The 55,904-nt window shown below is 66.8% G+C and carries 53 protein-coding genes and 1 tRNA gene (2 of these 54 cut by a window edge); 38 read left to right on the plus strand and 16 right to left on the minus strand.

The features are described 5' to 3' along the window. Positions 1–2,196, plus strand: partial view of a RelA/SpoT family protein gene (locus AC1RRV_RS11880; protein WP_492859836.1) — the 3' portion only. The gene continues 24 nt to the left of window position 1, outside the view; the window shows 2,196 of its 2,220 coding nt (coding positions 25–2,220); its start codon lies off the left edge, out of view; it ends in the stop codon at positions 2,194–2,196. After that, the gene (locus AC1RRV_RS11885; protein WP_492859837.1) at positions 2,197–2,559 is read left to right on the plus strand and encodes a DUF6869 domain-containing protein; all 363 of its coding nucleotides are present in this window, start codon (positions 2,197–2,199) and stop codon (positions 2,557–2,559) included. Here AC1RRV_RS11885 and AC1RRV_RS11890 read toward each other — a convergent pair. Beyond that, positions 2,556–2,954 carry an NUDIX domain-containing protein gene (locus AC1RRV_RS11890; protein WP_492859838.1) on the minus strand — a complete coding sequence of 133 codons (399 nt, stop codon included), beginning with the start codon at positions 2,952–2,954 and terminating at the stop codon, positions 2,556–2,558. The two genes, AC1RRV_RS11885 and AC1RRV_RS11890, sit on opposite strands and share 4 nt — an antisense overlap. A gap of 82 nt (positions 2,955–3,036) precedes the next feature. On the opposite strand from AC1RRV_RS11890, the gene pyrE reads away from it, so the two are divergent. Further along, the gene (gene pyrE, locus AC1RRV_RS11895; protein ID WP_492859839.1) at positions 3,037–3,618 is read left to right on the plus strand and encodes an orotate phosphoribosyltransferase; all 582 of its coding nucleotides are present in this window, start codon (positions 3,037–3,039) and stop codon (positions 3,616–3,618) included. Between the two features lie 22 nt (positions 3,619–3,640). Here pyrE and AC1RRV_RS11900 read toward each other — a convergent pair whose 3' ends face one another. After that, positions 3,641–5,257, minus strand: a complete 1,617-nt coding sequence (locus AC1RRV_RS11900) for a M20 family metallopeptidase (protein ID WP_492859840.1) — start codon at positions 5,255–5,257, stop codon at positions 3,641–3,643. 172 nt (positions 5,258–5,429) lie between these two features. Between AC1RRV_RS11900 and AC1RRV_RS11905 the strand changes: the two genes are divergently transcribed. From AC1RRV_RS11905 to AC1RRV_RS11965, 13 genes are all read left to right on the plus strand, one after another. Then, positions 5,430–6,188: a pyridoxine 5'-phosphate synthase gene (locus AC1RRV_RS11905; RefSeq protein ID WP_492859841.1), complete on the plus strand. Its 759-nt coding sequence runs from the start codon at positions 5,430–5,432 to the stop codon at positions 6,186–6,188. Then, positions 6,185–6,586 (plus strand): holo-ACP synthase, encoded by a 402-nt coding sequence (acpS, locus tag AC1RRV_RS11910; RefSeq protein WP_492859842.1) that lies wholly within the window; start codon positions 6,185–6,187, stop codon positions 6,584–6,586. The genes AC1RRV_RS11905 and acpS overlap by 4 nt, the downstream gene beginning before the upstream one ends. A gap of 13 nt (positions 6,587–6,599) precedes the next feature. Continuing rightward, entirely contained in the window at positions 6,600–6,893 is a 294-nt protein-coding gene (locus tag AC1RRV_RS11915) for a YciI family protein (RefSeq protein ID WP_492859843.1), read from the plus strand. Positions 6,894–7,019: 126 nt separating this feature from the next. Next, positions 7,020–7,865 carry a signal peptidase I gene (gene lepB, locus AC1RRV_RS11920; protein WP_492859844.1) on the plus strand — a complete coding sequence of 282 codons (846 nt, stop codon included), beginning with the start codon at positions 7,020–7,022 and terminating at the stop codon, positions 7,863–7,865. 21 nt (positions 7,866–7,886) lie between these two features. Next, positions 7,887–8,582 carry a ribonuclease III gene (rnc, locus tag AC1RRV_RS11925; protein ID WP_492859845.1) on the plus strand — a complete coding sequence of 232 codons (696 nt, stop codon included), beginning with the start codon at positions 7,887–7,889 and terminating at the stop codon, positions 8,580–8,582. A gap of 107 nt (positions 8,583–8,689) precedes the next feature. Further along, on the plus strand, positions 8,690–9,298 hold the full coding sequence (locus tag AC1RRV_RS11930) for a thioredoxin domain-containing protein (RefSeq protein ID WP_492859847.1): 609 nt from the start codon (positions 8,690–8,692) through the stop codon (positions 9,296–9,298). Positions 9,299–9,339: 41 nt separating this feature from the next. Further along, the gene (locus tag AC1RRV_RS11935; protein WP_492859848.1) at positions 9,340–9,816 is read left to right on the plus strand and encodes a GNAT family N-acetyltransferase; all 477 of its coding nucleotides are present in this window, start codon (positions 9,340–9,342) and stop codon (positions 9,814–9,816) included. A 47-nt stretch (positions 9,817–9,863) separates the two neighbouring features. Then, positions 9,864–10,814, plus strand: a complete 951-nt coding sequence (era, locus tag AC1RRV_RS11940) for a GTPase Era (RefSeq protein WP_492859849.1) — start codon at positions 9,864–9,866, stop codon at positions 10,812–10,814. Further along, positions 10,807–11,664: an arylamine N-acetyltransferase family protein gene (locus AC1RRV_RS11945; RefSeq protein ID WP_492859850.1), complete on the plus strand. Its 858-nt coding sequence runs from the start codon at positions 10,807–10,809 to the stop codon at positions 11,662–11,664. The genes era and AC1RRV_RS11945 overlap by 8 nt, the downstream gene beginning before the upstream one ends. A 2-nt stretch (positions 11,665–11,666) precedes the next feature. After that, on the plus strand, positions 11,667–12,398 hold the full coding sequence (gene recO, locus AC1RRV_RS11950) for a DNA repair protein RecO (RefSeq protein ID WP_492860103.1): 732 nt from the start codon (positions 11,667–11,669) through the stop codon (positions 12,396–12,398). 52 nt (positions 12,399–12,450) lie between these two features. Beyond that, positions 12,451–14,037, plus strand: coding sequence for an alkaline phosphatase D family protein (locus tag AC1RRV_RS11955; protein ID WP_492859851.1), 1,587 nt, complete (start codon positions 12,451–12,453; stop codon positions 14,035–14,037). Positions 14,038–14,181: 144 nt separating this feature from the next. Beyond that, complete coding sequence (gene parC, locus AC1RRV_RS11960; protein ID WP_492859852.1) at positions 14,182–16,458, plus strand: DNA topoisomerase IV subunit A; 2,277 nt, start codon at positions 14,182–14,184, stop codon at positions 16,456–16,458. Further along, a complete protein-coding gene (locus AC1RRV_RS11965; protein ID WP_492859853.1) occupies positions 16,455–17,849 on the plus strand; it encodes a serine hydrolase domain-containing protein in 1,395 nt (464 codons plus the stop codon). Before parC ends, AC1RRV_RS11965 begins: the two co-directional genes overlap by 4 nt. Before the next feature lie 70 nt (positions 17,850–17,919). Here the strand turns inward: AC1RRV_RS11965 and AC1RRV_RS11970 are convergent, their stop codons facing one another. After that, positions 17,920–19,359: a hypothetical protein gene (locus tag AC1RRV_RS11970; protein ID WP_492859854.1), complete on the minus strand. Its 1,440-nt coding sequence runs from the start codon at positions 19,357–19,359 to the stop codon at positions 17,920–17,922. A 201-nt stretch (positions 19,360–19,560) separates the two neighbouring features. Between AC1RRV_RS11970 and AC1RRV_RS11975 the strand changes: the two genes are divergently transcribed. Genes AC1RRV_RS11975 through AC1RRV_RS11990 form a run of 4 tightly spaced genes read left to right on the plus strand, consistent with a single transcriptional unit; the run spans position 19,561 to position 23,578 of the window. After that, positions 19,561–20,874 carry a serine hydrolase domain-containing protein gene (locus tag AC1RRV_RS11975; RefSeq protein ID WP_492859855.1) on the plus strand — a complete coding sequence of 438 codons (1,314 nt, stop codon included), beginning with the start codon at positions 19,561–19,563 and terminating at the stop codon, positions 20,872–20,874. A gap of 27 nt (positions 20,875–20,901) precedes the next feature. Further along, positions 20,902–21,864, plus strand: coding sequence for a quinone oxidoreductase family protein (locus AC1RRV_RS11980; protein ID WP_492859856.1), 963 nt, complete (start codon positions 20,902–20,904; stop codon positions 21,862–21,864). Beyond that, positions 21,861–22,799 (plus strand): NAD(P)H-dependent flavin oxidoreductase, encoded by a 939-nt coding sequence (locus AC1RRV_RS11985; RefSeq protein ID WP_492859857.1) that lies wholly within the window; start codon positions 21,861–21,863, stop codon positions 22,797–22,799. The genes AC1RRV_RS11980 and AC1RRV_RS11985 overlap by 4 nt, the downstream gene beginning before the upstream one ends. Positions 22,800–22,810: 11 nt before the next feature. Then, positions 22,811–23,578, plus strand: a complete 768-nt coding sequence (locus AC1RRV_RS11990) for an SDR family NAD(P)-dependent oxidoreductase (RefSeq protein ID WP_492859859.1) — start codon at positions 22,811–22,813, stop codon at positions 23,576–23,578. Here the strand turns inward: AC1RRV_RS11990 and AC1RRV_RS11995 are convergent. Both AC1RRV_RS11995 and AC1RRV_RS12000 read right to left on the minus strand, forming a co-directional pair. Next, on the minus strand, positions 23,575–24,414 hold the full coding sequence (locus AC1RRV_RS11995; protein WP_492859860.1) for an arginyltransferase: 840 nt from the start codon (positions 24,412–24,414) through the stop codon (positions 23,575–23,577). The genes AC1RRV_RS11990 and AC1RRV_RS11995 overlap by 4 nt on opposite strands. 114 nt (positions 24,415–24,528) lie before the next feature. Then, positions 24,529–25,428 carry a flagellar motor protein MotB gene (locus AC1RRV_RS12000; protein WP_492859861.1) on the minus strand — a complete coding sequence of 300 codons (900 nt, stop codon included), beginning with the start codon at positions 25,426–25,428 and terminating at the stop codon, positions 24,529–24,531. Positions 25,429–25,543: 115 nt separating this feature from the next. Here AC1RRV_RS12000 and AC1RRV_RS12005 point away from each other — a divergent pair, with 115 nt between their 5' ends. Beyond that, positions 25,544–26,398 carry an NAD(P)-dependent oxidoreductase gene (locus AC1RRV_RS12005; protein ID WP_492859863.1) on the plus strand — a complete coding sequence of 285 codons (855 nt, stop codon included), beginning with the start codon at positions 25,544–25,546 and terminating at the stop codon, positions 26,396–26,398. A 3-nt stretch (positions 26,399–26,401) separates the two neighbouring features. Here AC1RRV_RS12005 and bioD read toward each other — a convergent pair whose 3' ends face one another. Next, entirely contained in the window at positions 26,402–27,061 is a 660-nt protein-coding gene (bioD, locus tag AC1RRV_RS12010) for a dethiobiotin synthase (protein WP_492859864.1), read from the minus strand. Beyond that, positions 27,058–28,209 carry an 8-amino-7-oxononanoate synthase gene (gene bioF / locus AC1RRV_RS12015; RefSeq protein WP_492859865.1) on the minus strand — a complete coding sequence of 384 codons (1,152 nt, stop codon included), beginning with the start codon at positions 28,207–28,209 and terminating at the stop codon, positions 27,058–27,060. The genes bioD and bioF overlap by 4 nt, the downstream gene beginning before the upstream one ends. Positions 28,210–28,284: 75 nt before the next feature. On the opposite strand from bioF, the gene AC1RRV_RS12020 reads away from it, so the two are divergent. After that, positions 28,285–29,547, plus strand: a complete 1,263-nt coding sequence (locus AC1RRV_RS12020; protein ID WP_492859866.1) for an adenosylmethionine--8-amino-7-oxononanoate transaminase — start codon at positions 28,285–28,287, stop codon at positions 29,545–29,547. A gap of 6 nt (positions 29,548–29,553) precedes the next feature. Beyond that, positions 29,554–30,495 carry a DMT family transporter gene (locus AC1RRV_RS12025; protein WP_492859867.1) on the plus strand — a complete coding sequence of 314 codons (942 nt, stop codon included), beginning with the start codon at positions 29,554–29,556 and terminating at the stop codon, positions 30,493–30,495. A gap of 9 nt (positions 30,496–30,504) precedes the next feature. On the opposite strand, the gene sodC is transcribed toward AC1RRV_RS12025, so the two are convergent. Next, on the minus strand, positions 30,505–31,029 hold the full coding sequence (gene sodC, locus AC1RRV_RS12030) for a superoxide dismutase[Cu-Zn] (protein ID WP_492859868.1): 525 nt from the start codon (positions 31,027–31,029) through the stop codon (positions 30,505–30,507). 125 nt (positions 31,030–31,154) lie between these two features. Between sodC and gyrA the strand changes: the two genes are divergently transcribed. After that, the gene (gene gyrA, locus AC1RRV_RS12035; protein WP_492859869.1) at positions 31,155–33,929 is read left to right on the plus strand and encodes a DNA gyrase subunit A; all 2,775 of its coding nucleotides are present in this window, start codon (positions 31,155–31,157) and stop codon (positions 33,927–33,929) included. Positions 33,930–33,958: 29 nt separating this feature from the next. Next, positions 33,959–34,447: a pantetheine-phosphate adenylyltransferase gene (gene coaD, locus AC1RRV_RS12040; RefSeq protein WP_492859870.1), complete on the plus strand. Its 489-nt coding sequence runs from the start codon at positions 33,959–33,961 to the stop codon at positions 34,445–34,447. A gap of 25 nt (positions 34,448–34,472) precedes the next feature. On the opposite strand, the gene AC1RRV_RS12045 is transcribed toward coaD, so the two are convergent. Continuing rightward, entirely contained in the window at positions 34,473–35,459 is a 987-nt protein-coding gene (locus tag AC1RRV_RS12045; protein ID WP_492859871.1) for an iron-containing redox enzyme family protein, read from the minus strand. A gap of 238 nt (positions 35,460–35,697) precedes the next feature. On the opposite strand from AC1RRV_RS12045, the gene AC1RRV_RS12050 reads away from it, so the two are divergent. The 3 genes from AC1RRV_RS12050 (at position 35,698) to AC1RRV_RS12060 (ending at position 37,924) form a co-directional block, all read left to right on the plus strand. After that, complete coding sequence (locus AC1RRV_RS12050) at positions 35,698–36,516, plus strand: peptidylprolyl isomerase (protein WP_492859872.1); 819 nt, start codon at positions 35,698–35,700, stop codon at positions 36,514–36,516. 1 nt (position 36,517) lies between these two features. After that, positions 36,518–37,363 carry a peptidylprolyl isomerase gene (locus AC1RRV_RS12055; RefSeq protein WP_492859873.1) on the plus strand — a complete coding sequence of 282 codons (846 nt, stop codon included), beginning with the start codon at positions 36,518–36,520 and terminating at the stop codon, positions 37,361–37,363. Between the two features lie 93 nt (positions 37,364–37,456). Further along, a complete protein-coding gene (locus AC1RRV_RS12060; RefSeq protein WP_492859874.1) occupies positions 37,457–37,924 on the plus strand; it encodes a peptidylprolyl isomerase in 468 nt (155 codons plus the stop codon). 53 nt (positions 37,925–37,977) lie between these two features. Here AC1RRV_RS12060 and AC1RRV_RS12065 read toward each other — a convergent pair whose 3' ends face one another. Both AC1RRV_RS12065 and AC1RRV_RS12070 read right to left on the minus strand, forming a co-directional pair. Further along, positions 37,978–38,955, minus strand: coding sequence for an endonuclease/exonuclease/phosphatase family protein (locus tag AC1RRV_RS12065; RefSeq protein WP_492859876.1), 978 nt, complete (start codon positions 38,953–38,955; stop codon positions 37,978–37,980). A 40-nt stretch (positions 38,956–38,995) separates the two neighbouring features. Further along, complete coding sequence (locus tag AC1RRV_RS12070) at positions 38,996–39,613, minus strand: hypothetical protein (RefSeq protein WP_492859877.1); 618 nt, start codon at positions 39,611–39,613, stop codon at positions 38,996–38,998. A gap of 127 nt (positions 39,614–39,740) precedes the next feature. Here AC1RRV_RS12070 and queA point away from each other — a divergent pair, with 127 nt between their 5' ends. Further along, positions 39,741–40,841 carry a tRNA preQ1(34) S-adenosylmethionine ribosyltransferase-isomerase QueA gene (gene queA / locus AC1RRV_RS12075; protein WP_492859878.1) on the plus strand — a complete coding sequence of 367 codons (1,101 nt, stop codon included), beginning with the start codon at positions 39,741–39,743 and terminating at the stop codon, positions 40,839–40,841. Continuing rightward, positions 40,841–41,959 carry a tRNA guanosine(34) transglycosylase Tgt gene (gene tgt, locus AC1RRV_RS12080; RefSeq protein WP_492859879.1) on the plus strand — a complete coding sequence of 373 codons (1,119 nt, stop codon included), beginning with the start codon at positions 40,841–40,843 and terminating at the stop codon, positions 41,957–41,959. The genes queA and tgt overlap by 1 nt, the downstream gene beginning before the upstream one ends. A gap of 2 nt (positions 41,960–41,961) precedes the next feature. On the opposite strand, the gene AC1RRV_RS12085 is transcribed toward tgt, so the two are convergent. Next, positions 41,962–42,675, minus strand: a complete 714-nt coding sequence (locus AC1RRV_RS12085) for a hypothetical protein (protein ID WP_492859880.1) — start codon at positions 42,673–42,675, stop codon at positions 41,962–41,964. 127 nt (positions 42,676–42,802) lie between these two features. Between AC1RRV_RS12085 and AC1RRV_RS12090 the strand changes: the two genes are divergently transcribed. Continuing rightward, positions 42,803–42,877: transfer RNA gene (locus AC1RRV_RS12090), tRNA-Lys, on the plus strand. 247 nt (positions 42,878–43,124) lie between these two features. Next, positions 43,125–43,733 carry a hypothetical protein gene (locus tag AC1RRV_RS12095; protein ID WP_492859881.1) on the plus strand — a complete coding sequence of 203 codons (609 nt, stop codon included), beginning with the start codon at positions 43,125–43,127 and terminating at the stop codon, positions 43,731–43,733. A gap of 345 nt (positions 43,734–44,078) precedes the next feature. On the opposite strand, the gene AC1RRV_RS12100 is transcribed toward AC1RRV_RS12095, so the two are convergent. Further along, positions 44,079–45,866, minus strand: coding sequence for a hypothetical protein (locus tag AC1RRV_RS12100; protein WP_492859882.1), 1,788 nt, complete (start codon positions 45,864–45,866; stop codon positions 44,079–44,081). Between the two features lie 496 nt (positions 45,867–46,362). On the opposite strand from AC1RRV_RS12100, the gene cysT reads away from it, so the two are divergent. From cysT to AC1RRV_RS12120, 4 genes are all read left to right on the plus strand, one after another. Continuing rightward, positions 46,363–47,247, plus strand: a complete 885-nt coding sequence (gene cysT / locus AC1RRV_RS12105) for a sulfate ABC transporter permease subunit CysT (protein WP_492859883.1) — start codon at positions 46,363–46,365, stop codon at positions 47,245–47,247. Then, complete coding sequence (gene cysW, locus AC1RRV_RS12110) at positions 47,247–48,116, plus strand: sulfate ABC transporter permease subunit CysW (RefSeq protein WP_492859884.1); 870 nt, start codon at positions 47,247–47,249, stop codon at positions 48,114–48,116. The genes cysT and cysW overlap by 1 nt, the downstream gene beginning before the upstream one ends. A gap of 16 nt (positions 48,117–48,132) precedes the next feature. Further along, on the plus strand, positions 48,133–49,152 hold the full coding sequence (locus AC1RRV_RS12115) for a sulfate/molybdate ABC transporter ATP-binding protein (RefSeq protein WP_492859885.1): 1,020 nt from the start codon (positions 48,133–48,135) through the stop codon (positions 49,150–49,152). Positions 49,153–49,260: 108 nt separating this feature from the next. After that, entirely contained in the window at positions 49,261–49,617 is a 357-nt protein-coding gene (locus tag AC1RRV_RS12120; RefSeq protein ID WP_492859886.1) for a PilZ domain-containing protein, read from the plus strand. Positions 49,618–49,619: 2 nt separating this feature from the next. On the opposite strand, the gene AC1RRV_RS12125 is transcribed toward AC1RRV_RS12120, so the two are convergent. The 3 genes from AC1RRV_RS12125 to AC1RRV_RS12135 are packed head-to-tail and all read right to left on the minus strand — an operon-like array spanning position 49,620 to position 53,116. Beyond that, positions 49,620–50,603 carry a transglutaminase family protein gene (locus AC1RRV_RS12125; RefSeq protein WP_492859887.1) on the minus strand — a complete coding sequence of 328 codons (984 nt, stop codon included), beginning with the start codon at positions 50,601–50,603 and terminating at the stop codon, positions 49,620–49,622. 10 nt (positions 50,604–50,613) lie between these two features. Further along, entirely contained in the window at positions 50,614–51,561 is a 948-nt protein-coding gene (locus AC1RRV_RS12130; protein ID WP_492859888.1) for an alpha-E domain-containing protein, read from the minus strand. A 34-nt stretch (positions 51,562–51,595) separates the two neighbouring features. Beyond that, positions 51,596–53,116 carry a circularly permuted type 2 ATP-grasp protein gene (locus tag AC1RRV_RS12135; RefSeq protein ID WP_492859889.1) on the minus strand — a complete coding sequence of 507 codons (1,521 nt, stop codon included), beginning with the start codon at positions 53,114–53,116 and terminating at the stop codon, positions 51,596–51,598. 257 nt (positions 53,117–53,373) lie between these two features. Here AC1RRV_RS12135 and AC1RRV_RS12140 point away from each other — a divergent pair, with 257 nt between their 5' ends. Then, positions 53,374–55,167 carry an autotransporter assembly complex protein TamA gene (locus tag AC1RRV_RS12140; protein WP_492859890.1) on the plus strand — a complete coding sequence of 598 codons (1,794 nt, stop codon included), beginning with the start codon at positions 53,374–53,376 and terminating at the stop codon, positions 55,165–55,167. 71 nt (positions 55,168–55,238) lie between these two features. Continuing rightward, positions 55,239–55,904: the start of a translocation/assembly module TamB domain-containing protein gene (locus AC1RRV_RS12145; RefSeq protein ID WP_492860104.1), read on the plus strand. Its footprint extends 3,459 nt past the window's final position; the window shows 666 of its 4,125 coding nt (coding positions 1–666); the start codon lies at positions 55,239–55,241; its stop codon lies off the right edge, out of view.

The following is a 55,904-nucleotide window of genomic DNA, read 5'->3' on the forward strand; positions in this document are numbered from 1 at the left end:
AAGCCGCGCAAGTTTCTCCGCCAATACGAACTGATCGAGCGGGTCCACGCCTATGACCCGACGGCCGACGAGGCGCTGCTGAACCGCGCCTATGTCTATGCCATGCGGATGCATGGTTCGCAGACCCGGGCCAGCGGCGACCCGTACTACGCCCACCCGATCGAGGTGGCGGGCATCCTCACCGAGTACCGGCTGGACACCGCGACCATCGTCACGGCCCTGCTGCACGACGTGATCGAGGACACCCCGGTCACCAAGGAAGAGATCGCCAAGCTGTTCGGCGACGAGATCGGCGAACTGGTCGAGGGCGTCACCAAGCTGTCGAAGCTCGAGCTTCAGGCCGAGCACATGCGCCAGGCCGAGAACCTGCGCAAATTCATCCTGGCCATCTCCAAAGACGTCCGCGTCCTGCTGGTGAAGCTGGCCGACCGTCTGCACAACATGCGGACGCTGCATTTCATCAAGAACCAGGCCAAGCGCGAGCGGATCGCCCGCGAGACGCGCGACATCTACGCGCCCCTGGCCCGCAACATCGGCTGCCACAGGATCTGCGTCGAGCTGGAGGAACTGAGCTTCCAGCACACCAACCCGGTGGCCCGCGACGCGATCCTTCGCCGCCTGGACTCGCTGCGCGAGGAACAGGGCGGGGCGGTGGCGCTGGTCAGCCAGGAAATCGCCGCGCGTCTGGAAGCGTCGAACCTGCCCGCCCGCGTCTTCGGCCGCGAAAAGTCGCCGTACTCGATCTGGCGGAAGCTGCAGCGCAAGTCGATCGGCTTCTCGCAGATGTCGGACATCTACGCCTTCCGCGTGATCGTCGACAGCGAAGAGGACTGCTACCGCGCCCTGGGCGTCGTTCACCGGGCCTGGTCCAGCGTGCCCGACCGCTTCAAGGACTACATCTCGACGCCGAAGCGGAACAATTACCGTTCGCTGCACACCACCGTCGTCGGCCCGCGCGGCATGCGCATCGAGATGCAGATCCGCACCGAGTCCATGGACCGGGTGAACGAAGAGGGCGTCGCCGCCCACTTCCGCTACAAGGACGCCTCGTACGGTCTCGATCTGGAAGGCATGGAAGCCGCTGGCGGTCGCGATCCGCTGGCCAACCTCCGCCAGCTCGTCCAGGTGCTGGAGCATGGCGGCGACAGCGAGGAACTGGTCGAGCACGCCAAGCTCGAGATGTTCCTGGACCAGGTGTTCGTCTTTACGCCGAAGGGCAAGCTGGTCAGCCTGCCGCGTGGGGCCATGCCGCTCGACTTCGCCTACGCCGTCCACACCAGCGTCGGCGACACCTGCATCGGGGTGAAGATCAACGGCGAGCTGAAGCCGCTGCGGACACCACTGGTCAATGGCGACGTGGTCGAGGTGGTGCGCGGCTCTAAGCCGGTCGTGCCGCCGGACTGGCGGTCGCTCACGGTCACGGGCCGCGCCCGCTCGGCCATCCGCCGTCACATCCGCCAGACCGAGAAGGAAGAGTTCCTGCGCCTGGGCCGAGCCTCGCTGGAACAGGTCTTCGAGCGCGCCGGCAAGAAGCTGAAGGACGTCTCGCTGCGTCCGATCCTCGAACGCTTCGCCCTCGAAAGCGAGGAAGCGCTGTTCGACGCCGTCGGACGCGGACGGGTTTCACCCAGCCAGGTGCTGGAGACCGCCTATCCGGGCATGAAGGATTCCGAGCGCGCCGCCGCCACCGCCCGTCGCAAGATCGAGGGCGGCCAGAACGCGACGCTTTACGTGCGCGGCGGCGGCCTGACCCCGGGTGTGTCGCTACACTTCGCCCACTGCTGCAGCCCCGTGCCGGGCGACCGCATCGTCGGCATCCTGCGCGAGGACGGCGCCAGAAATCAGGATGGAGGGCTCGACGTCCACACCATCGACTGTCCGCGTCTCGCCGAATACGAGGATCGCGAGGAACTCTGGCGCGACCTGAACTGGACACCAGAAGCCGAGCGGGAGACCACCTCGCTGACCCGGCTCCACGCCACGATCCAGAACGCGCCAGGCGTGTTGGGTCAGGTCTGCACGATCATCGGCGAGGCTGGCGGCAATATCGTCAATCTCCGCATGCACCACCGGCAGAGCGACTTCTTCGACACCGACATCGATGTCGAGGTCCGTGACGCCAAGCACCTGACCAACATCTCGGCCGCCTTGCGGGCCTGCCCGTCGGTCGAGACCGTGGATCGGACGCGCGGCTAGATGGTCGAACTCGACGAGAATGACCTGGAGTTGGTCGAGGCGTGTCTGGAGATCGAGCCGGAGAACGACTTCGAGCTCGACGAGGATCCGTGGCAGCACCTCTCCGAACTGGTCGATGACGAGGCGGCGCGGGGCTTCGCGGTCGTCGTCGAGATCGCTCGGCGAAGCAACAACCTCACCACGCTGTCGGGCCTGGGCGAAGGACCGCTCGAGGCGCTGCTCGAAGTCAGCCCGGCGATCGTCGACGCGGTGATCGAAGAGGCGCGCCGCACGCCGAGTCTGCGGATCGCGCTGGGTTTCTGCTGGACCGGCGGCCTTGGCCGCGCCGAGCAGTTGAAGCTGAACCAGCTCGTCAAGAACTAGAGCGCGGCGACGGTGTCTCGCGTCGAAGCCGTCAGCGGCGAGGGCAGGGCGTCGAGCGGGAACCAACCCCACTCATGCAAGGCGTGCGTCTCCTGGATCGCCGGCTCGCCTTCGAAGCTATCGACGCGATAGGTGATCGCCACCCAATGATAGTCTGGCGCGACCATGTCGGTGACAGCCAGAACGTGACCGGCCTTGATGCGAAGCCCCAGCTCTTCCTCGATCTCCCGCTCGGCGCAGGTGCGGGCGGCCTCGCCCCAGTCGAGTTTGCCGCCGGGCACGCCCCAGTGGTCGGCCTCGGGGTTCTTCACCCGCTTGACCAACAGCAGCCGGCCCTGGCTGTCGAGAATGGCCGCGCCGCAGCCGACGCGAGGGCGTTGAACTTCTTCGGTCATGAAGGGCGGTAGAGCCCAAAACCGCACCGTCAGGCAAGCCGGCGTTTGAAGACTCGTCGCTCAGGTCTTATAGGCAGCGCTCATGACAAACGACGACGTCCTCGACGAATTCCGCGCCGCAGGGGCCCTGCGCGAAGGCCACTTCGTGCTGTCCTCCGGCCTGCACAGCCCGGTCTTCCTGCAGAAGAACCTGGTGTTCATGCGCCCCGAGCGCTGCGAGCGGCTCTGCAAGGCCCTGGCGGCGAAGATCATCGCCACGGTCGGCCAGGTCGACGTCGCGGTGTCGCCGGCCGTCGGCGGCATCATCCCCGGCTACGAGACCGCCCGGCATCTGAACGTGCCGTCGATCTATGTCGAGCGCGAGGGCGGCAGCTTCAAGTTCCGCCGTGGCTTCCACCTGGAGCCCGGGCAGAAGGTCGTGATGGTCGAGGACATCGTCACCACCGGCCTGTCGTCACGCGAGTGCATCCAGTCGATCAAGGACGCCGGCGGTGACGTCGTGGCCGCCGCCTGCATCGTCGACCGCTCTGGCGGTAAGGTCGATGTCGGCGTGCCGCTCATCTCGCTGTGCAGCCTGGAAGTCCCGGCTTATCCGGCCGACGCCCTGCCGCCGGAGCTGGCCGCGATTCCGATCGAGGATCCCGGCAGCCGCCGGCTGCGCTGATCCCAAGCTACTTGGCCGCCCCTTATTTCGCTGAAGGGGGCGTCAGCTCCTTGACCGGCCAGGCGATGCCCAGCTGCTCCAGATAGGTCCCGTACTTGTCGGGGTCGTAGTAGTACTTCTTCATCTCGGGGCGGAAGGTTGCCATGATGTTGGCGTTGATCTGGGTCTGCGGCTTGTCCGTGGCCGAGAGCATCGGCACGTACTTCTGGGTCTTGGTCTGGACGTCCGTGAAGTAGGTTTTGGCCTCGACCAGCAGCTTGGGCTGGGTCAGCAGGTCCAGCGCCGTCATCGCCACCACCTTCGAGCCCGCCACGACGCCCTTGTGGGCGATCGGCGTGGCCATCGAGATGGCGTTGGCCCAGTGGTGGCCGGGCAGGTCGGGGATGTTGGACGGATAGTTGATGGTGATCGTGGGCATGATCCACGAGATGTCGCCGATGTCGTCCGAACCCCCGCTGTCGGGCTTCTCTTCGGGCGGCTTCAGCCCCTTCAGCTTGACGTCCAGGCCTTCCTGCTTGGTCGAGCCGACATTCTTCTGGACGGCCTTGGCGAAGGACTGTTCGTCGTCGCTCCACTTGGGCAGGCCGACAAGATCGATGTTCTTCTGGGCCGCCTCGGCCATCGGCCGGTTGAAGTGGCGCGGAGCGGCCGTGCCGACCACGGCGGAGTCGACCGTGGTGTCGGTCATGTCAGCCGCCGCCTTGGCGATCTTGTTGCCGATCGCCCAGTTCTTCTTGATCGCATCGAAGCTCTGTTCGCGGAAATAGTACCAGACGGTCGCTTCGGACGGCACGACGTTGGGCTGGTCGCCGCCGTCGACGATCACGTAGTGCGAGCGCTGTTCGGGCTTGAGGTGCTCACGGCGCATGTTCCAGCCCATGTCCATCAGCTCGACGGCGTCCAGGGCGCTGCGACCGCGCCAGGGCGCGCCGGCCGAGTGGGCGGATTCGCCGTGGAAGCTGTATTTTACCGAGACGAGGCCGGTGCCGCTGGGCTGACCCCAAGTGGTCTGCAGGTTCGATCCGACGTGGGTGAAAATGGTCGCGTCGATACCGCTGAACACGCCGTCGCGAACCATATAGGCCTTGCCGGCCACCAGTTCCTCGGCGACGCCGGGCCAGAGGACGAGCGTGCCGGCGATGTTCTGCTTCAGCATCACGTCCTTGACCGCCAGCGCCGCCACCACGTTCAGGGCCTGACCAGAGTTGTGGCCTTCCCCGTGGCCCGGCGCGCCGGCGATGATCGGATCGTGCCAGGGCACGCCAGGCTTCTGCGAGGCCTTGGGGATGCAGTCGATGTCGCTGCCCAAGGCGATGGTCGGACCGCCCTGGCCGTGGGTCCAGGTCGCCACCCAGGCGGTCGGGATGCCGGAGACGCCGCGTCTGATGGTGAAGCCGTTCTCCTCCAGCACCTTGGTCACATAGGCCGAGGTCTCGGTCTCCTGAAAGCCCAGCTCGCCGAACGAGAAGATCTTGTCGTTCATCACCTGAGCCAGCTTGGCCCGGCTCTCGACGCCGGCGACCGCGTCGGCCTTCAGGGTCTTGAGCTTGCCGGCGGAAACCTCCGCGGCGGCCGCGGAACTCGCCAGAGCGATCGCCAGCATGCCCGCCGTCGCGGCGAGCCAAGTCTTGTTCGACATCATCACTTTCCCCGAAGCTTTGGCGGACGATTGGGCAGGCGGCGCGCTTTGTCCATGGGTGGCCCTGGCGTCGGCGCTCGAAATTCCCACCTGCATAGCGAGACGGCTGGGCTATAGGATGAAGCGTCGCGCGAGGGCCGAGTCCCCGCCGGGTCTAGAGCGGGAAGAGCGGATGAGTTTGCGACTGGGCGTCAATATCGACCACGTGGCCACGATCCGTAACGCGCGCGGCTCCTCGTATCCGGAACCGGTGCGCGCCGCCGAGTTGGCCCTGGCCGCCGGCGCCGACGGGATCACCGCCCACCTGCGTGAGGACCGGCGCCACATCAGCGACGCCGACATCGCCGTGCTGACCGACCTCTGCCACAAGCGCGGCAAGCCGTTGAACTTCGAGATGGCCGTGACCGACGAGATGGTCGGGATCGCCCTGGCGGCCAAGCCGCACGCCGCCTGCCTGGTGCCGGAACGTCGCGAAGAGGTGACCACCGAGGGCGGCCTCGACGTCGTTCGGGGCCAGAACCGTATCACCGACGCCACCGCTCGCCTGCGCACCGTCGGCGCGCGGGTCTCGCTGTTCATCGAGGCCGATCCCGACCAGATCCGCGCCTCGGTCGCCGCTGGCGCTCAGGTCGTCGAACTGCACACCGGCGCCTATTGCGACGCCGCTCGCGCTGGAGAGAACGCGCGAGCCGAAGCGATCCTCGATCGCCTCAAGGCCGGCGCCGCCTTGGCCTCCGACCTCGGTCTGGAGGTCCATGCCGGCCACGGCATCGACTACGCCACGGTGAAACCCATCGCCGCCATTCCGCAGATCGCCGAGCTGAACATCGGCCACTTCCTGATCGGCGAGGCGATCTTCGTCGGCCTGCCGCAGGCTATCCAGCGCATGCGGGTCCTGATGGACGCCGCCCGTGCGGAGTTGGCGGCGTGATTATCGGGATCGGCTCGGACCTGTGCGACATCCGCCGGATCGAGAAGTCGCTCGAACGGTTCGGCGACCGGTTCACGAACAAGGTCTTCACCGAGATCGAACGCAAGCGGTCCGAACGCAAGCCCGACCGCGCCTCCAGCTACGCCAAACGTTTCGCCGCCAAGGAGGCCTGTTCCAAGGCCCTGGGCACGGGCCTGAAGCGCGGCGTGCATCTGGCCGGCATGGGTGTGGTCAACCTGCCCTCGGGCAAGCCGACCATGGCGCTGACCGAAGGCGCTCTGGAGCGCTTGAAGGAAATGACGCCGCCCGGCATGGAGGCGGTGATCCATCTCTCCCTGACGGACGATCACCCTTACGCCCAGGCCTTCGTGATCATCGAAGCCTTGCCCAAGACCTGATGGGAGCTGGGTCATGGCCGACTACATCTTGCTGATGCACGCCGACGCCGACGGGGAGCGCGCCGCCGACTGGCCGGCCTATCTCGACGCCCTGTCAGCGGCTGGTCGCCTGCGCGGCGGCAGCGCGATTGGCGAAGGCGCCTGTTTCCGGCGCGCCCGCGCGCCCGCCTCGCGCTCGGATCAGCTGGCTGGTTTCATCCGCATCGCGGCTACCGATCTCGACGACGCGGCGACCTGCCTGGCGGGCAATCCGGTCTACGAGGCGGGCGGCACGGTGGAGATCCGCCTGTTGCCCGAGGACGTCTGATCGGCTCGTCCAACCTTCGCCTTAAAGCCGCGTTAGCGGGCGCGCCACTTGCCCCTGTCACCAAGCCCGTCTAGCAAAGCCGAACCGGTTCGCCGGACATCCATTTCCGAAGAGCTCCGCGCCCGCATGACCGACGCCGCCGACGACATCACGCCGCCCGAAGAGAAGGGCGTCGTCGCCGAGTTCATCGAGATCGTCAAAACCGTCGCCTACGCCCTGGGCATCGCCCTGGTGCTGCGTGTTCTGCTGTTCCAACCGTTCACGATCCCGTCGGCCTCGATGGAGCCCAACCTCTATCAGGGCGACTACATCATCGTGTCGAAGTTCAGCTACGGCTGGAGCAAGCACTCCATCCCGTTCAGCCCGCCGATCATCAAGAACCGCATCTTCGGCCACACGCCCAAGCGTGGCGACATCATCGTCTTCAAGCTGCCGCGCGACAATCGCACCGACTACATCAAGCGCCTGATCGGCATGCCGGGTGACAAGGTCCAGGTCCGTGGCGGTCAGGTCTACATCAACGGCAAGGCCTTGGTCCGCAAGGAACAGGCCCCGGCCCTGGTCGACACCGGCTATGGCTTCACCCAGCAGGTCCAGCGCTTCCAGGAAATCAATCCGGAAGGCCGTCCGTACAACACCCAGGACTTTGGCCCCGACAGCCGTGGCGACAACACCGGCGTCTACACCGTTCCGGCCGGTTGCTACTTCTTCATGGGCGACAACCGCGACAACTCGGCCGACAGCCGCTTCGACCCGGGCGTCTCGCCGTTCAAGGAAGGCGCCTGCAAGTGGGACTATGAGCTGGACCAGTACATCGGCGACGAGGTCGGCGTCGGCTTCGTGCCGGAGGAGAACCTGGTCGGCCGCGCCCAGATCATCCTGCTGTCCTGGAACGCCGAGGCCAGCCTCTTCAAGCCGTGGACGTGGTTCCTGAACGCACGTCCCAGCCGCTTCTTCCACGTGCTGAAGTGATCGAGGCGGGGGCCATTGGTCATGGATAGACGGGTCGCCGCCGTCGGCGACCTGGAACGCCGGATCGGTCACGCCTTCAAGGATCGCGAACTTCTGGAACGCGCCCTGACGCACGCCAGTGTCGGGGACGGCGCCAAGAAGGTCCGCGATAACGAGGTGCTGGAATTCATCGGCGACCGCGTGCTGGGCCTGCTGGCTGCGGAAGCCCTGGCCCAGCGGTTCCCGAAGGCCAAGGAAGGCGAGCTGGCCCCGCGCCTGAACGCTCTGGTCAGCCGCGAGACCTGCGCCCGCGTCGCGCGGGCGGCGGGTCTGGGTCCCGCCCTGCGCCTGTCGGCCTCGTCCAGCAAGATCGGCGGCCGCGAGACCGACTCGATCCTGGCCGGCGGCACCGAGGCCCTGATGGCCGCGCTCTATCAGGATGGCGGTCTCGACGCCGCGCGCCGCGTGTTCCTGGATCTCTGGAGCGACGAGTTCGACCGGGCCGGGGAAGGGCGTCCGCGTGACCCCAAGACCGCGTTGCAGGAATGGGCCCAGGGCAAGGGGCGGCCGCTGCCGACCTATCGTGTTCTCGATCGCACGGGTCCCGACCACGCGCCGGTCTTCACGGTCGAGGTGGCCGTGATTGGCGTCGATCCCGCCATCGCCAAGGGCAAGTCGCGGCAGGAGGCCGAAAAGGCCGCCGCCGGAGCACTCCTGGAACGCGAAGGCGCGGCATAACGCGTCGCGTGCTTATCAGCCGCCGCGATGCTCAGGGTTGACCGCGCGGATGGCGGACGCCTCTGATGGCGACCTCAACAATACGATTCTCGTCGGGGAGTAGTCGGATGCGCCGGTTCCAGCTCGTTGTCGCCGCTCTCCTGAGCCTCATCGTGGTCGCTTGCGGCAAGGGCCAATCCTTTCAGGCGCTGCCGGACGACATGAGCCTGGGCAACAAGGACGCCAAGATCACGGTCGTCGAGTATGCCTCGGTCGGTTGCCCTGTCTGCGCACGCTGGCAGAAAGAGGTCTATCCGGCCTTCAAGGCCAAGTACGTCGACAGCGGCAAGGTGAACTACGTGTTCCGCGAGATGCTGGTCGGCGGCGACGCCGAGGTGACCGTGGCTTCCGCCGGTTTCCTGCTGGCCCGATGCGCGGGCAAGGACAAGTATTTCCAGGTCGCCGACGCGGTCTATGCGGCCCAGCCGGGCGTCTTCTATTCGCCACGCGACACCCTGCTGGAGATCGCTAAGTCGGCCGGGATGAACGAGGCCCAGTTCGACAAGTGCGTGCAGGACGAGGCGCAGATCAAGGCGCTGAACGACCGCGTGCAGCGGAATTCCAAGGAGCACGACGTCAACAACACGCCGACCTTCGAGATCAACGGCCGCAAGATGGAGCCGGGCTACCACTCGCTGCGGGAGATCGACGCGGCGATCGCCAACACGGGCGTCTGATCGGCGTCATGGCGCTTGAACTCAGCACGGCGCGTCTGCGAATGCGCCCGCCCATCCAGGCGGATCTCGACGGCTGGGCGACCTTCGACGCCGATCCCATCGCGACCCGCTTCTTCGGCGGGCCGAAGTCGCGCGAGACCTCCTGGGACGGCATGGCGCTGGCGGCTGGCATGTGGGCCTTGCGCGGCTGCGGACTGTTCTCGGTCTTCGAGGCCGAAACCGGCCAATGGGTCGGGCGCGTAGGGCCGTGGGTCCCCGAAGCGCCAGGCCGCGCCGAAGTGGGGTGGGCGATCCTGCCCGCCTTCTGGGGACGCGGCTACGCGACCGAGGCCGCGGCGGCGGCGGTCAACTGGACCTTCTCGCATCTGGATTGGCGCGAGGCGCTCCATCGGATCGATACCGGCAACCAGGCCTCCATCGCGGTCGCCGGACGCATCGGCTCGCGGTGGCTGCGGACCGAAATCAACGCCGATGGCCAGCCGGTCGAGATCTACGGACAGTCGCGAAACGGGTCGTGATCCTCGGGGGGAGGAATTTCGGCCTCGCTGTGCTACACGCACCCGCAATGACTGACACCACCTCCCAAACTCGCGCCGGTTTCGCGGCGATCATCGGCGCGCCGAACGCCGGCAAATCCACGCTGGTCAACCGCATGGTCGGGGCCAAGGTCTCGATCGTGACCCAGAAGGTCCAGACCACCCGCTTCCCCGTGCGCGGCGTCGCGATCGAGGGCGACACCCAGATCGTGCTCGTCGACACCCCCGGGATCTTCAGCCCGCGCCGTCGCCTGGACCGCGCCATGGTGCGTTCCGCCTGGGCCGGTTCGGAAGACGCCGAGGCCACCGTTCACCTAGTCGACGTCCAGGCCGAACTGGCCAGCCGCGAAGACAAGGCCACGCCGGGTGAATACCGCTCGGTCCAGGACGTCCAGACGATCATCGAGGGCCTGAAGGCCGCCGACCGCAAGGTCATCCTGGCCCTGAACAAGATCGACGGCGTCAAGCGCGACACCCTGCTGCTGGTCGCCAAGGAGTTCTTCGACACCGGCGTCTATACCGACGTCTTCATGATCAGCGCCTCGACCGGCGCGGGCGTCGAGGACCTGACCGCTAAGCTCGTCTCGATGATGCCCGAGGGCCCCTGGCTCTATCCGGAAGACCAGACCGCCGACCTGCCGGCGCGACTGCTGGCCTCCGAGATCACCCGTGAGAAGGTCTATCTGCGCGTCCACGAAGAGCTGCCCTACGCCGCCATGGTCGAGACCACGGCCTTCGAGGAGCGCAAGGACGGCAGCGTCCGCATCGAGCAGACCATCCTGGTCGAGCGCGAGGGCCAGCGCATCATCGTGATCGGCAAGGGCGGCCAGACCTTGAAATGGATCGGCCAAGCCTCACGTGAGGAGCTGTGCGACATCCTCGATCGCAAGGTTCACCTTTTCCTTCACGTGAAGGTCAAGGAGAACTGGGCCGAGGAACGCGGTCTGTTCAGCGATATCGGATTGGATTTCGATGTTTGATGCCCCTGCGGCCGACGTGGCCGTTGATCTGGACGCCTACTTCCAGCGCATTGGTTACGACGGCCCTCGGGAGCCCACGATGGCGACCCTGCGCGCCATCACCCAGAAACATCCCGACGCGATCCCGTTCGAGAACCTCGACGTTCTGTTGGGGCGTGGGATCAGCATCGTCCCGGCCGAGATCGACGCCAAGCTGATCGCGGCTGGGCGGGGCGGCTATTGCTACGAGCAGAATGGACTGCTGAAGCGCGTCCTCGAAACCCTCGGCTTCCAGGTCGAGGGCCTGATGGCGCGGGTGCAATGGATGCTGCCAGAGGGCGCGCCGCCGCGACCACGCTCGCACATGGTGCTGGGCGTGACGCTGGATGGTGAGACCTGGCTGGCCGATTCCGGTTTCGGCGGCTGCGTGTTGACCGCGCCGCTGCGCCTGTTCTCGGACGAGATCCAGGACAGCCCGAACGGCAAGTTCCGCATCGCCGACACCCAGACCGGCGGCGTCGCCGAGCGTCAGGTTCAAGCCGACCTCTCGGGCCATTGGGCGCCGCTGTATCAGGTGTCGAAGGGCGGCTGGGCCGACATCGACTACGAGCAGGCCAACTACTTCACCTACACTCATCCCAGCTCGCACTTCACCTGGAGCATGACGGTGGGCCGCACCACGCCGACCGCGCGCTACGCCCTGAAGAACAACCGCTTCACCCATCGCGACGTCACTGGCGCGGTGGTCGAGCAGCGTGATCTCTCGGTTGACGAGCTGGAAGCGACCCTGCGCGACGTGATCGGCCTGCCGGTCGAGGCCGACTGGAAACCGGTGCTGGAGCAGGTCGTGGCGTGGGGAACGCCGACTTGAGCCTGGAATGGGAGGACGAAGCCTACGTCCTCTCTGCCCGCTCGCACGGCGAGACGGGAGCGATCGTCGAGCTTCTCACCCAGGATCGCGGCAAGTTCGTCGCCCATGTCGCCGGCGCGGCTTCGCGGCGGATGAAGCCTTTCCTGCAGCCGGGCGCGAGAGTCATCGCCCGCTATCGCGCCCGGATCTCCGATCAGATGGGCTCGGCCACCCTGGAACCGATGGGCGAGGGGCCTTCGTCGCTGTTCGATGACCGTCTGGCCTTGGCCGGTCTCTCCGCCGCCGCCGCCGTCGCGGCCGCCTCCCTTCCGGAGCGCGAGGCTCATCCTGGCGCGTTTCACGCCCTGGAGGCCCTGATCCGGGTGCTTGAGATTTCCGAGATCTGGCCGGCCGTCTATGTCCGTTACGAGGCCGGTCTGTTGCAGGAGCTGGGCTTCGGCCTCGACCTCTCCAAATGCGCGGCCACGGGCAGTTTCGACGACCTGGTCTATGTCAGCCCCCGCACGGGGCGGGCCGTCAGCCGCGACGCCGGGCGGCCCTATCACGACAAGCTGCTGCCGCTGCCGCCGTTCATGCTGTCGTCGCAAGGCGGCTTGAGCGAAGGCGACGTGAAGGCCGGGCTCGATATCACCGGCCACTTCCTCGAACAGTTCGTCTTTGGCCCTCTGAACAAGCCGCTGCCACCGGCCCGGGTCTGGCTGCTGGATCGCCTGACCGAGGCGGGCAGGCTTTAAGAACCGTCACAAAGCCGAGCTATCGGCGGGACTTCAGTTCTGGAGGTTCGCCATGTCCGTCCTCGACCGCTACGCCTTCAGCCGCCGCCGTCTTCTGACCGCCTTCGGCGCTTCCGCCGTCACGGCGCTGTCGATCCCGCTTGTTAGCGGCAAGGCCCTGGCCCAGGCGGTGTTCCGAACCTACCCGTTCCAGCTGGGCGTGGCCTCGGGCGACCCGGCGCCGGACGGCTTCGTGATCTGGACGCGGCTGGCGCCGGAGCCGTTCGAGATCGACTACGGCATGCCCAAGGCACCCATCGCGGTCGACTGGGAGGTCGCTGACGCGCCCGGCATGCGCAACATCGTCGCCAAGGGGACGACGGTCGCGCCGCCGGAGCTGGGGCACTCGGTCCATGTCGAGGTTTCGGGACTGCAGCCGGGCCGCGACTACTGGTACCGCTTCACCGCCGGCAAGGAGCGGAGCCTGGTCGGCCGGGCCCGCACCACGCCAGCCCTGGGCGCGGCCGTCGACCGAGTCCGCTTCGCTGTCGCCGGCTGCCAGAGCTACGAAAACGGCTACTACACCGCCTACCGTCGGCTGGCCGAGGACAATCCGGACTTCGTGTTCTGCTACGGCGACTACATCTATGAGGGGCGCGGCAACCGCGTTTCGAACGGCGCCAACGGCCCGGTCGAGAATGTCCGCCAGCACTTCGGCGGTGAGATCTACGCGCTCGACGACTACCGTCGCCGCTATGCCCAGTACAAGATGGACGCCGACCTGCAGGCCGCCCACGCCGCCGCGCCATGGTTCACCGTCTGGGACGACCACGAGACCGACAACAACTGGGTCGGCGACCTTGATCAGGACGGCACGGATCCGAAGCTGTTCAACCTGCGCCGCCAGGCCGCCGTCCAGGCCTATTACGAGAACATGCCGCTGCGGGCGTCGAGCTTCCCGGTCGGGGCCAGCTTGCAGATCTATCGCCGCGCGACCTATGGCCAGCTCTTGAACCTCAACCTGCTGGACACCCGCCAGTTCCGTACCGACCAGCCCTGCAACGACAAGTACGGTTCGTGCGACGCCATCGGCGAGCCCAAGGCCGAGGTGATTGGCGAGAAGCAGGAGAAGTGGTTGATGGAGGGGCTGGCCGGCTCGAAGTCGACCTGGAACGTCGTCGCCCAACAGGTGATGATGATGGACCTGGATCGCGATCCGGCCCCAGGCGTGACTTCCAGCCCCGACTCCTGGGCCGGCTATCGCATCCCGCGCGGTCGCCTGCTGTCCAAGATCCGCGACGCTAAGGTCGGCAATACCGTCGTTCTGACCGGTGACGAGCACCAGAACTTCGCCGGCGATCTGTTCGTCGACGGCCAGAAGCACGAAGGCGCGCCGATCGCGTCGGAGTTCGTGGTGACCTCGATCACCTCGGGCGGCGACGGAACTGACCAGACCGCGGCCTACGCCAAGATCCAGGCGGTCAATCCGATGCTGAAGTTCAACAACAGCCAGCGCGGCTACGCGATCTGCGACGTGACCCCGAAGGCCTATGTCACCGAGTTCAAGGTGCTGGACGCGGTCACCCGGCGCGACGGCAAGCTGTCGACCCGCGCGAAATGGGCTCTGGAGGCCGGAAAACCGGGGATCGTTCAGGTCTAGGCGCGTGACAGCCGAAAGTGTGAGCGGTTTCGGCGCCCGTCACGCGCCAAAACATGGGGGATAGAGCCCGCTTGCGGGCTCTATCCGGTCGAATCGTCGAGGGGATTTCTGCTAGGGTCGACGCCCGGAGTACGAATCCCCTCGATGAACAAGCCTGTCCTTCCCCCCGGCGGTCCTGACGACGGCGACCGCATCCTCGACGAGCCGCTGACGGAAGCCCTGTCGCGGCGCTATCTGGCCTATGCGCTGTCGACCATCGGCTCGCGGGCGCTGCCTGACGTACGCGACGGCTTGAAGCCGGTGCATCGTCGCGTGCTGTACGCGATGAGCAACATGCGCCTGAACCCCGACGCCGCGGCGCGCAAGTGCGCCAAGGTGGTCGGTGAGGTAATGGGTAACTTCCACCCCCACGGCGACCAGTCGATCTACGACGCCCTGGTCCGCCTGGCTCAGGACTTCGCCCAGCGCATCCCGCTGGTCGAAGGGCAGGGGAACTTCGGCAATATCGACGGCGATAACGCCGCGGCCATGCGCTACACCGAGTGCAAGATGACGGAAGCGGCGACGCTTCTGCTGGACGGCATCGACGAGGACGCGGTCGATTTCAAGCCGACCTATGACGGCCAGGACGAGGAGCCGCTGGTTCTGCCGGCCGGCTTCCCCAACCTGTTGGCCAACGGCTCGTCGGGCATCGCGGTCGGCATGGCCACCTCGATCCCGCCGCACAACGCCGCCGAGCTGATCGACGCCTGCCACCTGCTGCTGGCCAATCCCGACGCGACGACGGAAGAGATTCTGGAGAAGGTCCCGGGTCCCGACTTCCCGACGGGCGGCGTTATCGTCGAGGGCCGCGCCTCGCTACTGGAGACCTACGAGACCGGTCGCGGCGGCGTGCGCATCCGCGCCAAGTGGGAGAAGGAAGACACCGGTCGCGGCACCTACCAGATCGTCGTCACCGAGATTCCGTACCAGGTGAAAAAGTCGGATCTGGTCGAGCAACTGGCCGACCTGATCGACAGCAAGAAGGCCGCCCTGCTGGGCGACGTCCGCGACGAGAGCGCCGAGGACATCCGCCTGGTCCTCGAGCCCAAGTCCAAGAACGTCGAGCCTGAAGTGCTGATGGAGAGCCTGTTCAAGCTCTCGGCGCTGGAGAGCCGCTTCCCGGTCAATATGAACGTGCTGGACGCGCGCGGCACGCCGGGCGTCATGGGCATCAAGCAGGCCCTGATGGCCTTCCTGGCCCACCGCCGCGAGGTGCTGACCCGCCGGGCCCGCCACCGCCTGGCCAAGATCGAAGCCCGTCTGCACATCCTGGACGGCCTGCTGATCGCTTACCTGAACCTCGACGAGGTCATTCGGATCGTCCGCTATGAGGACAAGCCGAAGGACAAGCTGATCGAGACCTTCGCCCTCTCGGACCTCCAGGCCGACGCCATCCTCAATACCCGCCTGCGCCAACTGGCCAAGCTGGAAGAGATGGAGATCCGCCGCGAACACGCCGAGCTGGTGGAAGAGCGCGACGGCATTCTCGCGATGCTGGCCAGCGACGCCAAGCAATGGAAGCTGGTCGGCGTGGGCCTGTCGGAAGTCCGCGCCACGCTGCTGAAGATCAAGCATCCGCTGGACAAGCCGCGCCCGACGGGCACAACCGGCCGCTCGATCTTCGCCGACGCGCCGGTCGTCGACGCCGACGCGGCCATCGAGGCGATGATCGTGCGCGAGCCGATCACCATCATCCTGTCCGAGCGCGGTTGGATCCGCGCCGCCAAAGGCAAGATCGACGATCCGTCCGAGCTGAAGTTCAAGGACGGCGACAAGCTGGGCTTCCTGGTTCCCGCCGAGACCACCGACAAGCTGCTGATCTTCTCCAGCGACGGCCGTTTCTTCACGCTGGGCTGCGACAAGCTTCCCAGCGCGCGGGGCCACGGGGAGCCGGTGCGGATGATGATCGAGCTGGACGACAAGGTGAAGATCATCGACGTCTTCCCGTTCAAGGCCGGCCGCAAACGCATTCTGGCCTCGAAACTGGGCTACGGCTTCCTGATGCCCGAGGAAGAAGCCCTGGCTAACCGCAAGGCCGGCAAGCAGGTCCTGACCGTCGACGCCGCCGGCGCGGCCTTCTGCCTGGAGGCCGTGGGCGACCAGTTCGCCGTGGTCGGCGACAACGCCAAGATCCTGATCTTCCCGCTGGAAGAGCTGCCGGAAATGCCGCGCGGCAAGGGCGTCAAGCTGCAGTCCTACCGCGAGGGCGGGTTGCGCGACGGTCTATCCTTCAACGCCGAGACCGGGGCCTTCTGGATCGACACCGCCGGCCGTCGCCGCGAGTGGGCGGAATGGAAGGAATGGGCCGGGCGTCGCGCCGGCGCCGGCAAGCTGGCGCCCAAGGGCTTCCCGACCTCCAAGCGGTTCAGGCCCAAATGACCAGGGGACGGCTGCGTCGCCGCGCGCTGAGCCTACTGGCCGGCGTCTTCGGCTTCGCGGCCCTAGCCGCGACTCCGGCCTTGGCCCTGCCCAAGGGCAAGCCGGAGGAGCTGGGCTTCAGCGCAGAGCGCCTCAAGAAGCTCGACGAGCACATGCAGGCCATGGTGACCAACGGTCAGGTCGCCGGGGCCGTGACCCTGCTGGCCCGGCACGGCCGTGTTGTCCATGCCAGGGCCTTCGGCCATCGCGCCGTGGGCGGCGAGCCCATGCCGCTCGACGCCATCTTCCGCATTCGCTCCGAAACCAAGCCGGTCACGGGCGTGGCGATGATGATCCTGTACGAACAGGGTCTCTGGAAGCTGGACGACCCGATCAGCAAGTACGTACCGGAATTCGCCAACCTGCGTATCGCCACAGGCGTCGACGCGGCGGGCCAGCCGATCCTGTCGCCGATCTCGCGCTCACCGACCATGCGCGAGCTGATGACCCACACGGCGGGCTTCGCCTACGGCTTGGCCGATGATCCCAACAGCGTTGCGGATCAGGCCTATTTCCGCGCTGGTGTTCTGCAATCGACCTCGCTGAACGATTTGGTCCAGAAGGTCTCGGGCCTGCCGATGTTCTCCGAGCCCGGCCAGCTGTGGCGCTACAGCGTGGCGGCCGACATCCAGGGCTATATCGTCGAGAAGCTGTCGGGCGAGAGCCTGCCAATCTTCATGGAAGAGCGCATCTTCGCGCCGCTGAAGATGAAGGACACGGCCTTCTACGTGCCCGATCAGAAGCTGCCCCGGCTGGCCGCGCTGTACGACGCCGATCCGGTGACGGGCCAGCTGGTTCCGGCCGTGGAGGCCGCTTGGCGCGATGTCAGCAAGCCTCCGGCCGCGCCGCTGGGCGGCGGGGGATTGGTCTCGACCGCCGAGGACTTCGCCCGCTTCGCCCAGATGATCCTGAACCGGGGCGAACTGGGCGGCGTGCGGATCCTCAAGCCCGAAACCGTGGCCCTGATGACCCAGAACCACCTTCCGGCGGGCTTCGTGGTCACCACGAACGGTACGGCGGGGGTTCTGAAACCGGGACCCAAGCCGTTCCCGTTCGCCGCCGGCATGGGCTACGGCCTGGACATGGCCGTCGCCATCGATCCGGCCGCCTCGGGCGCGCCGGTTGGACCGGGCACGGTCAGCTGGGGCGGCAGCGCCGGCACCTGGTTCTGGATCGACCCGGTCAACGATCTGTTCTTCGTCGGCATGATCCAGCGCCTGGGCGGGGTCGGACCAGGCCTCGACGCCCAGTCCCGGGCCCTGGTCTATCAGGCGATCGACCGCCCGCCGCTGGTGGTCCCGCCGGGGCAGTCGCCTGCCAAGCCGGCCGTGAAGACGGCGGCCGCGCGCTGACGTCGAAAAAGGGAAAGCTCCCCCCGCCAGGCGAGGGGAGCTCCATCACGATCCTAGAAGGGCTGAAGTTCTAGGCCGCGAACAGGATGTCGGCCACCTCGGTGCTTTTGCCGACGGTCAGGCCGGTCACGCCGGTCAACTTGATCAGGCCGTCGCCGGCGTCGAGGCCCGGCGTGGCGTTCTGGTGGAAGACGTAGGTGTCGGCGCCCCACTCGAAGACGGTGTTGCTGTTGGCGGCGGTGAGGCCGGCATAAGCGGTCAGGGCGTCGTCGAAGGTCGCCGTGGCGATGAAGAACAGCTGGCGGATCTCGCCAGGGCCGACCACTCCGGGGAAGCTCAGGGTGTCGAACCCCTTCTGGAAATCATCGATCACCGCGATGTCGGTGACCTTGCCCGCGGTCAGGTGCAGTTCGGCGAAGGAGCCGATATCGACACTATCATAGCCGGCGCCGGTGGTGATCCGACCATCGAACTTCTCGACGAGGATGACGTCGTTGCCCGTGCTGGTGTCGATGTGGCCACGCATGTAGCCGTTGTCGACCGTGACGATGTCGTTGCCGCCAGCGGTGCGGATGTGTCGACCGGCGTCGAGCCCGCCAGGACCGTTGGTGATGATCGGCTTGATCACGTCATTGCCATCGCTGGCCAGGACGTGGGTGTTGTCGTCTGGCTCCTTGTTGAAGGCGTCGACGTTCCAGTCGTGTGCGAAGGAGGCCCTCTCGCCGGGCAGGCCCGGATCGGCGGGGCCGCCGATCACGTCGTCGCCGCCCTTGCCATAGTGCGAGAAGAACGCGGCTTTCGGCGTCGCTCTGCCGTCCAAGCCGAGATCGGCCATATAGGCGTGCACGGCGTCGACATAGGGCCCCTGGCCGCCTTTGACCGCTTCGGACATCAGCCAGCCGACCATCGCCGCGCGTGTGCCCAGGCCATTGCCGCCGTCGCGACCCAGTTCGGCGAAGTACTCACCGCGCGTATAGGACCCGCCACGGCCGTTCGGGATTTCCTCGGAGAGGATCCAGATGACCTCGTCGATGGAAACCGCGTGCCCAAACAGCTTCAGATAGGCTTTTTGGTAGGTAGCGTAGCTTGTGCCGTTCGCACCATACTCGGCCTCGAAGGCCTGTTTCGCCTCGCCATGCTTCACCAGGTTTACCGCGAAGTTGATGTAGCGGTTCTCGAAGCTGAAGTTGGCGTAGTAGGCGCTGTTCAGGTTGTTCGGGTTGTTGCCGGCAGCCGAGACCAGGTAGTCGATGCCGCCCGTCCCCAGGGTAATGTCGGCCAGAAAGCCGTACGACATCACCGCGACCTCGGTGGTCATCTTGGTGCTGTCCTGGATCCAGCGGACCGCGCTGGTGTAGCTCCAGAGATCACCGGCCATGCCGTTGCGGGCCGCGTCGATGCCCTGGGCCATCAGCGTGATCTGCGAGGACGCGTTGACGGGCAGTTCCGCATTGGCCGGGAGACGATGCAGGTTCCGGTAGATCGATATCAGATTGTCGAGCGTGGCCATGAGGCGCAATACCTGTATATTTCGTAATCCCTCGTGCAGTAAAAAATATACATGAACCTTGTTCGATCAACCCTGTTTCGTGTGAAAAAGCCGTAACCCTGGCGCGAGCGAAAGTCGCCGGCGTTGGTCGTTGAAAAAGCGGGTTTCAACGCAAAGGCGACCGCTCTAAGGTCCACTCAAACATTTGTTCGGGAGGGGTGCGTGGCGTTTCGCAAAATGATCGCGATTGGGTTGGTCGCGGTTCTGCTGGCCGGCGGCTCGACCGCGACGATGGCCGCGCCCAAGACGCCCGCCATCGTCGCCGCGGCGCCGGAAAGCGCCGGCTTCTCGGCGGAAGGTCTCAAGAAGCTCGACGCCCACATGCAAGGCCTGGTCGACGCTGGTCACCTGCCGGGCGTCACGACCATGCTGGTGCGCCACGGCAAGGTCGTGAACTTCGAGGTCCACGGCAAGAAGGGCTTCGATGGCCCGCCGATGACCAAGGATACGGTGTTCCGCATCTATTCCCAGACCAAGCCGGTCACCGGCGTGGCCATGATGATCCTCTTCGAGGAGGGCAAGTGGAAGCTGGACGATCCCGTCAGCAAGTACGTGCCGGAGTTCGCATCCCTGCGGGTCTTCAAGGGCGTCAATCCTGACGGCTCGTTCGATACCGTGCCCGCCGACCGCCCGCCGACCATGCGCGAGATCATGAGCCACTCGGCCGGCTTCGCCTACGGTCTCAATCCCGACAATCCAATCGACAAGGCCTATGTCGACACAGGCGTTCTGGGCGCCAAGTCACGCGAGGAATTCGTCCAGAAGGTCGCGGCCCTGCCGCTGGTGGCCCAGCCGGGCGCGCGTTGGAAATACAGCGTCGCGGTTGATATCCAGGGCCTGATCATCGAGCGCCTTTCCGGGATGTCGCTAGGCGACTTCATGGAAAAGCGGATCTTCGCGCCACTGAAGATGACCGACACCGGCTTCTGGCTGCCGGCCCAGAAAATGGACCGCCTGGCCTCGCTCTATGTCTGGGGTCCGCGGGTGAAGAAGCTGGTCCCGGCCGACGGCTTCATGGTGCTGGACATCACCAAGCCGCCGCCCGTGCCATCTGGCGGCGGTGGTCTCGTCTCGACCAATGCCGACTACGCCCGCTTCGCCCAGATGCTGCTGAACGGCGGCGAGCTCGAGGGCAAGCGCATCCTGAAACCCGAGACCGTCAAGTTGATGCGCACCAATGTGCTCAGCGACACGATCATGAATTCGGACGAACCGCCGTTCAACACGGCCCGGGGCCGTAGCTTCGGCCTCGACTTCGCGGTGGTGGAGGACAGCGCCAAGGCCGGACCGTACGGGCAGGGCAGCTACAGCTGGGGCGGCGCGGCCGGCACCTGGTTCTGGATCGACCCCACCAATGACCTTTTCTTCCTGGGTATGATCCACATCCTCAACAAGGGCGGCGACCCGGCGATCAAGGACATCGACGACGACAGCGCCAAGCTGGTCTACGGCGCGCTGGTCGACCCCGCGAAATAACAAGAACGAACGTCCAGGGAGGACGCAATGAAGGCCGCCGTCTATTACGAAACCGGTTCGCCGGACGTGTTCCGCTATGAGGATGTCGCCGATCCCGCCTGCCACCCGCAGGGCGTGGTGATCCGCGTCGAGGCGGTCAGCATCGAGGGCGGCGACACGCTCAATCGCGGCGGCGGCCAGATGGCGGGCAGCCCGCACGTCGTCGGCTACCAGGCCGCCGGCGAGATCGTCGAGGTCGGGGCCGAGGTCGCCCACCTGAAGGCGGGCCAAAAGGTCGTCACCGTGAATGCGTTCGGCTCGCACGCTGAACTCCGCGCCGTGCCGGCGCGCAACGCCTGGCCGATCCCGGATGGCTTCGATCTCCAGAAGGCCGCGGCCATGCCGGTGCCGTTCGGCACGGCGCACGAGTGCCTGTTCGGGGCGGGACGTCTGAAGGCTGGAGAGACGGTGCTGGTCCAGGCCGGGGCGGGCGCGGTGGGCATCGCCGCGATCCAGCTGGCCAAGAAAGCCGGCGCTACGGTGATCGCGTCGGCGTCGAGCGATGAGCGGCTGGAACGGCTCAAGGTCTTCGGCATGGACCACGGGATCAACTACAGCCGCGACGACCTGGTCGAGCAGGCGATGAAGCTGACCGGCGGCAAGGGTGTGGACCTGGTGGTCGACCCGGTCGGCGGCGCGACCCTGGCTGGCAGCCTCGGCGCCTTGGGCTATCGCGGCCGCGTCTCGTTGGTCGGCAATGCCGGGCGCGAACCGATGAAGGTCGACGTCAGTTCGCTGATGGGCGGCAACCGCTCGCTGACAGGCGTGTTCCTCGGGGCCGAGATCATGACCGACCGCGTCCACGATATGATCCAGGACCTGATCGAGCAGGCCGCCAGGGGCGAGCTGGAGGTCGTGATCGACAAGACCTTCCCGCTGTCGGAAGCCGCCGCCGCCCACGCCTATATCGAGAGCCGCCAGGCCGTGGGCCGGGTGCTGCTTATCCCATGACCGGCAACCGCGTCCTGGCCCATACGGGCGCCAAGTACCCGATCATCCAGGCCCCGATGGGCTGGATCGCCCGCTACCCGCTGGCTTCGGCGGTGTCGCGGGCCGGCGGTCTGGGAATCATCGAGACCTCTTCGGGCGAAACCGAGAACTGCAAGGTCGAGATCGCCAAGATGGCGGAAAGCGGTCTGCCGTTCGGGGTGAACCTGCCGATCCTGTTCCTGCGCGACGACGCCATGCTGCGCTTCGTCTGCGAGAGCGGCGTCAAGTTCGTGACCACCTCGGCCGGCAGCCCCGGCAAGTTCGTCGGGCCGCTGAAGGAGGCAGGCATCGTCGTCTATCACGCCGTGCCGACGGTCGACGCGGCGGTCAAATGCGTGGACGCGGGCGTCGACGGCCTGGTGGTGGAGGGCGCCGAGGGCGGGGGCTTCAAGAACCCGGAGGAAGTCTCGACACTCGTCTTGCTGCAGGCGATCCGCGCGCGAGTCGATGTGCCGCTGATCGCGGCCGGCGGCATCTGCGACGGGCGCGGCATGGCGGCGGCGTTCGCCCTGGGCGCCGAGGCGATCCAGATGGGCACGCGCTTCGTCAGTTCGGCCGAAAGCCCGGTGCACGACAACTACAAGGCCGCGATCACCGGCTCCAAGGAGACCGGCACCTGGGTGCTGAACAAGAAGGCTAGTCCCTGCATCCGCGCCCTGAAGTCCGAGCGCACCAAGGAAATCCACGAGGCCGGTCTGATGCCGCCCGACGCCCTGAAGGGAATCCTCGGCGTCTATTTCGGCGGCGACATGGAGGCCGCGCCCGCGCTGGCGGGCCAGACCGTTGGCCTGATCGACCAGATCAAGACAGCCCAGCAGATCATCGACGAGACCGTCGCCCAGTTCCACGACATCACCGGACGCCTCGGCGCCCTGGCCGCCGCGCGCGGCTTCTAGAGGATACGACCATGCAGAACCTCTTCTCGCTCGAAGGCCGCGTCGCGGTCGTGACCGGCGGCTCGCGCGGCATCGGTGCGATGATCGCCAAGGGCTTCCTCGTCTACGGGGCCAAGCGCGTCTACATCACCGCCCGCAAGGCCGCCGCCTGCGACGCGGCCGCCGAGGAACTCAGCCAGTACGGCGAGTGCGTCTCGCTGCCGGGCGACATCTCGACCCAGGAGGGGATCCAGGGGCTGGCTGATCGGATCAAGGAACGCGAGAGCAAGCTCGACATCCTGGTCAACAACGCTGGCGCGGCCTGGGGCGCGGCGTTCGATGAGTTCCCGGAAGCGGGCTGGGACAAGACGGTCGACCTCAACATGAAGACGCCGTTCTTCCTGACCCAGGCCCTGATCGGCGAGTTGCGCGCGGCGGCCAAGGATCATGTGGCCAAGGTGATCAATATCGCCTCGATCGACGGCCAGTCGGTGGCGCGGGAGGAGACTTATCCCTACGGCGCGTCCAAGGCCGGCCTGCTGCACATGACCAAGCGCATGGCCCTGCGCCTGGCGCCCGAGAACATCGCCGTCAGCTGTATCGCGCCCGGCGCCTTCGCCTCGGACATGAACAAGGTCGCCCGGGATCATGCCGACGCGGTGGCCAAGGTCATCCCGGCGGGCCGCATCGGCGAGGGCGAGGACATGGCGGGCGCGGCCATCTATCTGGCCTCGCGAGCGGGGGACTATGTCATGGGTTCGGCGGTGACGGTGGACGGGGGCGTGAGCTTCTCGCGCTAACCCAGGTCCTCGAGATCGGCCGGTTCGGCGTCGCTCATCGGCAGGTCGCAACCGTCCTTGGCGCCGCCGCGCATGCTGGGCGGGCGGGCGCCGCGTTCGCGGGCCGACATCAGCGACCAGCCGCCCGGCTTGAGGATTTCCAGCGGCGAGAAGCGCGCCTTGTAGGCCATCTTCTCGCTGCCTGGGACCCAGTAGCCCAGATAGACATAGGGCAGGGCGCCCTGCTGGGCCTGGACGATATGGTCCAGGATGATGAACGAGCCCAGGCTGCGGCGGACCTGATCGGGATCGTAGAAGCTGTAGACCAGCGACAGGCCGTCGGCGAGGACATCGACCAGCACGCAGGCGATCAGGTCGCCCGGACCGCGGTCCTGCGACTTCGTGCGATACTCGATCAGATGGGTGCGGACCGCTGTATCCTCGACCATGGCCACATAGTCGGGCCAGGTCATCTCGGCCATGCCGCCGTCGGCGTGGCGAGCCAGCAGGTAGCGGCGCAGCAGTTCGAACTGCTCCAGCGTCGCCTCGGCCTCGACCAGATGACGTTCAAGGTCGTCGTTGCGGTTCAGCACCTTGCGCTCGGAGCGCGACAGCACGTACTCGGCCGCCGGCGCGCGGGCCGACTGACAGGCGCGGCAGGTCTCGCAGGCAGGGCGATAGGCGATGTTCTGGGAGCGGCGGAAGCCGACCTGGGTCAGGCTGTCATTGACCGTCGGGCCGTCGGACAGGGGCAGGTGGGCGAACACCTTCCGTTCCTCGCGGCCGGACAGGTACGGGCAAGGCGTGGGCGCCGTCAGGAAGAACCGAAGCTGTCGCGTCGGAAAATGCTGCGTCACGTTAGCCCTTGCCCCTTTCAGCTCATTGCCGCTCTGAAACGAGATTAGGGGCCATACCGTTCAGTTGCGCAAGCTTCACGGAGCGCTCGCGCGGCTAACGGTCACAGGCCGCTTCTATAGGCCATCTGGCAGAACGGGTTTTTCACGCAACAGGATGATCGAAATCCGGCGATTGCCCGCCAGGGTCGGGTCGTCGGCATACAGCGGCTCGGAATTGGCCTTGCCGGAGACCTGGTAGATGCGGTCGTCGTCAACACCCGCGCCGCGCAGCACCTGGCGCGAGGCGTCGGCGCGCTGAGCCGACAGCGCCCAGTCGCCGTCCTGCTTCTTGCCGTAGGCGTTGGCGCTGGTGTGGCCCGAGATGGTCACCCGATTGGGGAGCTGGTTGATCACCTTGGAGACGGCGCGCAGCAGGATACGGGCGCGATCGTTCGGCTCCTTGGAGTTTTCCTTGAACATCGCCCGACCTTCCTGGTCCACGAGCTGGATGCGCAGGCCTTCCGGAGTCTGGTCGATCAGGATCTGCTTCGACAGCTCGGCCAGTTCAGGCATTTCCTGCAGCGACTGGCGCAGCGATTGGGCGGCCGAGGCGAAGCTGTCCTGCTCCTTCTTGGCCAGGGCGTCGCGCAGGGCTTGCTCGCTGGCCGAGTCGAGGCTGGCGGTGTTGGTGCTCTGGCCGTCCTTGTTGACGTCGTCCGGCGCTTCCGGGGCCATCTGCTGGATGACCGACATCTTGCCGTCGGCCTTGGCGCCGTCGTCGCCCAGCGAGGTGCCGCCGAGGATGCCGCCGGAACCGCTGGTGGTGGATGAGATCGAGGCGGGCGCGAAGTAGTCGGCGATGCCCTGCTTCTGCTCGGGGCTGGTCGTGTTCAGCAGCCACATCAGCAGGAAGAAGGCCATCATCGCGGTCACGAAGTCGGCATAGGCGACCTTCCAGGCGCCGCCATGGTGCCCAGCACCACCGCCCTTCTTGACCTTCTTAATGATGATCGGCTGTTCGCTGTTGACCGCCATCGTGCTTAAGCCTGCTTAACCTTAAGGCCGCAACCTGGCGGAAGGTCGTTAAGATGGGGTTGCCGAAGCCCTCGCTGGACGCGTAATCCCGGGCCTTCCTCAAGGGAGCAGCGGCATGAAGACGGCGTTTATCGGCATGGGCGTGATGGGCTTTCCGATGGCGGGCCATCTGAAAGCGGCGGGCCACGAGGTCGCCGTCTACAATCGCAGCCCCGAAAAGGCCCGTCGCTGGGCCGAAAAGCACGGTGGCCAGGCTTTCGAGACCATCGCCGAGGCGGTGGCCGGGGCCGAAGTCGTGCTGCTGTGCGTCGGCAACGACAACGACGTCCGCGACGTCGTGGCGCAGGTCCTTCCGGCCATGGTGGAGGGCGGGGTGATCGTGGACCACACTACCACCTCCGCCACGGTCGCCCGGGAGATGGCCGAACTCGCCGCCCAAACCGGCCGCTCTTTCGTCGACGCGCCGGTGTCGGGCGGCCAGGCCGGCGCCGAGAACGGCCAGCTGACGATCATGGCCGGCGGCGATCAGGCATCCTACGACCGCGTGCTGCCGGTGATCGAGGTCTACGCCAAGGCCGTGCGTCGCATGGGCGAGGTCGGAGCCGGCCAGCTGACCAAGATGTGTAACCAGATCGCCATCGCCGGCGTCGTCCAGGGCGTGGCCGAAGCGCTGCACTTCGCCAAGCGCGCCGGCCTGCCGACCGACGACGTCCTTGCCGCCATCTCCAAGGGCTCGGCCCAGTCGTGGCAGATGGAGAACCGCTGGCCGACCATGGCGCGCGGCGAGTTCGAGTTCGGCTTCGCCGTCGACTGGATGCGCAAGGACCTGGGCATCGCTTTGGACGAGGCCAGCCGTAACGGCGCGAACCTGCAGAGCACGGCCCTGATCGATCAGTTCTACGCCGAGGTTCAGGCCATGGGCGGCAACCGCTGGGACACGTCCAGCCTCGTCGCGCGGCTGGAGAAGTAGGCGCTAGCTCAGTAGCAGATCGGCGAGCGCCGCCGCGCTCCAGGTCGGATCGCGCGGCGCGGTCACGATCGGCGCGTTGCGCTCGAAGGCGCGCAGCATTTCGACGGTCTGCTCCAGATCCGGCGCGTCGAGACTTTCGCTGACCACGATCGCCGCCACCGTCAGCCCGCGCGCCCGAAGCACCTCCAGCGCGGTCAGCACATGGCTGGCCGTGCCAAGATAGCTGCCGGCGACCAGCAGGATCGGCAGGCTCAAGGCGGCCATCAGGTCGAGATTGGTGGCGTCGTCGGTCATCGGCGACATGACCCCACCGGCCCCTTCGACGAGCGCGAGGTCGACGTCGCGGTCCGCCAACCAGGTCCGACAATCGCTGACCAGATCCGCCATGGCCAGGGTCTCGCCTTCCAGCCGGGCCGCCAAGTGCGGGGCCAGCGGTGCGCGGTAGCGGCGGGGCGAGACCGCGCGCCAGGCGTCCGGCCGGTCCATGGCCGCGGCGAGGCGAGCGGGGTCGCTGGCTTCGGGCGCGTCGGGATCGAAGCCGCTGACTATCGGCTTGAAAGCATCGACGGTCTTGCCGCGCGCTCGGGCGGCGCGGAGCAGAGCGCAGGCGACGTGGGTCTTGCCCAGGTCCGTACCGGTTCCGGCGACGAACAGGGCCTTCATGAGGCGGCCTTAAGCGCGGCGACGGCATCGGCCAGGCGGAGAACATCGTCATCGCTGTGGACGGCGCTGAAGGCCACGCGCAGGCGGGCCGTCCCCTCCGGCACGGTCGGCGGGCGGATGGCGACGACCAGGAAGCCTTGCGCCTCCAGCGCGGCCGAAGCGGCGAGGGCGGCGTCGGCGCTGCCCAGCACCACGGGCACGATCGGGCTCACGGCGTCCGGCAAGCCCAGGCGATGGGTGAACAGGCGGGCCTTGGCGATGGGCCGGGCGGTGAATTCCGGCTCAGCCTCGATGAGGTCCAGCGACGCCAGGGCCGCGGCGGCCGAGGCGGGCGGCAGGCCGGTGGCGTAGACCAGCGTGCGGGCCCGGGTCTTCAGGAGATCGATTACCGCCTGCGAGCCGCACAGGTAGCCGCCGTAGGAACCCAGCGCCTTGGACAGGGTGCCCATCTGGAGCGGGATGTCCGCGCCCGGAAATAGGGCGCTCGAGCCGCGCCCCTCGGCCAGCACCCCGACCCCGTGGGCGTCGTCGCTGAGCAGCCAGGCGTCGTGGTTCGTGCAGAGGTCGGACAGCGCGCCGAGCGGCGCGATGTCGCCGTCCATCGAAAAGACACCGTCGGTAGCCACCAGGGCGCGGCGGGCCTGGGGACGCTCGGTCGTCAGCAGGCGCTCCAGGTCGGCGACATCGTTGTGAGCGAATTTGACGACCTTCGCGCCCGACAGCTGCGCGCCGGCCCAGATGCAGGCATGGGCCAGGGCGTCGACAAAGATCGCGTCGCCCGGCCCGACCAAGGTGGGAATGACGCCGGTATTGGCCAGATAGCCCGAGCCGAACACGCAGGCCGCCTCGGTCCCCTTGAGGCGCGCCAGGCGCTTTTCTAGATCGCTCAGCAGCGGATGGTCGCCCGTCACCAGGCGCGAGGCCGCCGCGCCCGCGCCATAGTTCAGCGCCGCTTCGGCCGCCGCGGCGCGGACGGCGGGGTGCTGCGACAGGCCCAGATAGTCGTTGCACGAGAACGAGATCAGCCGCTTGCCCTCGCGCTCGACCACCGCGCCGTCGTGGCGTCGGGTGGGCTTCAGGCGGCGCAGCAGGCTCTTGGCGTCGAGGGCCGCCAGCTTCTCGCCGGCGAAGGCGTCGAGGCTTTGCATGTCGTTTCCTGTTTGCCGCGAGTGACCCGGGGGCATAGGCAAGGCGCCCCGAGTCCGCAAACGGAAAGCGCCATTATGTCCGATCCGACCTGGCTGACCGAAGGCGCCCCGCACGTCTGGCGGCCCTATTGCCAGATGAAGACCGCGCGGCCGCCATTGCCGGTGGTCGCCACGCACGGTTCGCGGCTCGTTCTGGCCGATGGGCGTGAACTGGTCGACGGTCTCGCCTCGTGGTGGACGGCCTGTCACGGCTACAATCATCCCCACATCGCCGCCGCCCTGCGCGAGCAGATCGACCGCATGCCGCATGTGATGTTCGGCGGCTTGGCGCACGAGCCGGCCTATCGCCTGGCGGCGCGCCTGGCGAAGCTGCTGCCTGGCGATCTGAACCACGTCTTTTTCGCCGAGAGCGGCTCGGTGTCGGTCGAGATCGCCATGAAGATGGCGCTGCAGTTCCAGATCAATCGGGGTGTGAAGAGGCGGACCAAGTTCCTGGCCTTCCGGGGGGGCTACCACGGCGATACCCTGGCGACGATGACCGTCTGCGACCCGGAAGAGGGCATGCACAGTCTGTTCGCCGGCGTCATGCCCGACCAGGTCATCGCCGACCTGCCGCGCGACGCGGAAAGCGAGGCGGCGCTAGACGTGCTGCTCGCGGCTAGGGGGCACGAGATCGCGGCGATCCTGATCGAGCCCCTGGTCCAGGGCGCTGGTGGAATGCTGCTGCATCCGCCGGAAGTTCTGCAGGTCTTGCGCCGCCTGGCCGACAAGCATGGCGTGCTGCTGATCTTCGACGAGATTTTTACAGGCTTTGGCCGCACCGGGGCCCTGTTCGCCATGCAGGCGGCCGGGATCGAGCCCGACATCGTCACCCTGTCCAAGGCCCTGACCGGCGGGACCCTGCCGCTGTCGGCGGCGGTGGCTTCGTCTAGGGTGTTCGAGGCGTTCTGGTCCGACGACCCCGGCGCGGCGCTGATGCACGGCCCGACCTACATGGCCAACCCCCTGGCCTGCGCGGCCGCCAACGCCTCGCTGGACCTGTTCGAGGATGGGACTTGGTCCAGCAACGTCGCGCGCGTCTCGGCGGCGCTGGCCGAGGGACTGGAGCCGTGTCGGGTCGGGCGGGGCGTCGTCGACGTCAGAACCCTCGGTGCGATCGGCATCGTCGAGTTCGAGGACCCGGTCGCGGTGAGCGATCTCTGTGCGCGTTTCGCCGAGCTGGGCGCCTGGATCCGGCCCATGGGCAAGCTGGTCTACCTGACCCCCGCCTTCACGACGCCGGACGATGATCTGGCCCTGCTGACAACCGCTGTCCGCAAGGTGGTCGGCGTCGCCTGACCGCGATTGACCCGAGGGACGGGGTCTGGTCCAAGCACGGCCATGTCCTCCAAGTCGTCCCCGCTTACGGTCCTGGAATATCTCGCGATCCTCGCGATCATCCTGACCTGGGGGATCAACAACGCCGCCGCCAAGGTGGCGACGGCCTATCTCCCGCCGATGCTGATGGGCGGCCTGCGCTTTGCCGCCGCGCTAGCGTTCCTGTTCCCGTTCATCAAGCCGCCGTTCCCCGAGCCGAAGAAGCTGTTGACCATCGTGCTGCTGACGGGGCCGATCCATTTCGGCGCGATCTACGTGGCCTTCAGCATGGCCGACGCCTTGAGCCCGCTGGTCGTCGCCAGTCAGCTGTGGATCCCGTTCACGGCCATCTTCGCCTGGCGGATGCTGGGTGAAACCATGCGACTGCCGGCGGTCGTGGGGCTGCTTATCGCCTTTGTGGGGGTGGCTTGGATGAGCCTGGACCCACACGCATCCAAGGACCTGCCGGCGATCCTGCTGATCGTCTTCGCCAGCGCCTGCTGGGCCGTGGCGACGGTGCTGGTGCGCAAGACGCCGGGGATCAAGCCGTTGAAGCTGCAAGGCATGACCGCGTTGGTGGCGACACCGGCGCTGCTGGCGATGTCGGCTGTGTTCGAAACCGATCAGGTCGCCAAGATGCAGGCCGCGCCGCCGATCGCCTGGGCCTGCGTGCTGTTCGCGGGCGTGGTTTCGACCATCGGGGCCAGCGCGCTGCTGTTCTGGCTCGTGCAGCGACGTGAGGCCGGACGGGTGACGCCCTATTTCCTGCTGACGCCGCTGGTGTCGTGCACGATCGGCGTGATGTTCCTGGGCGACAAGCTGTCGGTCCAGCTCCTGATTGGCGGGGCGGCGACCATGATCGGCGTGGCCCTGGTCGCCCTGACCGAGAAAAGGGCCAAGGCCGAAGCGGCCTTGACCGAGATCGCCTAGATCACTTGATCACTTGATCACGCCGCAAGCGGCGCGCGCGCCGGCGCCGCCGATCGGCTGGGTCTTGTGATCGTCGGGGCTGGCGTGGACGACGATCGCCGAACCGTCGGCGTCCAGCAGAGCCGGGCGGCCGCCGGCGCCCTTCAGCGACACCAGGGTGGAATAGGCCTCGGCCGTGGCCGCGCCGTCGGCGCTAGCGAAGACGTTCGGCAGGTCGCCGCTGTCGTTGGCGGCCGGGTTCAGCAGGCCGTGGACCGTGGTCGCGGCCGTGTGGACGTGGGCGCCGGCCGACTTGAAGTCCGGCGCGCCGCAGTCGCCCTTCTCGTGGAAATGGACCGCGTGCCAGCCGGGCGTCAGGCCCTTCAGTTCCAGCTTCAACAGCACGCCATGCGGCGCTTCGGTCAGCGTGACCACGCCGGCGTCCTTGCCGTCACCCGTCTTGATGACCGAGGTCGCGGTGGTCTGAGCCAGGGCGGGCGAGGCGGCGATCAGAGCGGCTATGGCGACACCGGTGGCGGCGGGGAGGCGGATCATGCGTTTTTCCTTCGAATTCAAGCAAACAGGCGGGGATGAAGCGGCCGGAAAGGTGGCGCCGTCCCCATCCCAATGCTAACAGTTTCAGACTGTTCCGTGTCCGATTCTGACGGCGAAAAATCCCCTTGAGCGACGAACACACCACGATCCCCGCCGAAGGTTCTCGCGGGGATGTTGCCCCGATCAATATCGAGGACGAACTCCGCCGCTCCTATCTCGACTACGCGATGAGCGTGATCGTCAGCCGCGCCCTGCCGGACGCGCGCGATGGCCTCAAGCCCGTGCACCGTCGGGTGCTGTTCTCGATGCACGAGCAGGGCCAGACGCCGGAGCGTCCCTATGTGAAGTCGGCCCGCGTGGTCGGTGACGTGATGGGTAAGTATCACCCGCACGGCGACGCCTCGATCTACTTCACCCTGGTCCGCATGACCCAGTCGTTCTCGATGGGCTTGGTGCTGATCGACGGCCAGGGCAATTTCGGCTCGGTCGACGGCGATATGCCTGCGGCCATGCGCTACACGGAATGCCGCATGGCCCCGCCGGCCATGTCGCTGCTGGCCGACCTGGACAAGAACACGGTCGACTTCGCCGATAACTACGACGGCAAGGAGCAGGAACCGACCGTCCTGCCGTCGCGGATCCCGAACCTTTTGGTCAACGGCGCCGGCGGCATCGCCGTCGGCATGGCCACCAACATCCCGCCGCATAATCTGGGTGAGATCGTCGACGCCTGTTTGCTGCTGATCGACGACCCCGACGTCACCACCGACCAACTGCTGGACCTGGTGCCAGGCCCCGACTTCCCGACCGGCGGTGAGATCATCGGCCGCGCGGGCCCGCGCCAGGCGCTGCTGACGGGCCGCGGCTCGGTGATCATGCGTGGCCTGGCTACGGTGGAAGAGATCCGCGCCGGCCGTGAAGCCATCGTTATCACCGCCATTCCCTACCAGGTGAACAAGGCCAACCTCGTCGAGTACATCGCCGAGCTGGTCCGCGATAAGCGGATCGAGGGCGTGTCGGACATTCGCGACGAGTCCAACCGCGACGGCATGCGCATCGTGGTCGAGCTGAAGCGCGACGCCTCGGGCGAAGTGATCCTCAACCAGCTCTATCGCTTCACGGCGCTGCAAAGCTCGTTCGGCGTCAACATGCTGGCCCTGAACCGTGGCCGTCCCGAGCAGATGGGCCTGCACCAGCTGATCAAGCTGTTCGTCGACTTCCGCGAGGAGGTCGTCGTCCGCCGGACCAAGTTCGAGCTGGGCAAGGCTCGCGATCGTGGCCACGTGCTGGTCGGCCTGACCATCGCCGTCGCCAATATCGACGAGTTCATCCACATCATCCGCTCGTCGAAGGACCCGACCGAGGCCCGCGAGCGCCTGGTGGCCAAGTCCTGGCCGGCCGGCGACATGCTGCCGCTGGTCGAGCTGATCGCCGACCCGCGCACGCTCCAGGAAGAGGGCGGCCTGATCCGCCTGACCGACGAGCAGGCTCGCGCCATCCTGGCCCTGACCCTGTCGCGCCTGACCGGCCTGGGCCGCGATGAGATCGGCAGCGAGGCCGCGTCCCTGGCCGACGCCATCCGGGGCTATCTCGAGTTGCTGTCCGACCGCGCCAACATCATGGCCGTGGTTCGCGAGGAGCTGGTCGAGGTCCGCGAGAAGTTCGCCATTCCGCGCCGCTGCCAGATCGTCGACGGCGACGCCGACATGGAAGACGAGGATCTGATCGTCCGCGAGGACATGGTCATCACCGTCACCATGAGTGGCTACGTCAAGCGCACGCCGCTGGCCAACTACCGCACCCAGCACCGGGGCGGTAAGGGCAAGTCGGGCATGGCGACCAAGACCGAGGACGCCGTCACCCGCGTGTTCTCGGCCTCGACCCACGCCCCGCTGCTGTTCTTCACCTCGGGTGGCAAGGTCTACAAGCTGAAGGTCTGGCGTCTGCCGCTGGGCGTCGCCAATTCGCGCGGCAAGGCGTTCGTGAACCTGCTGCCGATCGAGCCGGGCGAAACCATTACCTCGATCCTGGCCCTGCCGGAGGACGAAGCGACCTGGGGCAGCCTGGACGTGATGTTCGCCACCCGCTCGGGCAGCGTTCGTCGCAACAAGCTCAGCGACTTCGTGGACGTCCGCCGCAACGGCAAGATCGCCATGAAGCTCGATCCCAATGAGCTGGGCGGCCGCGACGGCATCGTCGGCGTGGCGGTCTGCACCGCCGACCAGGATGTGCTGCTGACCACGGCGGCCGGCCGTTGCATCCGCTTCTCGGTCGACGAGGTCCGCGTGTTCGCCAGCCGTGATTCCACGGGCGTGCGCGGCGTGAAGCTGGCCGGCGAGGACACCGTCATCTCGATGGCTGTGCTGCGCAGCGTCGACGCCACGCCGGCCGAGCGGGCCGCCTACCTCAAGCACCAGCGCGCCATGTTGCGCGCCACGGACGGCGAAGAGGGCGAGGATGTCGCGGCGCCCGCCGACGACGCCGAGGATGAGGTTGGGGAAGCCTCTCTGTCGCCGGAACGCATCGCCGAACTGGGCGCGGCCGAGGAAATCCTGCTGACCGTGTCGTCGGAAGGCTTCGGCAAGCGCACCAGCGCCTACGACTTCCGTCGTACGGGCCGTGGCGGCCAGGGTCTGGCCGCCCAGGATCTCAGCAAGCGCGGCGGCCGCCTGGTCGGTTCGTTCCCGGTCGATGAGAGCGACCAGATCCTGCTCGTCACCGACCAGGGCCAGCTCATCCGGGTGCCGGTCTCGCAAATTCGTGTTGCAGCGCGGAATACTCAAGGCGTAACCATCTTCCGCACCGCGCAGGACGAGCACGTCGTCAGCGTCGAGCGCCTCGCCGATTCCGGCGGTGACGACAATCAGGGCGAGGACAGCGGGGCGGATGAGACCCCGTAATCCCTCGAATCCTTAGAGCAGGGGGTTGCATGCGGGTTGGGCTGTATCCGGGGACCTTTGATCCGGTCACCAATGGCCACCTCGACATCATCGGGCGGGCCGTGAAGCTGGTGGACAAGCTGGTGATCGGGGTGGCGGTAAACATCGGCAAAGGGCCGCTGTTTTCGCTCGAGGAACGGGTCGCCATCCTGGAGAAGGAAACGGCGCACCTGACCAAGATCGCTCAGATCGAGGTTCGGCCGTTCGAAAGCCTGCTGATGCACTTCGCCCGCGACGTGAACGCCCAGATGATCGTGCGCGGCCTGCGGGCCGTGGCCGACTTCGAATACGAATTCCAGATGACGGCGATGAACCAGCAACTGGATCGCGAGATCGAGACCGTCTTCCTGATGGCCGATCCGCGCCACCAGGCCATCGCCTCGCGCCTGGTCAAGGAGATCGCTTCGCTAGGCGGCGACATCTCCAAGTTCGTGCCGGCGGGCGTGGCCGAGCAACTGGTGGCCAAGGTCAAACGCTGAACCGGGTCAGGCCGGCGGCGGCGACCTATTCGGCGGCATAGACTAGCGGATGTGTGTGCGCCCAGAGATGGGCGCGATAGGTGTCGAAGCACTGCTCACCGCAGATCAGGCGCATAATGGCGCCCTCGGCGATGAAGCGAGCCCGACGCGGGTCTTCCGACACCAGCGGGATAAGCGCCTCGGCGTTCCAGGCCTTGGAGTGCTCGATGTCGAGTTGGGCGTGCAAGGCGAAGTACTTGCGCGCCTCGGCGGCGACGCCGGTACGCTTGAGCCCGGCGTCGACGCAGGCCACACGCGTCGGCGCCGTCAGTTCGACGACACCCAAGGCGCCGATCGAATGCCAGGCATAGCGTCGGGTCGTGGCGAAGGCGGTCATGGTGTTCGCCAAGCACAGCGATTGCCACAGGGTGCTGTCGATCGTGGGCGAGAGCCCCAGCGTCGCCGTCGTGCGCGTCAGCATGGGGCCGTGCATGCCACGCTCATTGCCCCGGCCCATCTCGTCCCAGTAGTTGCGCGCCAGTTCCAGCTTGGCGCGGTCGGGGATCTTCACCTGGGTCAAAGCGACAAGGTCGTCGAAGCCGGCTTCGCCCGCCGCTTCTTGCGTGAGAAACCACTTGAGGTCTTCCAGCGAAGCCGCGCCTTCCAGCCAGTCGAACAACGGGTCCCACTGACCCGGGCCGTGGTCCTTCAGCGCCTCGAACCATTCGACGAACGCTCCGGCGTTCTCAGGGAGGTCGGTCAGCAGCGGCTCCACATGGGCTCGGAAGGCCTCGATGAAATCGCCCTCCAGACGCTTCATGCGCCGTTCTTCGTCGATCTCGTCGCGCCAATTCGGCGTCGGCGCCTCCGGCGTCAGGCGGCGATGGTTCCAGTGGGCCAGTCCCTTGTGCAGAGCCTCGGCGTCGGGAAATTGCGGGCTGAAGGCGCCCAGGCGCGAAAGGCGTTCGCCACCAAACATGCTCGCTGCTCCAAGCGTATGCGTGAAGGAGTGGTCCGGACGTGCGTCTTGCATGGTGCTCCTCCCTGATTTGACTAGCCGCGCTCCGGCGGCGAGCATCACAAACGAGGCGGGAACGGGTGCGTTCCAATGTCGACAAGTCGGCGCCGTCGCGGGTGCCCGTGACAGGTTTAGCTCGGTCTTCCCATCCTCGCCCCGATCCGGCCGAATTCCTGCGCTTCAACGGCTACGCACTTGTCGGGGAGGCTGAGGCGTTCTACGCCCACCCGACCTATTCTGTTCGGGGATTTCGATGAAGCTCGCCATGACCGCCGCCGCGCTGGCGCTTGCCGCCACCACGGCCTCGGCCCAGACCGTTTCGGACTGGCGCACTCCGGACCCCAACAACGTCATCGTCGTCGAGACCAACAAAGGCCGGATCATCGCCGAGCTCTATCCGCAGACCGCGCCGAACCATGTCGAGCGCGTGCGGGGCCTGGTGAAGCGCGGCTTCTATGACGGCCTGACCTTCTTCCGTGTCATCAGCGACTTCATGGCCCAGACGGGCGATCCGCAGAACACGGGGCAGGGCGGTTCTGACCAGCCGAACCTGACGGCCGAATTCACCTTCCGCCGCGGGGCGGACCTGCCGCTGGGCGCGCCCTTCAAGGTCGGCAGCAACGAGTCCGGCTGGTTCGGTTCGCTGCCGGTGACCAGCCAGCCCTCGGGCCTGGCGGTGATGACCGCCGACCGCAAGGTGGCGTCCTGGGGCAACTTCTGCAGTGGCGTGCTGGGCATGGCGCGCGCGGGCGATCCCGACAGCGCCAACAGCCAGTTCTTCTTCATGCGCCAGACCAATGCCGGCCTCGACAAGACCTACACCGCTTTCGGCCGCGTGCTGCAGGGCGTGGAGGTCGTGCGCAACATCAAGACCGGCGAGCCGGTGCCGGATCCGCAGGACAAGATGATCAGCGTCAAGCTGCTGGCCGACCTGCCGGCGGACAAGCGCCCCTCGATCCTGGTGATGGACACCCGCTCGGCCGCCTTCAAGGCGCTGGTGACCAAGCGTCAGGGCGAGCTGGGCGCCAGCTTCACCAATTGTGACCTCGACGTTCCTGTTCAGGTGAAATGACATGACCCTTTCGCGCGCGCTCCTGGCCGGGCTCTGCCTGGCCGCGATCACCACGCCGGTCCTGGCGGCCTCGACCCCGGCCAAGCCGGGTGAGGCCGATTGGCGAACGCCGGCGCCCGAGACGGTGATGGTGATCGACACAAACAAGGGCCGCGTGCTGGTCGAGCTGGTCCCCGAGGTCGCCCCGAACCACGTGGCGCGCCTGCAGGAACTGACCCGCGCCGGGCTCTATGACGCCCGCACCTTCTTCCGCGTGATCGATCGGTTCATGGCCCAGACGGGCGATCCGACCAATACGGGCGAGGGCGGTTCGGACAAGCCCAACCTGAAGGCCGAGTTCACCTTCCGCCGCACGGCCGAGATCGGCTTCGTTCCCATGGCCGCCCCGGCGGGCCTGGAGGTCGGCTTCGTCAAGTCGCTGCCGGTCGTCAGCCAGAACTGGAGCTGGAGCGAGATGACCAGCGACAAGAAGGTCTCGGCCTGGGGCACCTACTGCCCCGGCGTGGTCGGCATGGCGCGGGACGAGGACAACAACTCGGCCAACAGCCAGTTCTTCCTGATGCGCCAGCCCTATCCGTCGCTGGACAAGCGCTACACGGCCTTTGGCCGGGTCATCAGCGGCTTGGACGCGGTGCGCGCCATCAAGACGGGCGAGCCCGTGCCGGCGCCGCAGGACCTGATGCAGAAGGTTCGTCTGTTGTCGGATATTCCGGAAAACGAGCGTCCCAGGATCCGCGTGATCGATCCGAAGGGGGCCTGGTTCGCGGCGGAGACCAAGCGTCTGCGCGCACTGAAAGGTGCGGACTTCTCGGTCTGCGATATCGATCTTCCGGTCGAGCTTCGCTGAGCGATTACCGTTTCCGGGACCAATGCGGTTCACAGTCGGGCGTAAACCACGCTAGAAGCGCGGTCACAACAAATCTCACCCCAAGGGAAGACCATGTCGGCCGACCTCGAAAATACCCTGATCCTGACCCTCGAGAGCGGTCCGGTCACGATCAAGCTCCGTCCCGACCTGGCGCCTGGCCACGTCGAGCGCATCAAGGAACTGGTCCGCGAGGGCTTCTATGACGGCGTGGTCTTCCACCGCGTGATCCCGGGCTTCATGGCCCAAGGCGGCGATCCGTCGGGCACCGGCCGTGGCGGTTCGGACAAGCCGGACATCAAGGCCGAGTTCAGCAAGGAGCCGCACGTGCGCGGCGTCTGCTCGATGGCCCGTACGCCCGATCCGAACTCGGCCAACAGCCAGTTCTTCATCGTGTTCGACGACGCCACCTTCCTGGACGGTCAGTACACCGTGTGGGGCCAGGTGGCCGAGGGCATGGAGCATGTCGACGCCCTGCCCAAGGGCGAGCCGCCGCGCGCGCCGGGCAAGATCGTCAGCGCCAAGATCGCCGCCGACGCCTAGGGCTCAGCGACGCGACGTTTCGGAACGGCCTCGGACCCAGTCCGGGGCCGTTTCTATTTGCGGCGGAACGTCACCATCATCGGGCGATGGTCGGAACCGAGCGCCGGACCGCGCTCGACCTTCACGGCGTGCCACTGGTCGCCCGCATAGACGTGGTCGATCGGCAGGAAGGGCGCTGGTGCGGGCGCGACGCGCGAGAACTTGCCGGCCGGCCAGGACGGCATGGCCAGGGTCCAGCGGCGGAGGCCAAGGGCCTTGTCCTGGCGCTTCAGCGTGAAGGACCATGGCGTCGAGTTGAAGTCGCCGGTCAGGATCAGGCTCTTGCGGTCGAACTGTTCCAGGGCCCCGGCCAGCTTGCGACCCTGGGCCTGCTGCGGTCCGGCGGGGATGGGCCAGGTGTAGTGGACGCCGACCACGGTGAACGAACCCTTCGGATCGGCCAGGGTCGCCCAGGAGCCGGACAGATAGGGCATTTCCGGCGGCATGCCGCCGCGCGCGACCATCTTCTTGCGTGAGAAGATCCAGGTCTCACAGCGGCTGGCCTTGTCGCATGACGCGAACGGATACTCGGCGCGCAAGGCCTTCACGACGGGCAGGGCGTCGCCGGCGCCTTCCTCCAGGACCACGACGTCGGCGTCCTGGGCCAGCAGCCAGTCGAGGCTCTTCCTGGGCGAGCGGTTCTCGTGCCAGACATTGAACTGGATCACCTTGAGGTCGCTGGGCGCTTCGGTCGACGGCTTGAACTTGTAAGCGGCCCACAGCTCGGGGCCCATCAGGGCGCCGCAGGCGGCCAGGGTCGCCGCGCCCAGGCCCACCATCACCCAGCGCTCGCCATCACGCGCGAAGAGGCCGCCCAGCACCACCGCGCCCACACCCATGGCCAGCCATAGAGGCATGGCGTGGGTGAGGGCGTCCAGCCGGTCGCTGAACACCCCGCCCAGGCAAGCCACGGCCATGCCGGCCCCGACGAGGCCCAGCATCAAGGCGGTGCCCCGCACGAGCAGGCTCAGGAGTTGGACGATCAAGCGCATGGTTGGCCCATAGCACGCCTCGACAAGGGATGGGGCGCGGCTATTCGCCGGGGTGGTAGATGAAGCTGATGTTGCGGATGCGCTCCTCGCCGATCTGCAGGCTGCCCGTGAAGACCGTCCGCACCGCGCCGCCATTGGGGCCGGCGGCCTTGGCCGCCTTGAGGGCCGCGAGGTCCGGTGCGAGCCACAGGACGACCTCGCCCAGCCGCGCGTCCTTGGCCCGGAAGGTCATCTCTTTGGCGTCGACGCTGTAGCTGTCGGGCAGCAGCCGGAAACTGACGGTGTGATAGGTCTGGCCCAGTTCGTTCTCGGCCGTGGGGCTGGCGACGTCCTGGAAGGCCAGGAAGATCGGGGCGTAGGTGGCCGAGCGCTTGCCGGCTTCCCACTCGGCGAAGTCGGACGGTCCTCCGATGTTGAGCGACTCCAGCTTCCAACTGCCCTTCTGCACCGTGGTTTCGGTGAAGTAGAAGCCGCCAAGGTCGAGACTCGGGTCGTGCTTGAAGCCGACCTCCGTCGCCGGGAAGGCCGACGAAGGCGGTGGGGCCGCAGCCGTCCTTTGTTCCGCGGGCTCCGCTGGAGCGGTCGGCGCCGCCGTCTTGCTGTCGCAGGCCGCAAGCAGCAACAGCGGCGCGAGCGCCGGGGCCAGCAGGCGTTTCATGGCGGTCTTCCCCCGAAGAATGGTGTTCATTCGAAGCATGACGTCGACCCGCCGGACTTGTCCACCGCGCGCTCGCGAGGGCGGGAGTCTTGACGTTCCGGGCCCATCGTGCGCTTGAAGCCCGCCCATGCGCCTTTCCGACTTCGACTTCGACCTGCCCGAGGACCATATCGCCCTGCGTCCGGCCGAGCCGCGTGACGCCGCGCGCCTGCTTGTCGTGCGCCCAGGTCAGCCGCTTGCTGATCATGTCGTCCGCGAGCTGCCCGACTTCCTGCGTCCCGGCGACGCCCTCGTCTTCAACGACACCCGCGTTATCCCCGCGCGCCTTTCCGGCCTGCGCGAAGGCCGCACGACGGGCGGTGGAGACGGCGCGCCCGTGGCCGTCGAGGCGACTCTGCACCGCCGGGTCTCGCCTAGCCGCTGGAGCGCCTTCATGCGCCCCGGAAAGCGGCTGAAGGTCGGCGACCGCGTGGCCTTTGGGTCGCGCGACGATCGCGCCTGTGAGCTCGACCGCCTCGACGCCACCGTCGCCGAGAAGCACGAGGGCGGAGAGATCGTGCTGGCCTTCGACATGTCGGGTCCTGACCTCGACATCGGCATCGCCCGCCACGGCGACATGCCGCTGCCGCCCTATATCGCCGCCAAGCGGGGCGAGGACGAACGCGACCGCGCCGACTACCAGACCGTCTACGCCCGCGAGGACGGTTCGGTGGCCGCCCCGACCGCCGGTCTGCACTTCACTCCGCAACTGCTTGAAACCCTGAAGGAAAAGGGTGTCTCGCTGCACTTCGTGACCCTGCACGTAGGGGCGGGAACCTTCCTGCCGGTCAAGACCGACGACGTCTCCGAGCACAAGATGCACGCCGAGTTCGGCGAGGTGAGCCAAGCCGTCGCCGACGCCCTCAACGCCGTGCACGCCGCTGGCGGCCGGATCGTCTGCGTCGGCACCACCAGCTTGCGCCTGCTGGAGAGCGCCACGGGCGAGGACGGGGTCGTGCGGCCGTTCGCCGACGAGACCGCTATCTTCATCACGCCCGGCTACCGCTTCCGCGCCGCCGACGTCTTGATGACCAATTTCCACCTGCCCAAGTCGACCCTGTTCATGCTGGTCAGCGCCTTCGCCGGCCAAAGGGCGATGCGCGAGGCCTATGAGCACGCCATATCGACGGGTTACCGCTTCTATTCCTACGGCGACGGCAGCCTGCTATTCAAAGACGAGACCCGCTGATGGCCGCGTTCCCCTTCGAGATCAAAGCTGTCGAGGGCAAGGCCCGCACCGGCGTGCTGAAGACCCCGCGAGGCGACATCCGCACGCCGGCCTTCATGCCGGTGGGCACCGCTGCGACGGTGAAGGCCATGACCGTCGACCAGGTCAAGGACACCGGCGCCGATATCATCCTGGGCAACACCTATCACCTGATGCTGCGCCCTTCGGCCGAGCGGGTGCATCGCCTGGGCGGCCTGCACAAGTTCATGCGCTGGGACAAGCCGATCCTGACCGACAGCGGCGGCTTCCAGGTCATGAGCCTGTCGGGGATCAGCAAGCTGACCGAGGAGGCGGTGACCTTCTCCAGTCACGTCGATGGCTCCAAGCACGTCCTGACGCCCGAGCGCTCGATCGAGATCCAGGCCGACCTGCTGGGCAGCGACATCGTCATGCAACTGGACGAATGCGTCGCCTGGCCGGCTGAGGAGGCGAGGGCGCGCAAGGGCATGGAGCTCTCCGCCCGCTGGGCTCAGCGCTCGAAGGACGCCTTCGGAACCCGCGACAGCCAAGTGCTGTTCGGCATCCAGCAGGGCTCGACCTTCGAGAACCTGCGCCGGGAGTCCTCGGATCGTCTCCGTGAAATCGGCTTCGACGGCTACGCCATCGGCGGCCTTGCGGTCGGCGAGGGTCACGAGGCGATGTGCGAGGTGCTGGACTACGCCCCGGGCCTGCTGCCCGAGGACCGTCCGCGCTATCTGATGGGAGTCGGCAAGCCGATCGACCTGGTGGAAGCCGTGGCGCGCGGCGTCGACATGTTCGACTGCGTCCTGCCCACCCGCTCGGGCCGACACGGCCAGGCCTGGACCTGGGACGGGCCGATCAACCTGAAGAACGCCAAGTTCGCCGAGGACGAGTCCCCGCTGGATCCCGACAGCGACTGCTCGGCCAGCCGCGACTATTCGAAGGCCTATCTGCGCCACCTGTTCAAGGCCGAGGAGATCCTGGGCCAGGTTCTGCTGTCCTGGCACAACATCGCCTTCTTCCAGGCCCTGACGGCGGCCATGCGCGCCGCGATCGAGGAAGGTCGCTTCGAGCGGTTCCGTCGCGACTTCCGCGCCCGGCACCTCAGCGAAGGCTAGGCCTAGTAGGACGGCCCCTGGGGCACCGTCGGGCCTTGTTCCTTGTAGATCGGGAAGCGCGGCTTGCGCGGCCCGTAGGGGTCGCGCGGCGGCGGCATGCCAGGATCGACCACGGGCGCCTCGACCGGCGGCTTGTGCTGCGGCGTCGCCGGGGGATTGCAACCGCGCGCCTCGCCAAGTCCCTTCAGATAGGCGCGACGGACATTGCCCGAGGTGATGGCGCTCTGGACCAGGCGGTCATGGCGCTCGGCGCCGGTCAGCTTCCGCACCCAGCCGCGCATCGGGATCATGTCCTGCGCCGCGCTGGCCATCGCGCCCAAAGCCGCCTGACCAGCGGCCTTGCGACCACGATCCATCAGGTCCTCGTTCTCTTCGGGCGGGTTGCGGTCGATGTCCTCGCCCAGCGCCGTGTCCAGTGGCGCGACGAGCGCGATCAGGCTTCTGCAATCGGCCCTGGCCGGACGCTGATAGGGATCGTCCATCGCCTCCAGCAGCACGCGCGGGATCTTGGTGCGGACGAGGTTCACGTCGCGCAGAGGCGCGCTGACCGCGCCGCTGATTCCCTCCTTGTTGGCCTCGGAGGTCGACTTGATTCTGCCGTCGTCGGATTGAGCAGGCGGCGCGCCGGACAGGGGAGGCGGCTCCTGCTGCTGCGCCAAGGCCGTTCCGGCCAGGGTCGCTCCGCAAAAGGCCGTCAAAAGCAACGTTCTACGCATGACTCACTCTAACCCGCCCACAGCTTTACCGTCATCCATCGGAAAAACGGCGAAACCATGCTTGCGACCACGATGGCCCCCGACTATGGTCCGCGCCGCTTCCACCGGTCCCCGCCGGATCGTGAGCGGGCCGGTAGCTCAGTGGTAGAGCATTCGACTTTTAATCGAATGGTCGTGGGTTCGAACCCCACCCGGCCTACCAACCAACGAATTGAAATGTTTGAAAAACATAGCAGTTCGACTTGGTTGAACCGTTAGACTTTTGTCTCCCGACCGTTAGACTTTTTCGCCACGGTTCTGTGACCTGCGTCGCTCGCTAGCAATGCGCGCGTGTAGATTCGCGCTTGCGAGTAGATCAAGAACGCGAGGTGGCTTGTGGGCCTACTGATTGTCCCCGTCGTGCCTGGGGGCGGGCGTTCAAGACTTGGGGGCGGCCTTTGGATAGGGTGATGATCTGTGGCGCGATTTACGCCTTGGGATTTCCTATCGGTGTAACGTTGCTGGTGAACCGGGCGCACTGGGGCAAGTTTCTAGAGTGGCTGATCAATGGCGGCGGCGCAGGTTGGGCGCAGGCTATTGGCTCGGTCGTGGGCATAGTCGTAGCCGCTGTTTTTGTTGTCCGTCAGATCGATGCAAATCGCGAGCTCGACGAAGCTCGACGCCGTCATGAGGCCAACGCTCAGATACAACTAGCCACACGAACACTCTCTATCCTGGCCAGCCAAGCGCACGCGTTCAGCCTAAGTTTTACGAAGCTGCTTGAAGGCAGTAGAAAATTGTCTGTCTTCCAACTTGGTGCGACGTCGCGGCAGTACGTGCAGTTTTGCGAAGCATGCAGGCAAATTGACCAGGGCTTGCTTGAACCGCCTGGCGTCTATGTCGCGATGAATCTCAGCATGTATGCTGACCTGATTGCGTTCACCGCCGGCCTTTGGGACACGAACCCCGTTGCAGCAAGGAAGACGCTTCTCAATCAGTGCAAAATTTTGATGGAGCGGATCGAGGAGCACGCGGATCCATTGAGCCTGAAGTTAGTCCTTCGCGAGCCCAGTTCTTAGTCGAGCCGGTGCTTGGGCACTTTGGTGTTCTAGAGGCTGTCGGAACTCATGAGGTTGTCACAAACCGTTAGACTGTCCTGAAAAGCCCAAGAAATGCAGGGCGTGAACAAACGCAGAAAGGTCTAACGGTAACTAGCAAATCCAAGACGATAACTTTGCCTTTTAATCGAATGGTCGTGGGTTCGAACCCCACCCGGCCTACCAATCAAGCCTTGTCCAGCAAGGCCTTGACGAGCGAGCAAGCTTATCGAAAAACCCAGAGGGATGAACGGCGCCGCCGGTGCGCGTCCCAGTGCGCGATCGTCCGCGCGCCCTTTTTCGAGCGCGCGGATCGCCGGCGAAATCCTAGGCGCCGAAGACGTATTCGGGCTTGCCGTAGACGCTGATCAGATCGACCGCGAAGGTCGCGCCGTCGGCCAGATCGGCGAGGAAGGCGGCGTTGGAGCGGGCATACATCCCGACATCGGCCTTTTCGGCCTCGCCGAGCAGCCAGCCGACCATCGCGGCCTTCGTGCCGATACCGTTGGCGCCGTCCTGACCGTAATAGGCGAAGTATTCGGCCCGGGTCATGGTCACGCCGTTGAGCACGAAGCTCGGGTCCAGCAGGGCGTGGACCTTGGCGTCCGTCGGCGTCGCGCCGAAGATGGTGGCGTAGGCGTCGCGGGTGGCTTCGAACAGGGTCTTGGCGCCGTAGGCGGCCTCGAACGGCGTCCGGCCTTCGCCGACCTTGCCCAGATTGACCGCGAAATTGATGTAGCGGTTCTCCAGGCTGAAGGTCTGGTAGTAGGCCGAGTTGATGTTGTTGCCGTTGGGACCGGTGGGCGAGACCAGATAGTCCATGCCCGGCCCGCCGGGGATCTTACCCGTGAAGAACTGATAGCTCAGAGTGGCGACCGAGGTCGTGGCGTCGGCGGCCTTGATGATCTCGGCCAGCGCCGTGGTCGCCGTCAGCGTCCCGGCGGCGATGCGCGCGGCCAGGTCGGCGCCCAGGGCGATCGTGTTCGGCGACAGGCTGGTGGCCCGCAGGATGTTGGCGAACGCCGTCTCCACGGTCACCGGCAGGGTGAAGAGATTGCTGAGGGTGATATTGGAAAAGCGCAGTTGCTCGACGCCGACCAGCTTGTCGACGCCGTCGGACGAACCGGGCCGAAGGTCCGTGATGCTCAGGCTTTGATCGCTGTTGAGGGACAGGCGGTAGTTGGCCGAAGATCCCGAATAGACAGCCGTGTCGACGCCCGCGCCGCCGTCCAGAGTGTCATTGCCGGCCGCGCCCTGCAGGGTGTCGCTGCCGCCGCCGCCCAACAGGGTGTCCGCGCCGACATTGCCGAGCATGGTGTCGTTCGGCGCGAAGCCCTGGAAGCGGGATCCGCCGACATCGGCGATCGGATTGGCGACGGTGGTCATGCCCAGGTCGCGGAAGACCGCCAGGTCGATGGCGTCGAGATACCAGCGCAGTCCGTTCGGCGCATAGGTCGAGCCCTCCATCATGCTGAGGTCGAACCCGTCGGACGAGACGCGGCCATAGTGGTGGTAGTTGTTGAAGGCGCCGGTCGCCAACGGCACGGGTGCGCCGTAGATGGCGACGGCGTTGGCTCCCGTGAACACCGGCACGCCGTTCTGGGTGGCCACGAAGGTGTCATAGGTCGACATGAAGGCGCCCGAGACGACGCCCGTATTGCCGTCGCCCCGGCCGTTGAAGCCCAGGGCGTGGCCGATCTCGTGCAGGAAGAACGACACCGCGTCGAAGCGTCCTGCCTGAACCGGCGTCGAGCGCGTCAGCGGGTCGGGATCCAGCCACAGCGCATTGTTGAGATAGGCCGGCGGGATGGAGACCTCGATATCGTACGCGGCTCCGTTCGGATCGATACCGCTGAGCAGTTCGGCGACGCCGCCTTCGTGGATCACCGTCTTGCCGTTCTCGACGCCCTTGTTGACCGCGACGGCCGAACGTCCGGATCCGACCGTGCGCCCGGAAAGGTCGACGAGGACCACCACGTCCAGCGTGCCCAGGCCGGTGATGTGACGCGAGAAGATCTCCATCGCGCCGCGCAGGTTGGCGAGCACCGCCTCGGCCTGACTCGCGGTGAAAGCGTTGGTCGGGTCGCTCAAGGCGACTGTGTACTGGAAAGTCATGGCTGGCCCCGCCCTCGTGGCGGAAAGCGCCGCCCCGCCCATTGTATCGGATCACGACCAATCGGCCGTGCGATTAAGTTCATGCGAACTGTAGATTGGTCAGCGCCGCTTTCACGACGATGCATCCCATCGTCCTCAATGGAGAACCGGTTCAAGCACGCCATTCCCTTGAAGGGTCTGAGTTCGAAACGGGTCGATCCGAGGAGGCGGAATCCTTGATTCGCAACACCTCATGTGCGGTGAAAACGCGTTATGACTTTCTAAATTTTGAAGCGTGTCGGCTAGCGTTTAGCGGGGAAGCAATCGCTCGAGAGCGTGCGGTCCTCGCCAGTTTTTCTGCGGCCCCGACCCGACTTTTCTCGTTTGCCCCATTGCACCGGTAGAGATTTAAGCGGCTCAGTTTCAACGACGCCGTCGGGACCCTTATCCGGTCCGGCGCGTTCAACCTTTGCCTTGAGCCATGTGGCGAGCCCGGACCCTGGACGACGATCAGACGATGACCGCCGACACCGCCGTGCGCCGGTCGCCCGCGCCGCCGTCCCGACAAACGGGCAAGCGGCCTTTTTTCCGTAGGCGTTCGGCCATTCCGGGCTTCGGCCTGACCATGGGCGTCACCCTGACGATCCTGTCGCTGATCGTGCTGATTCCGCTGGCCGCCGTGGTCTTGAAGGCCGCCCATCAGTCGCCGGCCGAGTTCTGGGCCGTGGCCACGTCAGAGCGCTCGCTGGCCGCCTATCGCCTGAGCTTCGGCGCGGCGTTCGTGGCGGCGGTGATCAACGGCGTGTTTGGCGTGCTGACCGCCTGGGCGCTGGTCCGTTACGACTTTCCAGGCAAGACCATGGTCAACGCTCTGGTCGACCTGCCGTTCGCCTTGCCGACCGCCGTGGCCGGCATCGCCCTGGCGACGCTGTACGCGCCCAACGGCTGGGTGGGGCAGTTCCTGACGCCGCTCGGCATCAAGGCCGCCTACAACCCTATCGGCGTGGCGATCGCCCTGACCTTCATCGGCCTGCCGTTCGTGGTTCGCACCATCGAGCCCGTCCTGCGCGACGCGGCCGAGGACGTCGAAGAAGCCGCCGCCAGTCTCGGCGCCAACCGCATCGACACCATTTTGCGGGTCGTCCTGCCGGCCCTGGCGCCGGCCTGGCTGACCGGCTTCGCCATGGCCTTCGCGCGGGGGGTGGGCGAGTACGGCTCGGTCATCTTCATCGCCGGCAACATGCCCTACAAGTCCGAGATCGCGCCGCTGCTGATCATCATCCAACTGGAGCAGTTCGAGTACGAGCGCGCCGCCACGATCGCCGTCGTGATGCTGGCCGTCTCGTTCACGATGCTGCTGATCATCAACGCCATCCAGGCCTGGGCGCGGAGGTTCGACTGATGAGCGCCGTCACCCAGAATTCCCCCAAGGGGCGCCACCGCGGCGCCACCGAGGATCCAGCCTGGGCCAAGGCCCTGGTGATCGGCGTCGTGCTGGCCTTCCTGGCCCTGGTGCTGATCCTGCCGCTGGCTGCGGTGTTCGCCGAGGCCCTGCGCAAGGGGCTGGACGCGGCCCTGCTGGCCGTCAACAACGTCGACGCTCTGGCGGCGGTCAAACTGACCCTGATCACGGCGGCCATCTCGGTGCCGTTCAACGCTGCCTTCGGCCTCTGCGCCGCCTGGGCGATCGCCAAGCACGAGTTTCCCGGCAAGGCCCTGCTGATCACCCTGATCGACCTGCCGTTCTCGGTGTCGCCCGTCGTGGCCGGCCTGATCTACGTGCTGATCTTCGGCCTGCAGGGGTGGTTTGGCGACTATCTGGTCGACAACGACATCAAGATCATCTTCGCCGTGCCCGGCATCGTGCTGGCGACCGTCTTCGTGACTTTCCCCTTCGTGGCCCGCGAGCTGATCCCGCTGATGCAGGAGCAGGGGACCAGCGAGGAGGAGGCCGCCGTCTCGATGGGCGCTGGCGGGCTCTACACCTTCTGGCGGGTGACCGCGCCCAATGTGCGCTGGGGCCTGATGTACGGCGTGCTGCTGTGCAACGCCCGCGCCATGGGCGAGTTCGGCGCGGTGTCGGTGGTCAGCGGTCATATCCGCGGCTTGACCAACACCATGCCGCTGCACGTCGAGATCCTCTACAACGAGTACGACTTCGTCGGCGCCTTCGCGGTCGCGGCCCTCCTGTGCCTTCTGGCCTTGGTCACTCTGGTGCTGAAGACGGCGCTTGAAATCCAGCCGGGCGTGCGCGGGCGCCGCGGACACTGAACGGACTTACGGCCACATGACCATTTCCATCCGCTCCGTCGAAAAGAAGTTCGGCCGCTATCCGGCGCTGAACAAGGTCGACCTCGAGATCGCCGACGGCGAACTGCTGGCGCTGCTGGGCCCGTCGGGTTCGGGCAAGACGACGCTGCTGCGCACGATCGCCGGCCTGGAGTTCCCCGACGCTGGCCAGGTGCTGTTCGACGGCGCCGACGTGACCTTCGCTTCGGCCGCCGACCGCCGGGTGGGCTTCGTGTTCCAGCAGTACGCGCTGTTCAAGCACATGACCGTCGCCAAGAATATCGCGTTCGGCCTCGACGTCCGGAAGGGCAAGGACCGGCCGCCCAAGGCCGAGATCGCCCAGCGGGTCGAGGACCTGCTGAAGCTCGTCGAGCTGGAAGGCCTGGGCGCGCGCTATCCCTCGCAGCTTTCCGGCGGCCAGCGCCAGCGCGTGGCCCTGTCGCGCGCCCTGGCCGTGCAGCCCAGCGTGCTGTTGCTGGACGAGCCGTTCGGCGCTCTGGACGCCACGGTCCGCAAGTCACTGCGCAAGGAACTGCGCCGCGTACACGACGCCACGGGCGTCACCACCATCTTCGTGACCCACGACCAGGAAGAGGCCCTCGAACTGGCCGACCGGGTCGCGGTCCTCAACAAGGGCCAGATCGAGCAGATCGGCACGCCCGACCAAGTGCATGACCAACCGGAAACGGCCTTCGTCTGCGGGTTCGTCGGCGAGGCCAACTGCTTCGAGGGCCAGGTCAGCGGGGGGCGGTTCAGCGCCGGTGCTCTGGGCCTGCCCGCGTCGGGCATTCGTGAGGGCGGCGCGACAGCCTATGTCCGACCGCACGACTTCGTGCTGGACGACGGCGGCTTCGAGGTGCGGGTTGAACGCGCCCATGTGCAGGGAGCCTTGACCACGGTCAACGCCACCGCCGCCGACGGCCGCCATATCGAGATCAGCGCCTCACGCGCCGAAGCGGCGCGTTTTCAGGGCACCGTGAAGATCGCGGCGCGCAAGGCGCACGTTTACGCCGCCTAAGGCTCCGCGCGCTAAGCTCGACTAACGAACGCGGTTCAACGTTCGCGGGCGCGTCGGCTATGCTTGCGCTAACATCCGGCCCGAGTCGGCGGGAGATCTTTAGAGGCGATGGCCATGGTGGAGCCTTCGGGCGCGGATCGCCGCTCGCATCCCCGGATGCCGGCGGCGCGCAAAATCTACATCGTGGATGATCCGCGCTCGTGGAAATGCTCGCTGCTGGACGTCGCCGAGAAGGGCGCTCGCCTGTCGACGGCGGGCATAAACGCGCCGCCGGACAAGTTCGTCTTCGTCGACGCCGGTGGACGTCGGGTGCATCTGGCGCACGTCGTCTGGCGTTCGGGGACCGAGGTCGGGGTGCAGTTCCTGGTGACCCAGCGCATCGGCCCTCGCGCCGGCGGCGCGGCGGGAGCCCTGGACATCGCCCGCCGGTTCGCGGCGACGCTTCCGGCCGAGACGGAAGTCTAGGACTACTGCTGTTGTTGTTGCTGCTGCTGCTGGTGGATGTCCTGCCGCAGCACCGCGTCGGGACGGCGACGCCCGCCCGTGAAGCTGGGACGCGCCATGCGCAGGAACTCCGGTTCGGCCAGGGCGGCGCGAGCGCGGCGGACCGAGACGCCGACCGCCAACTGGCTCTCCGCGTCGCCCTTGTAGACACCGCGTGACGGGGTGACGTCGGCATAGTCGCGGCCCACCGCCACGGCAACGTGCCGCTCGCAGGTCATCATGTTGTTGGTGGGGTCCAGGCCGACCCAACGCAGGCTGGGCAGGAAGACCTCGACCCAGGCGTGGGTGGCGTCCGGATCCGAGCGGTCGCCGGCCTCGCGGTCGGTGAACAGATAGCCCGACACATAGCGCGCCGGGATGCCCCACTCGCGGCAGACGGCCAGCATGATGTGGGCGAAGTCCTGGCAGACGCCGCGCCCGGCCCTCAGCGCCAAGTCGATCGGGCTGTCGGCGTCGGTGACGCCGGGCTGATACTCGAACGCCCGATAGATGGTCTGGGAGAGCGTGCGGACCGCCGTCAGCGGGTCCTTGCGCCGCAGCGTCTCGAGGTCGTGCTCGTTGATGAAGGTCTGCAGGGCCTCGGTGGTCTGGACGAAGCCGTGTGGCCTCAGAAAGTCGAAGCATTCGCCGCGCACGAACTCGCTGCGCAGCCGGTCCCATTCGCCCATGTCCAGCTGGTCGGGACGCTCACCGGTGGGTTCGGTCTCGACCGCTGAGCGCGCGATGATGGTCAGCTTGTCGTGCGGCTGGGGCACATCGAAGTGATAGACCGCGTTGCCGAAGCTGTCGGCGTACGAGAACACCTGGGCGGCCGGTTCCAGGTCCAGATCGAAGCTGACCAGGCGCTGGCGAGCGGTCTTCTGGGGCTGCATCCACAGCTCCATCAGGCTTTCCCGAACAGGGCGCTCGTAGTGGTACTGGGTGACGTGGCGGATTTCGAGCAGCACGAGCGGGATCCTAAGCGGGAAGGCGTGTTTCGAGGGGATAGGCCACGAAGGTGTCGTAGATCGCTCCGTGGATACGCGCGCACTCGTTGACGACGGTGGTGAGCAAGGGGCCGGCGCCGACAGCTTCCAACTCGTCGACATCGGCGAATTGCAAACGGGCCTTCAGCCGGCCGGCCAGCCGTTCGGGCCCCGCGCGCTCGCTGGTGGCCACGCGGCGAGCCAGGGCGCTGAGGTGCTGCTCGATCTGGGCGGTGGCGAAGCGGATCGAACGGGGAAAGTCCTCGTCGAAGACCAGGAACTCCAGAATGTGCCGGGGTTCGATCTCGGCGGTGTAGACCCGCAGATAGGGCTCGAGGGCGCAGGCCATGCGCAACACGCTGACCAGCGCCACGTGATCGGCCACTTGGCCGTGGACCGGCGACTCCGCGAAGCAGACCTCCAGCAGGCGCGACAGCAGATGGGCGCGTTCCATGTAGATGCCCAGCATCATGAACCGCCAGCTCTCGCCGTGGCTCATGGTGGTGTCGGCCGCGCCCTTGAACAGGTGGAGGTCGGCGATCACATCGTGCAGGAAGTTGTCCGAGCCGCCCGAGAACGCCTTGGCCGCGTCATCATCGGTGACCTTCAGATAGAGCAGGTTCAGCCGCTCCCAGGTCTCGGTGGTGATCTGATCACGAACCTGGCGCGCGTTCTCGCGGGCGCGGGCCAAGGACGAAACCACCGAATTGGGATCGCCGCGGTCCAGAACCAGCGCCTCGGCCGCCTCGAACGAGCCGATGTCGATCCCGTCGCCCGGCTCGCCCACCGCGGCCATGGCGATCCGCACCGCCTGGGTTCCCGAGTCGGTCTGGTCCAGGGTCGCGTTGAGCATGACGCTGGACAGGCGCGAGAGGTGCTCGGCCCGTTCGATGTATCGGCCAAGCCAGTAGAGGCTGTCGGCTACCCGAGCGAGCATCATGCGAGCGACCTCTTTGCCTTGGGGAGCGCGAGCATCATGGGCGGGGGCTCCCGTTGGCGTGGCCATTGCCATTGGGTTCGTCAGCCAGCACCCAGGTGTCTTTCGATCCGCCGCCTTGGCTGGAATTCACCACCAGCGAGCCGCGCTTCAGCGCCACGCGGGTCAGGGCGCCCGGTGTCACGATGGTCTTCTCGCCTGACAGGATGAAGGGGCGCAGATCGACGTGGCGCGGTTCGATACGGCCGTTGACGAGGCACGGCGCGGTTGAAAGCTGGATGGTCGGCTGAGCGATGTAGTTCTCCGGATCGGCCTTGATGGCCTCGGCGAAGGCGTCGCGCTCCTTCTGGCTGGCGTGCGGACCGACCAGCATGCCGTAGCCGCCCGAGGCGCCGACGGCCTTGACCACGAACTTGTCGAGGTTGCCCAGCACGTGGCTGAGCTGCCGGGACTCGCGGCAGAGGAAGGTCTCGATGTTGGGCAGGATCGCGTCCTCGCCCAGGTAGTAGCGGATGATGTCGGGGACATAGGCGTAGACGGCCTTGTCGTCGGCGACGCCGGTGCCCGGCGCGTTGCAGATCACCACATTGCCGGCGCGATAGGCGTTGAACAGCCCCGCCGCGCCCAACGAGCTGTCTCTCCGGAAGGTGAGGGGGTCGATGAAGTCGTCGTCGACCCGGCGATAGATCACGTCGATCCGGCGCAGGCCCGTCGTGGTCCGCATGTAGACCATGTTCTCGTGGACCACGAGATCGCGACCCTCGACCAGCGGCACCCCCATCAGGCGGGCGAGGTAGGCGTGCTCGTAATAGGCGCTGTTGTAGACGCCGGGAGTCAGCACCACGACCTGCGGATCGTTGCGCCAGTCGGCGGCCATGCTCTTCAGCGTCGACAGCAGCAGGTCGGGATAGCGCTCGACCGGCCGCACGCCGGCGGCGCGATAGGTCCCCGGGAAAGTCCGTTTGGCCGCGTCGCGGTTGGCCAGCATGTAGGAGACGCCCGACGGGACGCGCAGATTGTCCTCGAGCACGGCGAACTGGCCGTCCTGGCAGCGGATCAGGTCGCTGCCGCAGACATTGGCGTAGGCCTTGTGCGGCACATAGAGGTGCTGCATTTCGCGGCGATACGACGGCGCGCCCAGCACCAGTTCGCGCGGCACCACGCCATCCATCAGGATCTGCTGGTCGCCGTAGATGTCGGCCAGGAACAGGTTCAGCGCCTGCAGCCGCTGGGTCAGGCCCGTCTCGATCCGCTTCCATTCGTCGGCGGGGATGATGCGCGGGAACAGATCGGTCGGAATGATCCGCTCGGTGGTGTTCTCGGCGCCGTAGACCGTGAAGGTGATGCCCTGCAGCAGGAACGACCGTTCCAGGGTCCGTTGGCGGCCGGCCAGCTCCTCGGCGCCCAGCGTCGACATGCGGCCATGCAGCGGGTCGTAGTGCTTCCTGACCTCGCCCTCGGGCGTGAACATCTCGTCGTAGGCGATCCCCGGCAGGTACGCCGCCTCCGTCATCGGCAGGGTCGGTGCGTCGTCTAGGGTCTGGGTCTTCGCCGCCACGCTTTTTTCCACGCTTGTCTTCGCCTTGGGCCCACGCGTCGAAGGCGCGAACCGGTTCGACTCTAGAACGTCGCAATGGTCCCGCGCGCCGGATTCGACGTCCGCCGCGTGAATGCGCACGACTGCCTGTCATTTGGGCGCCTTTCGCCTGCTTTGAGAAGCGCCGCTTGTCGTTGTCTGGGTTCATTTCCGGTCGTGACACGGCGCAAGCCCCAGACTACAGCAGGGGTGGGGGCGCTTCGCGCGGGGAACGTGGTTTGGTGCTTGGGCGGTACTCCCTGGCTTTGGTGGCGGCGACTTGGCTCGTGGCCTCGGCCGCCTCGGCCGCCTGGGCCGACGAGCCGATGGCCCAGATCCAAGGTGTCGAGGACAAGGCCTTGCGTGAGGCCATCCAGCGCGCCCTGACCCTGTCCAAACATCCTGCCCAGAGCAGAGCCGAGGCCCGCCGCCGCGCCCGCCAGGCCGGCGAGGACGCCATCGCCGTCCTGCGCGCCGAAGGCTACTACGCCTACACCGTCGAGCCCGATGTTCTGGACGGCGAGCCGCCAAGAGCGGTGGTCAAGATCACGCCGGGTCCGGTCTTCGTCCTCGCCGATCCGCGCATCGACTGGTCGGGCGCGCCGCCGGACGAGGGCGTGCGCCAGCGCGCCGCCGCGGCCATGCGTCTGACAGCTGGCGAGCCGGGCCGTTCCGCCGACGTGGTCGGCGCCGAAGGGCGGGTAGTCGCCCAGGTCGCCAAGCTCGGCTATGCCGACGCGACCGCCGAGCCGCGCGAGGTGATCGTCGACCACGCCGACCATACGGTCCGTCCGGCCTTCAAGATTATCGCCGGCGAGTTGGTCCATCTGGACGGCGTCCAGGTGGTCACCGAGGGGCGAACCAACCCGGCCTGGGTGGGACGCCTGGCGCCATGGGTCAGCGGAGACGTCTACGATCCCGAGGACGTCGCCGAGCTGGAACGACGTCTGCGGGACACCAGCGTCTACGACTCGATCTCTGTCTCGCTGGCGGGCCCCGACAAGGCGACCGCCGAGGGCTACCGGCCCGTCGTCGTCACCCTGGCGGATCGCAAGTCGCGCACCATCGAACTGGGCGCGGGCTACTCGACCAGCGAGGGCGCGGGCATCGACGCCCGGTGGATTCGCTACAACCGGCTCAAGCGCGCCGACTCCACGATCTATGCCCTGCGCTTCGCCAAGCTGGAGCAGCGCCTGGGCGTCGAGCTCTCGCTGCCGCACTGGCGACGGCCGCAGCAGACCCTGAAGATGAACGGCTCGGTCTTCCGCAACGACACCGACGCCTACAATGAAACCGGCGCCACGGTCGGGGTCGACCTGACCAAGCGACGTCAGACGACGGCGTATCGCACCATCGGCGTCTCGCTGGACCTGTCGCAGACCAAGGAACAGGTCAATCGCAACGGATTGGTGGCCGGCCGCAAGCTCAACCTGGCCACGGTCGCCGGCCTGGCCGCCTATGCCTGGGACTTTTCGGACAATATCCTGGATCCCAAGCGAGGCTGGCGGCTGGAGGCCCGGGGCGAGCCGACCTACGTGGTCGGCGACACGACCGTGCCCTATCTGAAGCTGGCGACCCAGGGCTCGGCCTATCTGCCGATCGGCAAGGGGGCGAGCACGGTGCTGGCGGGACGGCTCAAGATCGGCGCCATCCTCGGCGGCGGCATTCCGCAGGTGCCGGCCTCTCGGCGCTTCTACGCCGGCGGCGGCGGTTCGGTGCGTGGCTACGCCTATCAGGCCATCGGTCCGCGCCTGACCGACAATACCCCCCAAGGCGGCATCTCGCTGGTCGAGACCTCCTTCGAGGTACGCCAGAAGATCACTCAGAACTGGAGCGGCGTGGCCTTCATCGACGCCGGCGCCATCGGCACGCACGAAACCCCGCAGCGCGAAGACTTCCGCGCGGGTGTCGGCGTGGGCGTCCGCTATGACCTCGGCTTTGGCCCGATCCGCGCCGACATCGCCGTCCCGATGGGGCGCCGCAAGGGCGACCCGGCGTTCCAGATCTATCTCAGCATCGGGCAAAGCTTTTGAGCGGCGAGCAGGACAAGCCTGACCTGACGGAGACCGTCGTCCACGTCGCCGAAGTGACGGGCGAGGTCGCGGTGAAGGCCGCCAAGAAGATTGGCTGGGGCGGCGCGCTGCTGATCGCGGCGGGGATCCTGGCCGCCATCCTGCTCGTCATGGCCGGCGGCCTGCGCCTCGCGCCGATCACCCCGCAAGGCCGGATGTTCCTGGAGGCCCGCGCGTCGGGCCTGAAACTCGGTCGGATCGGCAAGCTGCATATCGAGGGCTTGTCGGGCGACATCTGGAAGAACTTCGGCGTCCGTCGCCTGACCATTTCCGACGAGAAGGGGATTTGGTTGGAGGCCCACGACCTGCGCGTGGCCTGGCGCGCCACGGAGCTCTTCGGCCGCCGCTTTCACGCCGAACGGATCGACGCGCGCGACGTGATCGTCCTGCGTCGACCGACCATGGCCCCGAAGGGTAAGTCCAGCGCCGCGCCGGTCTCGGTGGACCTGGACGCCTTCGCCTTCCGCCTGATCACCCGTCCGGCATTCAGCGGCCGCGATGGCGACTTCGACGTCAAGGGCGCTTATGAGATGGCGCGGCTGGGCGGACAGAAGGGCAAGCTGGCCGTCGGCTCGCGCCAGCATGTCGGCGATCACCTGAAGCTCGACTTCGACCTGGGCCGCTCCGACAGTCTGCACCTCAACGCCGACGCCACCGAGGCCAACGGCGGCGCCATCGCCGGGGCCCTGGGCCTGCCG

This window comes from Caulobacter sp. GW821-FHT11E10 (assembly GCF_058808375.1).

Excerpts from the sequence above, each read along its gene's own strand:
- AC1RRV_RS12120 (WP_492859886.1), top strand. The coding sequence starts at position 49,261 with ATGGCCATGGTGGAGCCTTCGGGCGCGGATCGCCGCTCGCATCCCCGG.
- AC1RRV_RS12000 (WP_492859861.1), bottom strand. The coding sequence starts at position 25,428 with ATGGCGGTCAACAGCGAACAGCCGATCATCATTAAGAAGGTCAAGAAG.
- AC1RRV_RS12130 (WP_492859888.1), bottom strand. The coding sequence starts at position 51,561 with ATGATGCTCGCTCGGGTAGCCGACAGCCTCTACTGGCTTGGCCGATAC.
- AC1RRV_RS11905 (WP_492859841.1), top strand. The coding sequence starts at position 5,430 with ATGAGTTTGCGACTGGGCGTCAATATCGACCACGTGGCCACGATCCGT.
- AC1RRV_RS11945 (WP_492859850.1), top strand. The coding sequence starts at position 10,807 with ATGTTTGATGCCCCTGCGGCCGACGTGGCCGTTGATCTGGACGCCTAC.
- AC1RRV_RS11915 (WP_492859843.1), top strand. The coding sequence starts at position 6,600 with ATGGCCGACTACATCTTGCTGATGCACGCCGACGCCGACGGGGAGCGC.
- AC1RRV_RS11985 (WP_492859857.1), top strand. The coding sequence starts at position 21,861 with ATGACCGGCAACCGCGTCCTGGCCCATACGGGCGCCAAGTACCCGATC.
- AC1RRV_RS12050 (WP_492859872.1), top strand. The coding sequence starts at position 35,698 with ATGAAGCTCGCCATGACCGCCGCCGCGCTGGCGCTTGCCGCCACCACG.
- queA (WP_492859878.1), top strand. The coding sequence starts at position 39,741 with ATGCGCCTTTCCGACTTCGACTTCGACCTGCCCGAGGACCATATCGCC.
- cysW (WP_492859884.1), top strand. The coding sequence starts at position 47,247 with ATGAGCGCCGTCACCCAGAATTCCCCCAAGGGGCGCCACCGCGGCGCC.
- AC1RRV_RS11935 (WP_492859848.1), top strand. The coding sequence starts at position 9,340 with ATGCGCCCGCCCATCCAGGCGGATCTCGACGGCTGGGCGACCTTCGAC.
- AC1RRV_RS12115 (WP_492859885.1), top strand. The coding sequence starts at position 48,133 with ATGACCATTTCCATCCGCTCCGTCGAAAAGAAGTTCGGCCGCTATCCG.
- AC1RRV_RS12020 (WP_492859866.1), top strand. The coding sequence starts at position 28,285 with ATGTCCGATCCGACCTGGCTGACCGAAGGCGCCCCGCACGTCTGGCGG.
- AC1RRV_RS11955 (WP_492859851.1), top strand. The coding sequence starts at position 12,451 with ATGTCCGTCCTCGACCGCTACGCCTTCAGCCGCCGCCGTCTTCTGACC.
- AC1RRV_RS12095 (WP_492859881.1), top strand. The coding sequence starts at position 43,125 with ATGATCTGTGGCGCGATTTACGCCTTGGGATTTCCTATCGGTGTAACG.
- bioF (WP_492859865.1), bottom strand. The coding sequence starts at position 28,209 with ATGCAAAGCCTCGACGCCTTCGCCGGCGAGAAGCTGGCGGCCCTCGAC.
- AC1RRV_RS11990 (WP_492859859.1), top strand. The coding sequence starts at position 22,811 with ATGCAGAACCTCTTCTCGCTCGAAGGCCGCGTCGCGGTCGTGACCGGC.
- lepB (WP_492859844.1), top strand. The coding sequence starts at position 7,020 with ATGACCGACGCCGCCGACGACATCACGCCGCCCGAAGAGAAGGGCGTC.
- AC1RRV_RS12085 (WP_492859880.1), bottom strand. The coding sequence starts at position 42,675 with ATGCGTAGAACGTTGCTTTTGACGGCCTTTTGCGGAGCGACCCTGGCC.
- AC1RRV_RS11885 (WP_492859837.1), top strand. The coding sequence starts at position 2,197 with ATGGTCGAACTCGACGAGAATGACCTGGAGTTGGTCGAGGCGTGTCTG.
- AC1RRV_RS12005 (WP_492859863.1), top strand. The coding sequence starts at position 25,544 with ATGAAGACGGCGTTTATCGGCATGGGCGTGATGGGCTTTCCGATGGCG.
- tgt (WP_492859879.1), top strand. The coding sequence starts at position 40,841 with ATGGCCGCGTTCCCCTTCGAGATCAAAGCTGTCGAGGGCAAGGCCCGC.
- AC1RRV_RS12055 (WP_492859873.1), top strand. The coding sequence starts at position 36,518 with ATGACCCTTTCGCGCGCGCTCCTGGCCGGGCTCTGCCTGGCCGCGATC.
- AC1RRV_RS12100 (WP_492859882.1), bottom strand. The coding sequence starts at position 45,866 with ATGACTTTCCAGTACACAGTCGCCTTGAGCGACCCGACCAACGCTTTC.
- AC1RRV_RS11980 (WP_492859856.1), top strand. The coding sequence starts at position 20,902 with ATGAAGGCCGCCGTCTATTACGAAACCGGTTCGCCGGACGTGTTCCGC.
- coaD (WP_492859870.1), top strand. The coding sequence starts at position 33,959 with ATGCGGGTTGGGCTGTATCCGGGGACCTTTGATCCGGTCACCAATGGC.
- AC1RRV_RS11965 (WP_492859853.1), top strand. The coding sequence starts at position 16,455 with ATGACCAGGGGACGGCTGCGTCGCCGCGCGCTGAGCCTACTGGCCGGC.
- pyrE (WP_492859839.1), top strand. The coding sequence starts at position 3,037 with ATGACAAACGACGACGTCCTCGACGAATTCCGCGCCGCAGGGGCCCTG.
- AC1RRV_RS11930 (WP_492859847.1), top strand. The coding sequence starts at position 8,690 with ATGCGCCGGTTCCAGCTCGTTGTCGCCGCTCTCCTGAGCCTCATCGTG.
- bioD (WP_492859864.1), bottom strand. The coding sequence starts at position 27,061 with ATGAAGGCCCTGTTCGTCGCCGGAACCGGTACGGACCTGGGCAAGACC.
- AC1RRV_RS12065 (WP_492859876.1), bottom strand. The coding sequence starts at position 38,955 with ATGCGCTTGATCGTCCAACTCCTGAGCCTGCTCGTGCGGGGCACCGCC.
- AC1RRV_RS11970 (WP_492859854.1), bottom strand. The coding sequence starts at position 19,359 with ATGGCCACGCTCGACAATCTGATATCGATCTACCGGAACCTGCATCGT.
- sodC (WP_492859868.1), bottom strand. The coding sequence starts at position 31,029 with ATGATCCGCCTCCCCGCCGCCACCGGTGTCGCCATAGCCGCTCTGATC.
- era (WP_492859849.1), top strand. The coding sequence starts at position 9,864 with ATGACTGACACCACCTCCCAAACTCGCGCCGGTTTCGCGGCGATCATC.
- parC (WP_492859852.1), top strand. The coding sequence starts at position 14,182 with ATGAACAAGCCTGTCCTTCCCCCCGGCGGTCCTGACGACGGCGACCGC.
- cysT (WP_492859883.1), top strand. The coding sequence starts at position 46,363 with ATGACCGCCGACACCGCCGTGCGCCGGTCGCCCGCGCCGCCGTCCCGA.
- AC1RRV_RS12070 (WP_492859877.1), bottom strand. The coding sequence starts at position 39,613 with ATGAAACGCCTGCTGGCCCCGGCGCTCGCGCCGCTGTTGCTGCTTGCG.
- AC1RRV_RS11900 (WP_492859840.1), bottom strand. The coding sequence starts at position 5,257 with ATGTCGAACAAGACTTGGCTCGCCGCGACGGCGGGCATGCTGGCGATC.
- AC1RRV_RS11890 (WP_492859838.1), bottom strand. The coding sequence starts at position 2,954 with ATGACCGAAGAAGTTCAACGCCCTCGCGTCGGCTGCGGCGCGGCCATT.
- AC1RRV_RS12045 (WP_492859871.1), bottom strand. The coding sequence starts at position 35,459 with ATGCAAGACGCACGTCCGGACCACTCCTTCACGCATACGCTTGGAGCA.
- rnc (WP_492859845.1), top strand. The coding sequence starts at position 7,887 with ATGGATAGACGGGTCGCCGCCGTCGGCGACCTGGAACGCCGGATCGGT.
- AC1RRV_RS12060 (WP_492859874.1), top strand. The coding sequence starts at position 37,457 with ATGTCGGCCGACCTCGAAAATACCCTGATCCTGACCCTCGAGAGCGGT.